A 57,671-nucleotide genomic window follows, 5' to 3' on the forward strand; every position below is an offset into this window, starting at 1 on the left:
GCCCAGGTCCGCTCCTACCGCGCTGCCGTGCCGGTGCGTGCCCGGGCCGCCCATGCGATTGTGTAACTGCACCCGCCCCGATACGCTGCGCCCATGCTGCTTCACCGCGCCCGCCTGTTGCACCCCTTGCTGCGCCTGATGGCGTTGGCGGTGCTGGTCATGGGCGTGCTGGTCGCACCGGTGGCTTGCGCGCTGGGCGATGTGCATGCACTGGCGCACGACCAGATGCACCTGGAAGACACCGCGCCGCATGGCCATGACGGCGCCGACGAAGGCGATGCCGGCGAGCGCGACGGGGCCGGCCTGATGCACGCCCTGATGCATAGCGGCTACTGCCACGGCCAGAATCCGGCGGTATTGCCGGCGCTGGCCTGGCTGCCGCTGTCCACGCACGCGCAGGCCCAACCCGTGGCCGTGTTCGCGTACTACCGCTCGCACCTGAGCGAGACCGGATTGCGTCCCCCGATCGCGGCCTGATGCATCGCCGGCGGCTGCCGGCCTGTCCATCGATCCCGATTCCGGAGACACCCTCATGTGGTTGCGACTGACGGCACTGGCCGTCTTCGCGGTCGTGCCGTGCGCCATGGCGCAGGACGCACCGCCCAAACCCGTGCTGACCCTGGACGACGCCATCGCGCGCGTCGCCCGGCAGCACCCAGACCTGCGCCTGGCCGATGGCCAGCGCGCGGTCCTCACCGCCGAGGCCGAGCGCGACGCGCTGCGTCCGCCGTTGCGCATCGGCGCCGAACTGGAAAACGTGTTCGGCACCGGCCCGACCCGCGCGCTGGACCAGGCCGAACTCACCGTTACCCTGGCTGGCGTGCTGGAACGCGGCGGCAAGCTGGACGCACGCCGCACCCTGGCCCAGGCACGCATCGACGCACTGGCCCCGCAACGCGCGCTGGCGCGCCTGGATGTGCTGGCCGAAGTGGCGCGGCGCTATCTGGCCATCGGCATGGCCGCGCAGCGGCAGGCAGTTGCGCTGGAAACGCTGGCGCAGCGGCAGCGCACCGTCAGTGCCGCGCGCCAGCGGCTGCAGGCCGGCGCCTCGCCTGAATCGGTGCTGCTGACCGCCCAGGCCCTGCAGGCGCGCGCGGAACTGGAGCGCGATCGCGCGCAGCAGGAGCTGCTGGCCGCACGCCGCCAGCTGGCGGTGTTGTGGGGGCAGCGCACGCCGGACTTCGGCGAGGTCACCGGCGACCCGCTGCAGCTGCCGGCGATTCCCGAGTTCGAGGTGCTGGCGCAACTGCTCGATGCCACTCCCGAACTGGCGCGCTTGAACGGTGAGCAGCGCGTGCGCGAGGCACGGGTGCGGCTGGCACGCAGCCAGGCGCGCCCGGATCTGGACTGGCAGGTGGGCGTGCGCCGGCTCGAAGCCAACGATGCCACCGCACTGCTGGGCAGCGTCTCGCTAGCGCTGGGCAGCGCCGCGCGTGCGCAACCGGAGATCCGCGCCGCCGAGGCGGAGCTGTCGTTGCTGGAGATCGAACGCCAATCGCAGGCACTGACGCTCTACGCCACGCTGGCCGACGCGCATGGCCGCTACCGCGCCGCGCAGCTGGAAGTGGCGCGTATGCGCAGCGATGTGCTGCCCGCACTTGCGCGTGCCGATGCCGCCGCCGAGCGCGCGTACCGCGCCGGCGCCACCAGTTATCTGGACTGGGCGCAGTTGCAGGCGCAGCGCAGCGATGCACGCCAGCAGCAGCTGGCGGCGGCGCTGGAAGCGCAGAGCGCATTGATCGAGATCCAGCGCCTGACCGGGCAGCCATTCGTGGTCGACAACGCTGCGCAGGTGCGGCCATGAGCGCGACGTCCGCTGTGCGTTTTCGCCCTGCCTGCCCGTGTGCGCCGGGATCTGCTGCGCCGGGATCGGTATCGACGTTCGCAATCGCGCCGGCATCCAGCAGTCGCCAGGTGATGCCCGCGCCCACCGCGCAGCCAGAGCGTCCGGCGTACCCCTTCTTCGTTCGTTCGCCCGGCGCAGCGCGTCGGTGCCCACCAGGATGTTCTTCGATGACACGTTTTCTGATCGCGCCGCTGTTGCTGGCGCTGCTGCTGGGCGGCTGCGGCCGCAACGGCGAAGAAGCACATGACCATGCAACGCCCGGTGCCGAGGGCGAGGCCGACGCACATGGCGAAGACGCCGAAAAAGGCGCGCACGGTGGGCGCCTGCTGCGCCAGGACGGCGACAGCGTGGAGCTGGCGATTGCTGAAGACGGCACGCCGCCGACCTATCGCGCCTGGCTGTACCACGACGGCAAGCCCTTGCCGCCCGGCGCCGGCACTGTCGAAGTGCGTTTGACCCGGCTCGGCGGCGTCCACGAAGTGCATCGATTGCGCGCGCGCGACGACGGCAGCCTGCTGGCCGACAGCACGGTCGGCGAGCCGCATTCGTTCGACGTGGAAGTGCGCGCCACCGTGCAGGGCAAGCCGCGTCGCTGGGCCTATCCCAGCTATGAAGGCCGCACCACCATCGCGGCGAAGATCGCGCAGGACGCCGGCATCCGGGTCGCGCCGGTCGGTCCCGGCAGCATCGCCGACCAGCACGAGGTGCAGGGCCTGCTGACGCCGGCAGAAGGTGCGCAGGCGCAGGCCACCGCGCGCTTTCCCGGGCCGGTGCGCAGCCTGCGCGTCAACGTCGGCGACCAGGTGCGCGCCGGCCAGGTCCTGGCCACGGTGGAGAGCAATCTGAGCCTGACCACGTATCCGGTCAGCGCGCCGATCAGCGGCACCGTGCTCGCCCGCAACGCCAGCCTGGGCAGCAACGCCAGCGAAGGCCAGGCGCTGTTCGAGATCGCCGACCTGTCGAGCCTGTGGGTGGATCTGCACATCTTCGGCGCCGATGCCGGGCACATCACTGCCGGCGCACCGGTGACGGTGACGCGCATCAGCGATGGCGTGGTGGCGCAGACCACGCTGGAGCGCGTGTTGCCGGGCACGGCCACGGCCAGTCAGAGCACGGTGGCGCGCGCGGTGCTGCGCAACAGCGACGGCTTATGGCGGCCGGGCTCTGCAGTGAAGGCGCGGGTGACGGTGGCGCAGCAGCCGGCGGCGATGGTGGTGCCGGTGGGGGCCTTGCAGCAGTTCCGCGACTGGGAGGTGGTGTTCGTGCGGGTTGGCGATGTGTACGAGGTGCGGCCGGTGACACTGGGCGCGCGCGATGCGCAGCAGGTGCAGGTGGTGTCCGGTCTGGCGTTGGGGGATGCGGTGGTGGTGGAGCAGAGCTATCTGGTCAAGGCCGACATCGAAAAGTCGGGGGCCTCGCATGATCATTGATCGCTGCGTTTACGGCTTGCTTCTTCCTCGGCCGCACGCATGGGCGTGCGAACAGCGCTTCCATGCTTCAGCGACACGCGTTTTACGGCATCGACGCGGTCGCGGCGCGGGCGATCACACCAGCAACAGCGTGAGAATCTGCGCGGCAGAGGTTGGATGCGCCGGGGGCGACCGCGATGTTGGCGGAGGTCGGGATCCTGGCTGCAGTGCCGCCGGCCGCCGGCCACCCGCTGCGATTGCACAAGCGCCGTGCGTGCGTACGCATGCACTGATCGGCGTGGCTGCGCACGCCGTTGCGCCGAGTGTGCGCGGAGGTGCGCGTCATGCTCACTAACATCATCCGGTTCGCGATCGCGCAGCGGTGGCTGATGCTGGCGTTGACGGCGGTGTTGGTTGCGATCGGCGCGTGGAGTTTTTCGCGCCTGCCGATCGATGCCACGCCCGACATCACCAATGTGCAGGTGCAGGTCAATACGGCCGCGCCGGGGTATTCGCCGTTGGAGTCGGAGCAGCGGGTGACGTTCCCGCTGGAGACGGTGCTGGCAGGATTGCCGGGGCTGGAGTCCACGCGCTCGTTGTCGCGCTACGGCTTGTCGCAGGTCACCGCCGTGTTTGCCGATGGCACCGATCTGTACTTTGCGCGGCAGCAGGTGGCCGAGCGGCTGCAGCAGGTCAAGTCGCAACTGCCGGCCGACCTGGAGCCGCAGCTGGGGCCGATCGCCACCGGCCTGGGCGAGATATTCATGTACACGGTGGAAGCCAAACCGAATGCGCGCAAACCCGATGGCAGTGCGTGGACGGCCACCGATCTACGCACCCTGCAGGATTGGGTGGTGCGCCCACAGTTGCGCAACGTGCCCGGCGTGACCGAGGTCAACACCATCGGCGGCTATGCGCGGCAGATCCATATCACCCCGGATCCGGCACGCCTGGTCGCACTGGGCTTCACGCTGGACGATGTGGCGCGCGCGGTGGACGCGAACAATCGCAACATCGGCGCCGGCTATATCGAACGCAACGGCCAGCAGTTCCTGGTGCGGGTGCCGGGGCAGGTGGATGACATCGCCCAGATCGGCGCGATCGTGCTGGATCGACGCGAGGGTGTGCCGATCCGGGTGCGCGATGTGGCGCAGGTTGGCGAGGGCCGCGAGTTGCGTACCGGTGCGGCCACCCAGGACGGCAGCGAAGTGGTGCTCGGCACGGTGTTTATGCTGGTCGGTGCCAATAGCCGCACCGTGGCGCAGGCCGCAGCGCAGCGGCTGGAAGTGGCCAATGCCAGTCTGCCGGCCGGCGTGCAGGCGGTGCCGGTCTACGATCGCACCGCACTGGTGGACCGCACCATCGTCACCGTCGCCAAGAACCTGGTCGAAGGCGCGTTGCTGGTGATCGTGGTGCTGTTCCTGTTGCTGGGCAACGTGCGCGCGGCCCTGATCACCGCGGCGGTGATTCCGTTGGCGATGTTGTTCACCCTCACCGGCATGGTGCGCGGTGGCGTGTCCGGCAACCTGATGAGCCTGGGCGCGCTGGATTTCGGCTTGATCGTCGATGGCGCGGTGATCATCGTGGAGAACTGCCTGCGCCGCTTCGGCCAGGCGCAGCTGCGCCTGGGGCGGGTGCTCGAGCGCGATGAGCGTTTCGAACTGACCGCCGAGGCCACTGCCGAGGTGATCCGTCCCAGCCTGTTCGGTCTGGGCATCATCACCGCGGTGTACCTGCCGGTGTTCGCGCTGACCGGTATCGAAGGCAAGATGTTCCACCCGATGGCGATCACCGTGGTGCTGGCGCTGACCGGCGCGATGCTGCTGTCGTTGACCTTCGTGCCGGCGGCGATCGCCTTGTTGCTCGGCGGCAAGGTGGCCGAGCACGAAAACCGCGCGATGCGCTGGGCGCGCGGCGTGTATGCGCCGTTGCTGGATCGCGCGCTGCGTCACGGCCGTTGGGTCGGTCTCGGTGCGTTGGCGGCGGTGGCGCTGTGCGCGGTCCTGGCCACGCGCCTGGGCAGCGAGTTCATCCCGAACCTGGACGAGGGCGATATCGCGCTGCACGCCTTGCGCATTCCCGGCACCAGCCTGGAACAGGCCATCACCATGCAATCCACGCTGGAAAAACGCATCAAGCAGTTTCCGGAAGTGGCGCATGTGTTCGGCAAGCTCGGCACCGCCGAAGTGGCCACCGATCCGATGCCGCCGTCGGTGGCCGATACGTTCCTGATCATGCATCCGCGCGAGCGATGGCCGGATCCGCGCAAGCCCAAGGCGAAACTGGTGGCCGAGATCGAGCAGGCAGTGAAGCAGCTGCCCGGCAACAACTACGAGTTCACCCAGCCGATCCAGATGCGCATGAACGAGCTGATTTCCGGCGTGCGGGCGGACGTGGCGATCAAGGTCTACGGCGATGACCTGGACACGCTGGTCACCCTGGGGCAACGCGTGCAGGAAGTCGCCAGCACGGTGCCGGGTGCGGCCGACGTGAGCCTGGAGCAGGCCACCGGCCTGCCGATGCTGGCAGTGGTGCCCGATCGCGCCGCGCTGGCCGGGTACGGGCTCAATCCCGGCGTGGTCCAGGACACGGTGGCGGCGGCGGTGGGTGGGCAGGCGGCCGGGCAGCTGTTCGAAGGCGACCGCCGGTTCGACATCGTGGTGCGGCTGCCGGAAGGGCTGCGGCAGGACCCGACGGCGTTGGCCGATCTGCCGATTCCGCTGCGCGGCGATGGCGAGCGCGCCGATGCCGACGAGTCCAGTCGCGCGGCCGGTTGGCGCAGTGGCGAACCGACCACGGTGCCGCTGCGCGAAGTCGCCAGGGTCGACACCGTGCTCGGGCCCAACCAGATCAATCGCGAGGACGGCAAGCGCCGCATCGTGATCACCGCCAACGTGCGCGACCGCGACCTGGGCGGATTCGTCGCCGAGGTGCAGCAGCGCGTGCGGGCCGAGGTGGTGCTGCCCACCGGCTACTGGATCGGCTACGGCGGTACCTTCGAGCAACTGATCTCCGCCGGCCAGGGCCTGGCCTGGGTGGTGCCGGGGACCTTGCTGCTGATCTTCGCGCTGCTGTACTGGTCGTTCGGCTCGCTGCGCGATGCGCTGGTGGTGTTCAGCGGCGTGCCGCTGGCATTGACCGGCGGTGTGGTGGCCTTGGCGCTGCGCGGCCTGGCCTTGTCGATCTCCGCCGGCGTCGGCTTCATCGCGCTGTCGGGGGTGGCGGTGCTCAACGGCCTGGTGATGATCGCCTTCGTGCGCAGCCTGCGGGCCGAGGGCCTGTCGCTGGAGCAGGCACTGCGCGAAGGCGCGCTGAGCCGTCTGCGCCCGGTGCTGATGACCGCGCTGGTGGCCGCGCTGGGCTTCGTGCCGATGGCTTTCAACGTCGGCGCCGGGGCCGAGGTGCAGCGCCCGCTGGCCACGGTGGTGATCGGCGGCATCGTCTCGTCCACCCTGCTGACCTTGCTGGTGCTGCCGGTGCTGTATCGCTGGCTGCACCGCGAGCGGCCGGGGCGGCTTGCAACGAAGGCGGTTGGTTGAGACGTGACACGATCCCGGCAGGCGCGTCTGCCGGGATCCGAATGGCCGCAGCCTCAGTCAGCGGTGGATAGGCAAGGGGTGCCGGGCGCCAGGCGGCACACAACGGTGGTGCAGGCTAAGTGCTTGCGGCACAAGGAATTGCCGTGCATAATGCGCGGCTCGCTGTGCCCGGATCGCTCCGGATGGCGGCACCCAGCGCGATGGGGTTGCCGGCTTGTTCCCAGCGTAAGTTCTTGATTCCCAACGTTGCGTGGCAGCTTGATGCTGTCGGGGCCGCCGCTCCCCAGGCTATGGGTGGCAATTCATTTATCGAGGTGCGTAATGTCCCGCGTATGCCAAGTGTCCGGCAAGCGTGTGCAGACGGGTAACAACGTCTCCCACGCAAACAACAGAACCCGTCGTCGCTTCCTGCCCAACCTGCATGAGCGCCGCTTCTGGGTCGCCAGCGAGAACCGTTGGGTGAAGCTCCGTGTCTCCGCGCATGCATTGCGCACCATCGACAAGAACGGGATTGATGCCGTTCTGAAAGAGCTGCGTGCGCGCGGCGAAAAGGTCTGAGGAGTAAGCAGTCATGGCAAAAGGCAAGCGTGACAAGATTCGTATGATTTCCTCGGCCGCTACCGGCCACTTCTACACCACGGACAAGAACAAGAAGAACACTCCGGGGAAGATGGAAATGATGAAATACGACCCGGTCGTGCGTAAGCACGTGATGTACAAGGAAGGCAAGATCAAGTAATCCACCGATTACCGATCTGCATCCAGCAAACACCCGCCGCAAGGCGGGTGTTTGCGTTTGTGGAAATCGATCGCGGTGTTCTTGACGGGTATCGATGATTTTTCCGATTACACGTCCCTTATCCAGCGTGCATACCCCTCTCCCTCCGGGAGAGGGGTTGGGGTGAGGGTACGACGGGGCGAAGCCACTCGCAGCAGAGGCTTTGCACTACCCTCATCCGCCCCTGCGGGGCACCTTCTCCCGATGGGAGAAGGGAGCGAGACGTCGTTTTTCCGATTGCACGCACCGTTAGTAGTTTGCAGTTCGAGGCGAAGCAGTCGGTGTTTTACTTCTGACGGCGCGTGGCGACGCGTTTGACGTCGCAGGCGGTGACTGCTCTCCGAGGCGCCCCTCATCCGCCCCTGCGGGCACCTTTTTTTCCCGATGGGAGAAGGGAACACCGCTACAGCCCGCGCGCGCGCAACTGCGCATCCAGCCGCGGATACACCCGCCGCGCATTGCCTTCGAACACCTTGCGCCTGTCGGCGTCGGACATCGCCAAGGCATCGATATAGCGCTTGGTGTCGTCGAAATACTGGCTGGTCTGCGGGTCGATGCCGCGCACCGCGCCCACCATCTCTGAGCCGAATAGGATGTTGTCGATGTCGATGACCTCGAACAGCAGGTCGATGCCGGGCTGGTGATACACGCAGGTATCGAAGAACACATTGCGCATCACATGCGTGGACAGTGGCGGCTTGCCGAGCATGTCGGCCAGGCCGCGGAAGCGGCCCCAGTGATACGGCACCGCGCCGCCACCGTGCGGGATGATGAAGCGCAGGTCCGGGAAATCGGCGAACAGGTCGCCTTCGAGAAACTGCATGAACGCGGTGGTATCGGCGTTGAGATAATGCGCACCGGTGGCGTGAAAGTTGGCATTGCAGCTGCCCGACACATGCACCATCGCCGGCACGTCGAGCTCGACCATTTTCTCGAAGAACGGATACCACGCGCGATCGGTCAATGGCATGCCGTTCCAGTGGCCGCCGGACGGGTCGGGGTTGAGGTTGCAGCCGACAAACCCGAGTTCGGTGACGCAACGTTCCAGCTCGGCGATCGATTGGGCGATCGGCACGCCCGGCGACTGCGGCAGCTGGCACACGCCGATGAAGGTGTGCGGATACAGCTGCACCACCCGCGCGATCAGGTCGTTGCAGTGGCGCGTCCACACCTGGCTGACCGCCTCATTGCCGATATGGTGCGCCATGGTGCTGGCGCGTGGCGAAAAAATCGTCATGTCCGCACCGCGCTCGCGCAGCAGGCGCAGCTGGTGCTGCTCGATGCTTTCGCGCAATGCGTCGTCGGAGATGGACGGATACACCGGCGCGGGCAGGGCCGGGTCGTCGTAGTGCGCGATCTGCGCCTTGCGGAAGGCGTCATGCGCCGCGGGCGCGGTGGTGTAGTGGCCGTGGCAGTCGATGATCATGGCAGGGGTCTTCTCGGGGCGGCGGGATCAGGGAGCAAACGACCACGTGCGCGGGAGGCTGACCCACACGGCGCGCGGAACCTGCAGGTGCCCACGTAGGTTGCGGTCCGCGCATGGATGCTCAGCCGCAGGTCGTTGTGGCAGGTGGTGCCGGCCACGCCGCAAGGCAGGCGCAGGGAGCGGGCCTGGCACTGGCGATGGCCATCGATCCAGCCCGCTGGCGCATCCATCCGCTCAGCCATACAGCTGCCCATCGAACAGTTTGCGTGCGGTGCGCAGCACCGCGGCACGCACCACCTCGCCGCGTGCGTCTACGGTGATGACGCAGCTGCTCGCACCGCTGGGATGTTCGACCTCCAGCTGCTGCGTGCTGCCGCCGGGCAGCTGCGCCAGCGCATGGGCGGGCGAACCGGGCAGCAGGCAGGCGGTGGCCACGGTGACCGCGCCGAGTACGCCGATCGAGGCATGGCAGCGGTGCGGAATGAACGAGCGCACGCTGATCGCGCCGCCGTGGCGCGGGGCGGCGACCAGCATCATCTTCGGCACGGTGGCCTCGGCAACATCGCCCAGCCGCATCAACGGGCCGGCCTGTAGACGAAGCGATTGCAGGCGGCTTTTCAGCGCGTCGTCGGCATCGAGCGTGCTGCGGTCTTCGTAGCCACTGATGCCAAGATCGCTGGCGCGCAGCACCACGCAGGGCATGCCGTTGTCGATCAGCGTGACCTGCACGCCATCCAGGAGATCGGCACGGTTGCCGGTGGGCAGCAAGGCGCCGCACGAGGAGCCGGCGATGTCGGCAAATGCCAGCGCAATCGGTGCGGCGGTGCCGGGCACGCCGTCGATGCGGGCGTCGCCGTCGTAGCGCACCTGGCCGCCGGGCGTCTGCACGCTGGCGGTGGCCAGCGTGCCGGTGTTGCGCATGAAGATGCGCACCTCGGTCTCGCCATCGCGTGCCGGCAACAGGCCGCGTTCCAGTGCGAACGGCGCAACCCCCGCCAGCATGTTGCCGCAGTTCTGCGCGTCGCTGACCTGTGCCTGTTCCACCGACACCTGCAGGAACAGATAGTCCACGTCGGCATCGGCGCGCGCCGAGCGCGACACCACCGCCACCTTGGAGGTCAGCGGGTCGGCGCCGCCCATGCCGTCGATCTGGCGGACATCCGGCGAGCCGTAGGCGCGCAGCAGGAAGGCATCGCGCGCGGCGCGCTCGCCCGGCAGCTCATCGGCCAGGAAAAAGCCGCCCTTGGAGGTGCCGCCGCGCATCCACATCGCGCGTACCTGCTCAGACATAACGCAGGCCCTTGGCCGCCAGGCGTTCGCGCATGGCGTAGATGTCCAGGCCCAGTTCGCCGCGTGCCAGGCGCTCGCGTTTGAGCAGTTCGCGCGCTTCGCGCGCCTGCGCTTCGGCCAGCACCGCGGCAGCGGTGGCGCGTGGCACCACGCAGACGCCATCGTCGTCGGCCACCACCACATCGCCCGGTTGCACCAGCGCGTCGGCGCAGACCAGCGGCACATTGACCGAACCCAGCGTCTCCTTGATGGTGCCCTGCGCGCAGATCGCGCGGCTCCAGGCGGGAAACTGCATCGCCGTGAGGTCGCGCACATCGCGGACCCCGGCATCGATGACCAGCCCGCGGCAGCCGCGCGCCTGCGCCGAGGTGGCCAGCAGATCGCCGAAGTAGCCGTCGCAACAGGCGCTGGTTGGCGCGACCACCAGCACGTCGCCGGGCTGCAACTGCTCGATGGCCACATGCATCATCCAGTTGTCGCCGGGCGGGATCGACACGGTGACGGCGGTGCCGGCGATGCGGCAGCCGGTGTAGATCGGGCGCAGCCGATGATGCAGCAGGCCGCTGCGCCCCTGCGCCTCGTGCACGGTGGCCACCCCGGCCTGCGCAAGCCCGTCGACGATGGCCAGCGGGGTGCGCTCGATCCGGGTGACGACCTGGCTCATCCATCCATCCTCGTTAGGAGTGCGCCGAGTCTGTGCGGCGATCGCCTGCTGGCTCAAGATTCATTTGAGGTATGCATATTGGTTTTGCTTATAGTTAGAGCATGCCGCCGACTCCCGAGCCGAACCTTCGCCATCTGTACGCCCTGGCCGTGGTGCATCGGCTGGGCAGCATCAGCGCGGCCGCGCCGCAGGTGAACCTGTCGCAGCCGGCATTGACGCAGGCGGTGGCGCGGCTGGAACAGCAGCTCGGCGCGCGCCTGTTCGAGCGGCATCCGGGCGGCATGGTCGCCACCGAGGCCACGCAGCTGCTGGTGCCGCGCATCGAGCGGGCGTTGGCGCAACTGGGGCGCGGCATCCGGGTGGCACGGCGGGCGCTGCGGCTGCCGGCGCGCCCCGGCCTGGAGCGACGGGTTTCGCTGGGGCAGCTGCAGGCGTTGGTCGCGGTGGATGTGGCGGGGAGTTATTCGCTGGCGGCGGCGCGCGCCGGGGTCTCGCAGCCGGCGATCTACCGCGCGGTGCAGTCGCTGGCCGATGTGGTCGAGGTACCGCTGACGGTGCGTCGCGGCAAGACCGTGCAAGCCACGCCGGTGGCCACGCGGCTGTTGCGGCAGGTGCGCCTGGCGTTGGCCGAATTGCGCGCCGGCCTGGACGACGTTGCCGGGTTGCGCTCGCAGCATGCCGGCCGGATCGCGCTGGGGGTGATGCCGTTGGCGCGGGCGATCCTGCTGCCGCAGGTCCTGGCGCGGTTTGCGCGCGCGCATCCCGGTGCCAGCGTCAACGTGGTCGAAGGCCCGTATGCCGAGCTGCTGGCGCATCTGCGCGAGGGCGGGCTGGATCTGCTGATCGGTGCGCTGCGCGAGCCGTTGCCGCTGCGCGATGTGCTGCAGGAGCCATTGTTCGACGACGAGCCGGTGATCGTGGCGCGCAGCGGGCACCCGCTGGCCGGGCGCGCCTATGCATTTGCGCAGCTGCTGGACTATCCCTGGGTGATCGCCACCACCGGCACACCGGTGCGCGCGCGCTGGGAGCGCATGTTTCGCGATCAGCGGATCGAGCCACCGGCACTGCGCATCGAATGCGGCGCGGAACTGACCATCCGCGGGCTGCTGCTGGAAGGCGACTGGCTCACGCTGATGTCGCGCGACCAGTTCCTGTTCGAGCGCCGCGCCGGGTTGCTGTGCGAGATCGGCCGCGCCGGGCCGCAACTGCGCCGCCAGATCGGCATGACGCTTCGCAGCGACTGGCATCCCACCCGCGCGCAGTCGGCGTTCGTGCAGACGCTGCGGCAGGTCTGCGCCGAGCGCGTGCAGCCGGCCGATGCGCAGGGCGGGCCGTTTCGCTATTGCGTGCCGATCGACGCGCCCGCCCCGTTGCGTTCACACACCGGGCGGTCAGAATCGGAACCTTCTTGAGAACGGATTGCTGATGCTGCCTGACTGGTTGCAAGGGACCTGGCTGCTGGCGCTGGACTGGGTGATTCGCCTGGCCGCGCTGTTGTGGATTCCGGCCCGCACCACGCCCGGTGCAGCGCGTAGCTGGTTGCTGCTGATCGGCTTCGTGCCGGTGGTCGGCCTGCCGCTGTATCTGCTGTTCGGGCATCCGTGGCTCTCGCGGGTGCGGGTGGAACGCCAGGCCACCGCCTCGCAGGTGATCCGCGAGCAGCAACTGCCCCTGCACGCCTTGCGCTGGACCCCGCAGGCGGACACCAGCAGCGCCGAGGTGGTGCCGCTGATCGAACGCCAGGGCGATTTCATGCCCACGCTGGGCAATGCGGTGGAGTTGCTGGACGACTACGCGCAATCGCTGCAGGCCCTGGTCACGGCGATCGACACGGCGCAAAAGCGCGTGCACCTGCTGTATTACCTGATGTTCGACGATGCGGTGGGCGATGCGGTGGTCGCTGCGCTGCAACGCGCCAGTGCGCGCGGCGTGCGTTGCCGCGTGCTGCTGGATGCGGTGGGTGCCAAGCGCGGTCTGCGCCATTACCGCAAGCGGCTGCAGGATGCTGGCGTGGACGTGCTGGCGGTGTTGCCCGGCGGCCTGCGCTGGCGCCGCAGCGGGCGCATGGATCTGCGCAACCACCGCAAGATTGCGGTGATCGACAACCAGGTGGGTTTCGTCGGCTCGCAGAATCTGGCCGAGGCCGGCTTCATTGATGGCGTGCCCAATCGCGAGCTGGTGGCGCGCGTGCGCGGGCCGGTGGTCAATCATCTGGAAGCGGTGTTCGCCAGCGACTGGTTTACCGAAACCGGGCAGCGCCTTGACGTGTGGCCGGACGCACCGGTCTGCGAGGCCAACATCGCCACGCAGTTGCTGCCCAGCGGGCCGGCGTATCCGTTCGAGAATGCACGCGATGCGATCAACGCGGTGATCCATCTGGCGCGCCGCAAGGTGGTGCTGGTGACGCCGTACTTCGTCCCCGACGAAGCCTTGCTCAGCGCCTTGCGCATCGCTGCGGTGTCCGGCGTGGATGTGCAGCTGATCCTGTCGGAGAGCAACAACCAGGTCCTGGCGGCCTGGGCGCAGGAGGCGTATTTCGAGGAGCTGCTGCGCTGCGGGGTCAAGATCGCGCTGTACCGCCCGCACTTCCTGCATGCCAAGCACCTGAGCATGGATGAGGACATCGCACTGGTCGGCTCGATCAACCTGGACATCCGCTCGTTCGCGCTCAACGCCGAGATCGGCATGCTCTGCTATGACCGGGGCGTGGTGCAGCGGTTGCGTGCGATCGAGCAGGATTACCTGGCCAACGCCCGCCAGCTGGACCTGGAGCAGTGGCGCACGCGCCCGGCCTGGCGCCGCAGCCGCGAGGGCATTGCACGCCTGGCCGATGCGTTGATGTAGACCTTGCGCGTGTTGGCCGGTTCACGCGGTGCAGTGCCCGGTGGAGCGTGGGTGGTGCCTGCGATGGCAGGCGTCGTGCTGGGTGCAGGCGTGGGCCAGCAAGGTCTTACCGGGTGCGGGCGTGCCCGCGCTGCAACTGACGCCTCAGGCGACCTCTATTGGACGGGCGCGGCAGTCGACCGGTCTGTCTGCACGGCGCTACCCCGGCCATTGCGGCGGGCATGGCCACTGTCATCGGTGCGACGCGACGCATCGCCTACAATTGCCGGATGAATGAACTGCGTGATCCCGGCGATGCAGTGATCGCCATCGTTGGCGGTGGCGCATCCGGCGTGCTGGTGGCGCTGCAGCTGCTGCGTCAGGCCGTGGCGCCGCTGCAGATCGTGCTGATCGAGCCGCACGCGGTGCTGGGCGAGGGCGTGGCCTACTCCACCACGCGGCCGGAACATCTGCTCAACGTGCCCGCCGCGCGGATGAGTGCGTTGGTGGAGGCACCGCAGGATTTCGTCGATTACCTGCGTGCGCACAGCTGCTGCCCGGAGCTGGAGGACGCGCAGCTGCCGCAGCACTTCGTCGGGCGTCGGCACTACGCGCCTTACCTGCGCAATCGCCTGCAGGCTGCGCGTGCGCAGGGCCCGGCGACGCTCACCGTGCACGGCGCCCGCGTACAGACATTGCAATGCGATGCCGATGGCGCGCTGTTGCAGCTCGACGATGGACAGACCCTGCAGGCCACCAGCGTGGTGCTGGCGGTAGGCAATGCGTTGCGGCCGTTGCCACTGCGCGGGGCCACCGGCCTGTCGGCAGCGCAGCGGGTGGAAGCCTGGGATACCGAGGCGGTCGCCGCGTTGCCGCAGGAGGCGGCGGTGTGCATCGTCGGCTCGGGACTGAGCATGGCCGACACGGTGGTGACGCTGGCCGCGCAGGCGCATCGCGGGGCGGTGCACGTGGTGTCGCGGCACGGGCTGCTGCCGTTGCCGCAGGCGCATTGCATTGCGGCGGACTTCGACCCGCAACCGTTGCTGGCGCTGCCGCTGCGTGCGCGCATGCGCAGCGTGCGGCAGCATGCGCGGGTTGCGATGGCGCAAGGCCTGCCCTGGCAGAGCGTGATGGAGCGTCTGCGCCCGCTGAGCCAGGCACTGTGGCAGACGCTGTCGATCGCCGACCAACGCCGCTTCCTGCGCCATGTGGTGCGCTATTGGGATGTGCATCGCCACCGCATCGCCGCGCCGGTGCATGCGCAGTTGCAGGCGATGCGCGCGCGCGGGCAATTGCAGCTGCATCGCGCGCGGCTGGAGGTGGCGTACCAGGCCGGTGCCTGCGTGCGGCTCAGTGCCGGCGCCAGTGCCGGGCATGCGCTGCAGCTGGATGTGCAGACGCTGGTCAACGCCACCGGCGTGGAAATGCGCGTGCAGGCGATGCGCAACCCGCTGCTGCAGCAACTGCTGGGGCAGGGCATTGCGGTCGCCGGGCCGCATGGGATCGGGGTGGATACCGATGCCGATGGCTGCCTGATCGATGCCGATGGGCGCGCCAATCCGCGGCTGCGGGTGATCGGCAGCCTGCGGATCGGGTCGTTGTGGGAGAGCCTGGCGGTACCGGAGCTGCGTGAACAGGCAGCGGTGATTGCGCGGGATGTGTTGGGACTGCTTGGGCGGTGATTGATCGGCGTCGCTCCCTTCTCCTGCCGGGAGAAGGTGGCGCGTAGCGCCGGATGGGGGCGCCTCAGACATCTACCAGTGCCTGCAGTGACAAACGCGTCGCCACGCGCCTTCAGACGTGATGCACCGGCTGCTTCGCCTCGTACCCTCACCCCGATCCCCGATCCGCGCCCGGCCCACGTCTTGCGACGCGGGCGATCCAGGACACGCGCGCCAATGGCGCGCAAGCGGCGCCTCTTCGCCTACCGGGAGAGGGGCCTTACGTCCTTCTCCCATTGGAGAAGATGCCCCGCAGGGCGGATGAGGGCAAAGCGCAGCCGCGCATTCCCAACCGCTTCATCGCAATCTCAGCCGCAGCGACGCCACAACCGGTAAAATGCGGCGGTGGATGTCTCTCATTTGCTCGATCATTTAAACCCCGCCCAGCGCGAGGCCGTTTCCGCGCCGCCGGGGCATTACCTGGTGCTGGCCGGCGCCGGCTCCGGCAAGACGCGCGTGCTGATCCATCGCATTGCCTGGCTCAACGAAGTCCAGGGCGTGCCCAACCACGGCATCTTCGCGGTGACCTTCACCAACAAGGCCGCCGGCGAAATGCGCCACCGTACCGACCTGCAGCTGCGCAACGGCAGCCGCGGGATGTGGATCGGCACCTTCCATGGGCTGGCGCATCGGTTGCTGCGCCTGCACTGGCAGGATGCGCGGCTGCCGGAAGGCTTCCAGGTCATGGACAGCGACGACCAGCTGCGGCTGGTCAAGCGCGTGGTGCAGGCGCTGGAGCTGGACGAGGGCAAGTATCCGCCCAAGCAGATGAGCTGGTGGATCAACGAGCAGAAGGACGAAGGCCGCCGTCCGCAGCATATCCAGCCCGAGCCCAACGACGACTGGACCGAGGTGCGCCGGCAGGTCTACGCCGCCTACCAGGAGCGTTGCGACCGCTCCGGCCTACTGGATTTCGCCGAGTTGCTGCTGCGCGCGCATGAACTGCTGCGCGACACCCCGGCCTTGCTGGCGCATTACCGTGCGCGCTTCCGCGAGATCCTGGTCGACGAGTTCCAGGACACCAACGCCATCCAGTACGCCTTCGTGCGCGTGCTTGCCGGCGAGACCGGCCACGTGTTCGTGGTCGGCGACGACGACCAGGCCATCTACGGCTGGCGTGGTGCCAAGGTCGAGAACGTCCAGCGCTTCCTGAAGGATTTTCCCGGCGCGCAGACCGTGCGGCTGGAGCAGAACTACCGTTCCAGCGCCAATATCCTGGGCGCGGCCAATGCGGTGATCGCGCACAACCCGGACCGCATCGGCAAGCAGCTGTGGACCGACTCCGGCGACGGCGATCCGATCGACCTGTATGCGGCCTACAACGAGGTCGACGAGGCGCGCTATGTGGTCGAGCGCGCCCGGCAGTGGGTGCGCGACGGCGGCAGCTACGGCGAAGTGGCGGTGCTGTATCGCAGCAACGCGCAGTCGCGCGCGCTGGAAGAAGCGCTGATTTCCGAGCAGCTGCCGTACCGCGTGTACGGCGGCATGCGCTTTTTCGAGCGCGCCGAAATCAAGGATGCGTTGGCGTACCTGCGCCTGCTTACCAACCGCAGCGACGATGCCGCGTTCGAGCGCGCGGTCAACACGCCCACGCGCGGCATTGGTGATCGCACGCTGGATGAAGTGCGCCGCCTGGCACGCGCCAATGCGTTGTCGCTGTGGGAAGCGGCGATGTTGTGCACGCAGGAAAACACCCTGGCCGCGCGCGCCCGCAATGCGCTGGCCACGTTCCTGAGCCTGGTCGGCCAGCTGCATGCCGAAACCGGCGACATGGAACTGGCCGAACGTATCGACCATGTGCTGATGCGCTCGGGCCTGCGCGAGCATTGGGCCAAGGAAAGCCGCAGCGGGCTGGATTCGGAATCGCGCACCGAGAACCTGGACGAACTGGTGTCGGTGGCCTCGCGCTTCACCCGCCCGGACGATGAAGACAGCCAGGGCATGACCGAGCTGGTGGCCTTCCTGGCCTACGCCTCGCTGGAGGCCGGCGAAGGCCAGGCGCAGGCCGGCGAAGAAGGCGTGCAGCTGATGACGCTGCATTCGGCCAAGGGCCTGGAATTCCCCATCGTGTTCCTGGTCGGCCTGGAAGATGGCCTGTTCCCCAGCGCACGCTCGCTGGAAGAAAGCGGCCGGCTGGAAGAAGAGCGGCGCCTGGCCTATGTGGGCATCACCCGTGCGCGCCAGAAGCTGGTGCTGTGCTACGCCGAATCGCGGCGCATCCACGGCCAGGACAACTACAACGTGCCCTCGCGCTTCCTGCGCGAAATCCCGCGCGACCTGCTGCACGAAGTGCGCCCGAAAGTGCAGGTCTCACGCACCGCCTCGCTGGGCGCGACGCGCGGCGGGCCGGTACACGGCGTGGTCGAAGCCGCACCGATCAAGCTCGGTGCCAATGTCCAACACCCCAAGTTCGGCGGCGGCGTGGTCGTGGACTATGAAGGCGCCGGTGGGCATGCGCGCGTGCAGGTGCAGTTCGATGACGTCGGCGCCAAGTGGCTGGTGATGGCCTACGCGAATCTGACGGTGGTGTAGGCGGGGCGTGCAATCGCTGCATTGCCGGGGTGTGCTCGTTAGGCGGCAGCCGCGTCCCGATCCGGCCGGACAGTGTCATCGGCATGAAGGCGCTGACGGCAGCATTGGTGCATCGCCCGATGCATTCACCGCGGCATCCGTGACACCCTTGCGTTCGAATCGAACGCAGACAGATCCACGCCCGATGCGCACCGAAAAACACAAGATGCTGGCAGGCGAGCTCTACAACGCTGCCGATGACCAACTGCAGGCCGACCAGGCGGCCGCGGCCGACTGGATGGCGCGCTACAACGCCAGCGCCGCGCAGCCGTCTGCCCACCGGCACGCGCTGCTGGTCGAGCGCTTGGCCGAGGTGGGCGCAGGCGCGGTGATCCGCCCGCCGTTTCATTGCGACTACGGCTACAACATCCGCCTGGGCGCCGGCGTGTTCCTCAACTTCAACTGCGTGATCCTGGATGTCTGCGAGGTCAGCATCGGCGAGGGCACGCAGGTGGGCCCGGCGGTGCAGTTCTATGCCGCCGACCATCCGCGCGACGCGGCAGGACGCGCCAGCGGGCTGGAGTTCGGGCGACCGATCCGCATCGGGCGCAACGTGTGGATCGGCGGCGGTGCGATCATCCTGCCGGGCGTGTGCATCGGCGATGATGCGGTGATCGGCGCCGGCGCGGTGGTCACCCGCGATGTGCCGGCCGGCGCGACCGCGCTGGGCAATCCGGCGCGCTTACGCGCACGTCGCGACGCTGCCGATGCAGCGCCAACCGATTGAATATTGCAGCAACCCGCGTGGCGGCATTGATGCGGATCAAGGCGTGTGCCGCAGCGGACTGGCAGGCTGATTCCACCGGCAGCCAGGCCGGTCATCCAAGGAGGTCACCATGTACAAACGTATCCTGATCGCCATCGATGCGTCCGAGTTGTCGCATCGCGGGTTGTTCCAAGGCCTGGAGTTGGCCAAGGCCACCGGTGCCAAGGTGGACATCGTCACCGTGTCCGAGCCGTGGGCGATGGGCATGTACGACGCGATGGGCTGGAGCGTGGGCTACGAGGCAAGTCCGGAGTACCGCAAGGAACGCGAAGCTGCCGCAGAGAAGATCCTGCGCCCGGCGCTGGAGCTGGCAGCCGCGGCCAATATCAAGGCCACCTCGCGCCACGTGCTGGACCGCTTCGCCGCCGAAGGCATCGTGCAGACCGCCAAGGAGTGCAACAGCGATCTGATCATCATGACCTCGCACGGCCGCCGCGGCATGCGCCGCGTGCTGCTCGGCAGCCAGACGGTGGAAGTGCTCACGCACAGTTCGATTCCGGTGCTGGTGATCCGCTGATCGCCGGACGTCTTGCTGCGCAGGACCACCTGCAGCGCATCGCGCGCTCAAATCGCACATCCTCTTGGCGGCACGTCTTTTCGTAGGAGCGCGCCCGAGCGCGACGAAGCGTTACCGGCAACACCCCATCGCGCGCAGGCACCGCTCCTACGCCGATTGGATCAGCGTTCCATCGGCTCCGGCCGAGCTGCAGCGAGCCGTGTGGCGTGTGCAAGACGCCGTAGCGCGTCGGGATGCAGCAGGTCGCGATCCAGCAAGGCTGCGGAGCGCACCGGCGCGTCTTCCCGGAGCGGGTGCGGGCTCAGCTCGCGCATGAAGCGCCATAGCGGCATGGCGTGCCCGCGGCGTGGCGCATGCGTCGGCTGCGCGGCACGGCACTGGCGGCGCCACTGCACCGGCGGCATGCCGAAACGCTGCTGGAAACAGCGTTGGAACTGGCGCTCCGATGCAAAGCCTACCTCGTACAGCAACCAGGTCAGGCTGCACTCCGGGTAGGCCTGCAGATAGCGGTGCGCGGTGCACAGGCGCCGCTCGCGGATATGGCGGGCCACCCCGCCACGCGACTGGAACAGCCGGTACAACGACGCACGCGACACCGCGAACGCCTGCTGCAGGGATCCGGTACCGAGCTCGGCTTCGCCGATATGCTGCTCGATATAGGCCAGCAGCTCGCTCATCAGCGGCGCGTGCGCCTCCACCGATGCGGAGGCCTGCGGGACGATGGCGTTGTCATAGCCGGTGTTGCTCATGCGGGTGCTGCCTGCGGCCCGCTCCCCGGGGCCTGTCATCTGACCAACCGAGAAAAGCGGCGCCAGGCCATCACCGCGTTTCATGAACCCGGCGCTGCGTCACGCGTTGGTGCGATCGACGCCGATCCAGGCCAACCGGCCGGCCCCTTCCTCGATGCACCGCGGCGCTGGAAAGCTGCATGGACCCTGCCTGTGCCTTGGGTGGCGGCCAACGCAAAGCCAATCGCAACGGCATCGCATCGAGGTCAGGGTCGGGAACGGCGCTGGCTGAAGAAAATGCAGCATGGCAGGCTGACCGTTGCGCGGGATGCTTGGGTACCAAGCCCCGGCTGATCGAGCGAGCTAAACCGTTTGGTTTTGAAACGCCCACCCGATCGCCAATGCGGGATACTGGGTTCTCACGCAGGCGAGATGGCCCGATGTCCGAGCTGCCGATCACCGAGTTGTTGCAGGCCTGGCAGCGCGACGAACCCGGCGCGGGCGATGCATTGGCGCGGCAGGTGTACAGGGCGCTGCGCGAGACCGCGTTGCGGGCGCTGCGGCGCGATGCACGCGCGGGCTTGCAGGCGACCGAGCTGGTACATGAGGCGTGGATGCGGCTGGAGCAGGGCCAGCAGGGGTTTCAGTCGCGCGCGCATTTCTATTCGGTCGCCGCGCTGCAGATGCGCCATCTGTTGGTGGATCTGGCGCGGCGGCAGGCCAGCGCCAAGCGGCTCGGGCAGGCGGTAACGTTGACGATCAGCCTGTCCGATGGCGCGCCGCGGCCGGAGGCATTGCTGATGGTGGCCGATGCCTTCGACAAGCTGGCGCGCGTGGATGAGCGCAAGGCCAAGGCATTCGCGCTGACCGAACTGGTGGGTTTCAGCGTGGCCGAGGCGGCCGCGCAACTGGAGGTATCGGTGCCGACGCTGGAGCGCGATCTGCGCTTTGCGCGGGTGTGGCTGGCGGCGCAGCTATGAGCAGTGCCGCCACCTCCTGGCAGCGATTGGAAGCCTTGTTCCATCAGGCCTGCCAGCTGCCGGTGGACGCGCGCCAGGCGTTTGCGCGCGCGCAGGCCGGCGAGGACGTGGGGCTGCGCGATACATTGCTGGCGATGCTGGCAGTGGAATCGCAGGCCACACTACGCGTCCGCGCACCGTTGAAACAGGCCGTGGCGGCATTGCGCGCGCCATTGCCGGAACTGCCGGCCGGTACCCGCTTCGGTGCATGGGCGATCGACCGTCTGATCGGTGCCGGTGGCATGGGCCAGGTATACCTGGGCCATCGCGCCGACGGTGCGTACGAGCGCGAGGTGGCGATCAAGCTGGTCGCCGCCGACGCGCTGGATGTGCAGGGCCGCGCGTTGTTCGAGTTTGAATGTCGCTTGCTGGCGCAGATGGTGCACCCGGCGATCGCGCAGATCCACGACGTGGGCACCGACGCGCACGGCCGCCCGTACCTGGTGATGGAATACCTGCGCGGCGAGCCGATCACCTGGTGGTGCGATGCGCATCTGCTGTCACTGCAGGCGCGTGTGCAGCTGATGCTGCGGGTCAGCGAAGCGGTGCAGCATGCGCATCAGAAAGGCGTGATCCATCGCGACCTCAAGCCCGGCAACGTCTTGGTCAGCGACGTCGACGGGCGGCCGATGCCGGGCGTGATCGACTTCGGCATCGCGATCGATGCGGCCAACCCGGCCATGCGCTTCGCGCAGGGGCGCGGCACGCCCGGCTACATGAGTCCGGAACAGGCGCGCGGCGCGCAGGACGTGGACGCACGTAGCGACATCTATGCACTGGGCGCGATGTTCTATGAGTTGAGCTGCGGGCTGGCGCCGGTGGCCGGGCGCGATGGGTTGCCGCAGCCACCATCGCAACGCGTGGCTGCGGTACCGGCCGACGCGCGTGCGCGGATCTGCGCGGCACGCGCGACCACGCATCCGCGGCTGCAGCAGCAACTACGCGATGGCCTGGATGCGATCGTGTTGTGCGCGTTGGCGCCGGAGCCTGTTGCACGCTATGCATCGGTGTCGGCCTTGATGGACGATCTGCATCGCTGGCTCGACGGGTATCCGCCACGCGCCCTGCAGGCCGGCCATTGGTTGCGCGTGCGCAAGTTTGCCCAGCGCCACCGCAGTGGCGTGTTGGCTGCCGCCCTGGTGTCCACTGCGCTGATTGCCGGCCTGGGCGCAACGTTGTGGTCGCTGCAACATGCTGCGCGCGATGCGCAACGCGCGCAGGTCACCGGCGATTTCATGAGTTCGGTATTGTCCAGCGTGGATCCGGGCATTGCGCAGGGTCTGGACAAGACGCTGATGCTGCGCGTGTTGCAGCAGGCGTCGCAGCGTGCCGCGCGCGAGCTGGCCGACCAGCCTGACGCGCGTCTCCAGGTGGAGCTGACGCTGGGCCGCACGCTGATCGCGCTTGCCGACTATCCGCAGGCGGCGGCGCATCTGCGGACTGCGCATGCACTGGCGCAGCGCAGCAAGGGCGCTGCCAGCCTGCAGGCATTGCAGGCAGCGTCGATGCTCGGCCAGGCGCTAACTGGCGCCGGCAAGGCACGCGAGGCCGAACAGGTGCTACGCCAGGGCATGGCGCAGGCAGCGCACGGCAACGCGAGGCAGCAGGCGCTGGGCGATGAGATGCGTGCGTGGCTGGCGTGGACGCTGCGCGGCCAGGGCCGCATGCGCGATGCACTGATGGAGGGCCGGCATGCCTATGTCGCTGCCGTGGCCAACACGTCCACCACTGCCGACCAACGCATTGACGCGGGCAATGTCTATGCCGGCATTCTGGCCGACGTCGGGCAACTGACCCCGGCGATTGCGTTGCAGCGCAGCCTGCTGCGCGAGCGGGTTGCCGCACATGGTCCCGACCATCCGCTGGTCGTGCCGATGCGCAACAGCCTGGCCATGTTCCTGCTGATGCAGCGCGATTTTGCCGCAGCCGAAACCGAACTGGCCGCGCTGCTGCGCGTCACCGGCAAGCTCTATGGCGATAACGCCGCCGATACCTTGATGGTGGAAGGCAACCTGGCCCATGCATTGCGTCAGCAGGGCAAGCTGGCCGAGGCCGGCCCGCATTACCGCGCCGCGATGGAGCGTGCGCGCACCGTGTTCGGCGACGATGCGCAAGCCACCATCACCTCCCGCAGCAACCATGCCCTCTGGCTGCTGGATGCCGGGCAGGTGGATGCCGCATTGGCCGAACAACGCGCATTGCTGGCCTCGTCCCTGCGTGTGTTGGGCCGGGGGCATCCACAGACTGCCGAGATCCTGCGCGGCATGTCCGAGGCCGAGCGCAGGCTCGGCCAGCGGGCTGCCGCGCGCGCTCACGCACAGCAGGCCTTGCAGATCCTGACCGGCATCTACGGCGATGCCGAGGAGCCGTTGCGTGCCGCACGCCTGACCTTGGCGCAGGTCACCCCGGCCAGTGCGCCTCCTGCCACTGCCAGCGCACCGAACACGGCTGCGGTTGCGCAACGCTGAGAGCCCGTGCCGGGTTGGCCGGGTGCCACCGGCCGAGCGTGGCTACCACTGCAAAAGTTCGAGCGTGGCCCTGCATGTCGCACGCCTGACAGGCCTGGACGGGTGTCCGATGATCGCCGGCGAGGCACCGCCTGTCGGCGTGTCGGAGGTCGGGCCTGAGTCCCAGGGCACTGACCGGACTGATCGGCGGCCTGCCCGCGACGCGCATCGTCGGCCTGGCGATGCACCTCGGCCCCCGTCTGGCAGCGTGGCCGGCGTGCCCATCGCATCAGCCGGCATCCGGACCGTCACCGCAGTCGGGCACGCCGCCGGCCTCCGTCAACGCCACCAGTGCCGCTACCGGCCTACTCGATCCGGCCAACGGCTCCGGCTCGCCGTGCCGGCCTCCGCCGTTGCCGTCGGCGGGCAGCGCCCGGCCGGCCACAGCGTGGGGTTTGCAGATCTGTCCACCAGCGGCACCCGCCCCGGGCCTGACCCGCACCGAACCGCGCACCAATTCGCCGCCGAAACGCCGCAAGGTGCCGTCACCGGGACCAGCGACTGAAGAGCCAATGGACCGACCCTCTACGATTCCCGATTCCCGATTCGATCCCGAATCCCGAATCACCAGCTATACAGCTTCCAATACACCTTGTTGACCTTGTCCCTCTCGGCATCGGTATGCCCGTCGTGATCGCGGTCGTACAGGAAGTAGGGCGCCCCGCGTGCAGGCGTCACCCGCACCATTTCCAGCTGGCCGTTGACGCGGTACTCGTCGACCTTGTCGCCGTTGCCCATGGTCTTGCTGGTCACATCCGCGCCGGCCGGCACATCGCCGACCGCACCGCTGGTGGCGCAGCCGCCGAGCAGCAGTAACGGCAGCAGCAAAAGACTCGCTCTGATCATTGTCGTCATCCGTTCTAGGTCGTCGGCCAGTATGCGCTGGCAAGGTGTAGCGTGGGCGTGCAGCGTAGAATTGGCGCATGAGCAGATTAGTCCTGATCGACGGGTCCAGTTACCTGTACCGCGCGTTCCACGCGCTTCCGCCGCTGACCAATGCCCAGGGCGAGCCCACCGGTGCCTTGTTCGGCGTGGTCAACATGCTGCGCGCCACCCTGAAGGAGCGCCCGGCCTATGTCGCGTTCGTGGTGGATGCACCGGGCAAGACCTTCCGTGATGACTTGTATGCCGACTACAAGGCCAATCGCCCGTCGATGCCCGACGACCTGCGCGCGCAGGTGCAGCCGATGTGCGACATCGTGCATGCGCTGGGCATCGACATCCTGCGCATCGATGGCGTGGAAGCCGACGATGTGATCGGCACCCTGGCCCTGCAGGCCGCCGCCGATGGCCTGAGCGTGACCATCTCCACCGGCGACAAGGACTTTGCCCAGCTGGTCCGCCCGGGCATCGAGCTGGTCAACACCATGAGCGGCAGTCGCATGGATTCGGACGCGGCGGTGATCGCCAAGTTCGGCGTGCGCCCCGACCAGATCGTCGATTTGCTGGCGCTGATGGGCGACACCGTCGACAACGTGCCCGGCGTGGAAAAGTGCGGCCCCAAGACCGCCGCCAAATGGCTGGCCGAATACGAGTCGCTCGATGGCGTGATCGCCAACGCCGACAGGATCAAGGGCAAGATCGGCGACAACCTGCGCGCCGCATTGCCGCGGCTGCCGCTCAACCGTGAGCTGGTCACCATCAAGACCGACGTGACGCTGGCCAGTGGCCCGCGCGCGCTGGACCTGCGCGAGCCCAATGCCGAGACGCTGGCGGTGCTGTACGCCCGCTACGGCTTCACCCAGGCGCTGCGCGAACTCGGCGGCGCCGCTGCCCAGGCCGGCCTGCCGACCGAGCCGATGGCGCTCGGCGCCGCCGCCGCCAGCGCCCGCACCGAACCCGGCCGCGCCCGCGGCACCGGCTTCGTGTCCGGCCCGGTCAGCGCCCCGGTGGAGGTGGACCCGGCACTGTCGGCACGCGGCCAGTACGAGACCATCCTGACCCAGGAACAGCTCGACGGCTGGATCGCGCGCCTGCGCGCCGCCGGCCAGTTCGCTTTCGATACCGAAACCGACAGCCTGGATCCGCTGCAGGCCGACCTGATCGGCCTGAGCGTGGCGGCCGAGCCCGGCCAGGCGGCGTATCTGCCGTTCGGCCACAACTTTCCCGGCGCCCCGGCCCAGCTCGACCGCGCCCAGGCGCTGGCGCAGCTGGCGCCGCTGCTCACCGACCCTGCGGTACGCAAGCTCGGCCAGCACGGCAAGTACGACCTGCACGTGATGCGCCGCCACGGCATCGCCCTGGCCGGCTATAGCGACGACACCCTGCTGGAAAGCTTCGTGCTCAATTCCGGCAGCGCCCGCCACGACATGGACAGCCTGGCCAAGCGCTACCTGGGCTATGACACGGTCAAGTACGAGGACGTCTGCGGCAAGGGCGCCAAGCAGATCCCGTTCGCCCAGATCAGCCTGGAGGACGCCACCCGCTACGCCGCCGAAGACGCCGACATCACCCTGCGCCTGCACCAGGTGCTCGGCCCCAAGCTGGCCGCAGAACCCGGCCTGGAGCAGGTCTACCGCGACATCGAGATGCCGCTGGTGGAGGTTCTTGCACGCATCGAGGCCAACGGCGTGTGCGTGGACGCGGCCGAACTACGCCGCCAGAGCGCGGACCTGTCCAAGCGCATGCTCGCCGCCCAGCAGAAAGCCACCGAGCTGGCCGGGCGCAGCTTCAACCTGGATTCGCCCAAGCAGCTGCAGGCGCTGCTGTTCGACGAGCTCAAGCTCCCCGCGGTGGTCAAGACGCCCAAGGGCCAGCCCTCGACCAACGAAGAGGCGCTGGAGGCCATCGCCGACCAGCACGAGCTGCCACGGGTGATCCTGGAATACCGCGGCCTGACCAAGCTGCGCAGCACCTACACCGACAAGCTGCCGGAGATGATCCACCCGCAGTCCGGGCGCGTGCACACCAGCTACCACCAGGCCGGTGCGGCCACCGGGCGGCTGTCCTCGTCCGATCCGAACCTGCAGAACATCCCGATCCGCACCGAGGACGGCCGCCGCATCCGCCGCGCCTTTGTCGCCCCGGCCGGGCGCAAGCTGATCGCCTGCGACTACTCGCAGATCGAGCTGCGCATCATGGCGCACCTGTCCGGCGACCCCGGCCTGGTGGGCGCGTTCGAGTCCGGTGCCGACGTGCACCGCGCCACCGCCGCCGAGGTGTTCGGCCGCACCATCGACACCGTCAGCGGCGACGAGCGCCGCGCCGCCAAGGCGATCAACTTCGGCCTGATGTACGGCATGAGCGCCTTCGGCCTGGCCCGCCAGCTCGGCATCGGCCGAGGCGAGGCGCAGGACTACATCGCGCTGTACTTCAGCCGTTACCCCGGCGTACGCGACTTCATGGAGACCACCCGCCAGCAGGCGCGCGACAAGGGCTACGTGGAGACGGTGTTCGGCCGCCGGCTGTATCTGGATTTCATCAACGCCGGCAGCCAGGGCCAGCGTGCCGGCGCCGAGCGCGCCGCCATCAATGCGCCGATGCAGGGCACCGCCGCCGACATCATCAAGCGCGCCATGGTCAGCGTGGACGGCTGGATCGCCGAGCACGCGCAGCGCGCGCTGATGATCCTGCAGGTGCACGACGAACTGGTGTTCGAAGCCGAGACCGATTTCGTCGACACGCTGCTGAGCGAAGTGACCGCGCGTATGTCGGCTGCTGCTGAATTACGCGTGCCGCTCGTGGTCGACTCGGGGGTTGGCGACAATTGGGATGAGGCGCATTGATGCAGTAGTGGCGCCGATATGCTGAACGCGCAGACCAGACATAATGCGTATCGGACCTGCGCCGATGGAATGAATAACCGCTAAATTCTACATTTTTTTAACAGGTATCTTCACGATCCATCAATGTAGAAAATGGTGTTATATCCCTCGACGGGCGCAACGCCTGTCGTCAGATCTCTCCCATCCCCTGGAGCAGATCTCGGAACGGAAACTACTCCCCAAGTTTCCGTTCCCTGGCCCCGCCGACCTCCCCCTGGTCTGCGGGGCTTTTTATTTTCGGCGTCGAATTATTTTGCTACGCAACATAACCGGTTCAGCGCATTGCGCATTCACCGGTACCGTTGGTAATCACAAATTTAAATGGGCTGAATTAATTCAATTAATCAACACAGCGTTTCATCAGTACCGTGTTCTTTATCTGGATTCAGCCCAGCCAGTCGCGCGGTACCAGATAGTCCATCAGCCGCGCCTCGGCGCTACCCGGTTCCGGCGTGAAGCCATATTCCCAGCGCACCTGTGGCGGCAGGCTCATCAGGATGCTTTCGGCACGCCCGCCACTTTGCAGGCCGAACAGCGTGCCGCGGTCGTAGACCAGGTTGAACTCCACGTAACGGCCACGGCGGTAGAGCTGGAACTGGCGTTCGCGTTCGCCATAGGGCATGTCCTTGCGGCGCGTGACGATCGGCAGGTAGGCCTCCAGGAAGCCGTCGCCGACCGCGCGCTGGTAGGCGAAGTCGCGTTCGAAATCCTGACCCAGGTCGTCGAAGAACAGCCCGCCCACGCCACGGGTCTCGTTGCGGTGACGCAGGAAGAAGTACTCGTCGCACCAGCGCTTGTGCGCGGCATAGCGTTCCTCGCCGAACGGCGCGCACAGCGCCTGCGCGGTGCGGTGCCAGTGCAGCACGTCCCCGTCGACCGGATAGAACGGGGTCAGGTCGAAGCCGCCACCGAACCAGGCCGCCACCACTTCGCCATCGCGCTCGGCGCGGAAGTAGCGCACGTTGGCGTGGGTGGTGGGGACATGCGGATTGTGCGGATGGAACACCAGCGACACGCCACAGGCGCGCCAAGTCGCCCCGGCTAGCTCGGGCCGATGCGCACTGGCTGACGGCGGCAGGCGCGAGCCGGACACATCGGAAAACCCGATGCCGGCCTGCTCGAACACCGCGCCATTGCGCAGGATGCGGGTGCGTCCGCCTCCGCCTTCCTCGCGTTGCCATAGGTCTTCGGCAAAACGCGCGCTGCCATCGATGGCTTCCACGGCAGCGCAGATACGATCCTGCAGGCCGGTCAAATAATCGCGTACACGGTCGAATTCGTTCATGCCACGATTCTAAGCGCTGCGTCGCGCTTCTTGCAGTCGGGCAAACGCGCCCGTTTGTCGCAGGGCGAGGCGCTGCGTCGTGTGGGGGTCGGGCGCATGAGCAGCCAGGCTTTGCTGCCTCGTCTCACACCAGGCTTCACGCCTGGCGTTTCCCGCTCGGACTGGGCGGTGTGGGCGAGGCAGAAGCACGAGCAAAAGCAAAAGCAAAAGCAAAAGCAGAAGCAGGGCGTTGATCTGCTGGTTTGCTGCAGGGCCCTTGCCCGCCTACCATCGCAGGACACGCCGCAAGTACGTCCTTGTAGGCTCTTACGCGGCATCCATGCCGCGTAAGGTCCCGCGACGGTAGGCGGGCAAGGACCAGTCGAGATGGCCGGTGTACATGGAAAGAGCAGAAGCGGGGGTGGCGGTCGGACCAAGGTCCCGCGGCGGCGGGCGGGCAAGGACCAGTCGGGATGGTCGGTGTGTATGGGCAAGAACAGAAGCGGGGTGGCGGTTGACCAAGGTCCCGCTGCGGCGTACACGGACCATCGGGGATGGTCGGTGTGCATGGCTGGGGACGCAGGCCAACTTCAACCAGCGATCATGCCTTGCGCGAGGCCGTAAATTCGGCGCGCACCGCAGGCGTGCACAACCGCCATGCCAGCGCCGCGTGGAGACAGCCGATCGCCAGCACGCCCAGGCCCGTCAGCACCAGCGCCGCCTGGCGTGTTGCCTGCAGGCGTGCCTGCAGCTCCGGCCACTCGGGGCTGTGCAGGACGTCGGCCGGCAGCATCGCCTGCACGCCCTCGAACACCGGCCCGATCAACGCCAGGCCGCCGACATTGAGCAGCCCGGTCACCAGCAACACCACTACGAACCCGACCCGCGCCCACTCGCGTCGCTGCAGCAAGGCCCAGCTCAACCATGCGAAGGCGACCGACAGCACCACGCCTACGACCGACAATGACACGGCATGATCGATCAGCCACTGCAACGAGGCGGGCAGGGTGATCCCTTCGGGCAGGCCCAGCGTCGCCGCGTCGGGCATCAGCGCGATCATCACGATCTGCAACAGGTTGGACATCGCACTGACGACGCCCAGCAACAAGGACACCCACGCCAGCGGCGTGACGAAGCCGCCGCGTGGTCGGGAGGCTGGTGCCGGCGTGCTCATTGCAGCGATGCGATATGGGCGGCCACGGCAGCCTGGCCCGGAGGATCCAGCGCTGGCTGCAGTTGCGCGTACCAGCCCCGCAGCGCGTCGGCCGGCAGGCACTGGCGCAACAACGGTGTGCTGCGCTCCAGGAAGGCGTCGAGGAAGGGCAGCCCGCGCACGTAGAGGAAGTGGCTGTCGGTGATCGACATTCCGGCGTATGCCTCACGCAACCACTCCAGATGCGGCAACGCGTGTGCGCCGTGACCGGCGCGGGTCAGCGCGGTGAGGAAACTGGTGCGTGCGGTGGCCGGCGAGGTGGAACGCTCCTGCGCGTTCAAATCATCGAAGGTCAGCAACCACTGCTCGCCACGATCGATCTCGTTGCACATCACCGAGGTGGTCGCCAACTGCAGTGCGTTGTGTGCGCTGGGTTCGAGCTCGTACAGCGCCAGCCAGTGCGGATACGCCTCGTGATAGCGGTCCAGCGCACTCAGCGCAAGTGCGCACAGGCGTTGCGCGTCGGCACCCAGGTGCAGCTGCGCCTGCGCAGCGTTGTAGGCGCCCAGCTGATCGCCGCGCTGGAACAGGGTCAGTGCGGGCTGCAGTGCCGGGTCGATCTCGACGTCGGTCGCGGTGTCATCGGCTGCAGCCGCCGGCGCTGCGGTGGGTTCGGTTCGGGGCGTCGTGGCCACCGGGGTCTTGCGTCCAAACAAACGGTCCCACAGGCCCATCGCGATTACCTTCTGCACGCCGCGGAAGTGGAGACCGCTGCGGTGCCGGCGGCGCTCCGGTCGGGCGGCGGGCCGGCAGAGGGGAGCGCAATGCGCCAGCGATCTGCCGATCCTGCGCCAAGCTTAGAGCTAGTTGCGTACGTGGAGGTGAGTACCGACATGGTGTGGCGTGGCATGCGTAACGCAGTGGCGCATCACGCGTGCGACCTGGCTGGCCTGCAGCTTGCTGCAGGATGCTGCCGCTGCGACATGCCATCGGCCGGACGATGTACCACCCATCGCCCGGTCGCAGCGCCATGGCTTACGGCTTCACCTGCTCATTGAACAGCTTGAGGATGCGCTTGTATTCGTCCAGCCACGAATCGGCACGGGTAAAGCTGTGGCGTTCCAGCGGATACGGCGCCACCTGCCAGTTGTCCTTGTGCAGCTCCATCAACTTCTGGGTCATGTCGACCGAGTCCTTGAAGAACACGTTGTCGTCGATCATGCCGTGCGCGATCAGCAGATGGTCGCGCAACCCGTCGGCATAGTTGATCGGCGATGAGGTCTTGTACGCGTCGGGGTCGAGCTCGGGCGTATTGAGGATGTTGGAGGTGTACTCGTGGTTGTACTGCATCCAGTCGCCGACCGGACGCAGCGCCGCGCCGGCCTTGAACGTGCCGGGGCTGCGGAATAGCGCCATGTAGGTCATGAAGCCGCCGTACGAGCCGCCGTAGATGCCGGCGCGCGCGCGGTCGCCCTGCTTCTGCGTCACCAGCCACTCCAGCCCGTCCAGGTAGTCTTCCAGCTCCGGATGGCCCATGTTGCGGTAGATCGCGGTGCGCCAGTCGCGGCCGTAGCCCTCCGAGGCACGGTAGTCCAGGTCCAGCACGATGTAGCCCTGCTGCACCAGCAGGTTGTGGAACATCTGCTCGCGGAAATACGGCGTGTAGCGCTGCGAGACGTTCTGCAGGTAGCCGGCGCCATGTACGAACATCACGATCGGATACTGCTTGCCGGGCTCGGGGTTCTGCGGCCCGTAGTACTTGCCCCAGACCGTGCCGGCGCCATGCCGGGACGGCACCTGCACGTACTGCGGTGCGATCCACGGCTGCGCCTTGAAGGCGGGGGTGCGGGTGTCGGTCAGCAGCGTGGCCTGGCCGCCTGCGGCCGGCACCACCGCCAGCTGCGGTGGCAGGTAGCTGCCTGAATAGCGCACCAGCAATTGCTGCCCGTTCGGCGACAGACGGAAGCCTTCCACGCCATTCAAGGCAGTGACTTCGGTGAGCTGGTCGCTGCGCAGGTCCAGCTTGCACACCTCGTAGTCGCCCGGCCATGTCTGATTGCACAGAAAGAACATGCTGCTGCCGTCGGCGCTGGGTACCGGCATCGACACTTCCCACTTGCCGCGCGTGCGCTGGCGCGGCTTGCCGTTGCCTTCCACGGTGTACAGCTGCGAATAGCCGGATTCTTCCGACAGCAGCCACAGCGTGCGGTTGTCGGGCAACCAGCCGAAATCGTTGAAGTCCCAGTTGATCCAGGCGCTGTCGCTCAGGCGATGCCGCGGCTGCAAGGTGGCATTGGCCAGGTCCACGCTGGCGATCCAGCGGTCCTTGTTGTCCACCGCGCGAATCTCCACCGCCACATTGCGCCCGTCATCGCTCCAATGCACCGCCGGCCCGCTGCCGTCGCCATCGCTTTCCACACGCACGGCGCGGTTGCCCTTGAGCGGATCTTTCCTGGCGGCCTTGCGCAGCGCGGCCAGCGGGTCGGTGGCAATGCCCGGCAGCGTGTCGAACGACAGCGCTCTGGCGGTGCCGGCGCTGACATCCACCAGCCACAGCGCATGCGCCACCGGTGCATTGCGACCGACGCGGGTACGCACTTCCTGGAATTCCTCGTAACCGGATTCGGTCACGTACTTGGGCATCTTGCCGGCCTGGCCCTCTTCGGCGCCCTTGGCCTGGGTGACCACCAGCAGATGGCGGCCGTCCGGCGACAACGCGCTGTCGACGATCTCCACCTCATCGCCCAGATACACCGGTGCCGCCGCACGGGTGGCATCGGCGCGGCGCCAGGCGTCTTCCTGCGCGCGTAAGGCATCGCGCTGCTCACGATCGCGACGCAGTGTGGCCAGCGTGGCCAGCTGCTGCTCGCGCAACACGTCGGCCTTGGGCGCGGCGTTGGGATCGCGCTCGGCCTTGACCACCGCAACCTGCGCGGTGCCGGCGTCGGCGCGCCAGTGGTACCAGTTGTTGCCCGCGCGCCAGATCGCACCGCCATCGCTGGCGAACTGCGGCCGCGATTCGACCTCGTTGCTGCGGGTCAGCTGGGTCAGCGCGCCGGAGCGTAGGTCGCGCAGGAAGATGTCGCCATTGCGCGCAAACAGCATGCGCTGACGGGTCGCATCGTAGCTCGGGTTATCCGCATCCAGGCCGGCACGGGCGTTGTCGGCCACGCGTTCGGCAGTGCCGCCGCCGGCGCCCTGGCGGTAGGTGTCGCGCACCGGTGAGCCATCGCGCTTGAGCAGGTATTGCACCTGCTTGCCGTCCCACTGCCACCAGGCCTGATCCACCGACGGCCCGATCCAGTCCGGATCGGCCATCACCTGTTCGATGGTGAGCGGTGTGGCGGACTGCGCGTGCGCGGTGACAGCCAGCAACAACAAGGACAGCGGCAACAATCTGGGCATCGGTAACGACTGGACGCAACAAGGAGCGGACAAGCCTAGCAGCTCGCTTCCATCGGAGGCTTGGGCCACAGGTCATGGACGCGGGGCGGTGCGTGCGTCATCGACGAGGCAAGGCATTCGCCGCTGGCGGACGCGACCAGCTGCGGTGCGCGCATGTCGGCCGACGTCAGCGCATCGGCGCGATGCACTCCACGCCGCGCGCCGCGCCAGCAGCGACGTGGAGCCTGGGTCATGTACGCCTTCGCCCAGGTTCGAACCGTCACCGCCGCCGCATAGCTGGAAACCTCCCGACTTGCCAGCAGCGCAGGTGGCGGCCAAGCTAGCGCGCTTTTGCGATTGTCGGTTCCCATGTCCAGCCTGCCTGTTCCTGCCGTTTCCCACCCGATGGCCGTCGGCGCGCCCGGCCGGCCGCTGGCCTGGCGCGCGGGGCAGTCGGTCGACCTGGCCACCTTCATCGCGCACGTGCACGGCCTGGCGCAGCAGCTGCCGGACGGTCGCCACGTGGTGAACCTGTGCGAGGACCGCTATCGCTTCATGGTCGCGTTCTATGCGTGCGCGCTGCGCGGCCAGGTGTCACTGCTGCCGTCCTCGCGCGCACCGGCCGTGGTCGGCGAGGTGCAGGCGCGGCATGCTGATGCGTACTGCCTAGGCGATCTGGCGCTGGAGCTGGCGCCGCCGCGCTACTGGCAGTTGCCGGCCGAGTTGCCGCAGGCCGCGGGCCCGATCCCCCAACTGGCCGACGATGCCCTGGTGGCCATCGGCTTTACCTCCGGCAGCACCGGCAGCCCGCAACCCAACCCCAAGACCTGGGGCAGCTTCCTGACCAGCACGCGCCAGGACCTGGTTGCGCTGGAAAGCCTGTGGGCGCACACCGACGCGGTGCCGCACGTGGTCGCCACGGTGCCACCGCAGCACATGTACGGCATGGAATTGTCGGTCCTGCTGCCGATGGTGACCGCGCTCGCGGTGCATGCGGGCCGCCCGTTCTTCCCGGACGATGTGGCGCGCGCGCTGGCCGATGTTCCCGCCCCGCGCGTGCTGGTGACCACGCCGGTGCATCTGCGCGCGTTGGTGGAATCGGGCGTGGCGTTGCCGCCGCTGGTCGGCATCGTCTCGGCCACCGCGCCGTTGGCGCAGGACGTGGCCGCTGCCGCCGAGGCGCGCTTTGGGGGCGAGGTGCGCGAGATGTTCGGTTCGACCGAAACCTGCGTGTTCGCCGTGCGCCGCACCGCGCTGGAAGCGGCATGGACACCGCTGCCCGGCGTCCGCCTGGAAACGCAGGCGGCAGGCACCTTGGTGCACGCGCCGCATCTGGCCACGCCGGTGCTGCTGGCCGACATGATGGACGTGGCCGCCGACGGCCGTTTCCAGGTGCGCGGCCGGCAGGCCGATCTGCTGGAAATCGCCGGCAAACGCGCCTCGCTGGCCGATCTCACCCGTCGCCTGCTGGCCATCCCCGGCGTGATCGATGGCGTCATCGTGCAACTCGCACCCGACCCCGGCCAGGCGGTCGGGCGCATCGCCGCACTGGTGGTCGCCCCGACTCTGGACGAGGCGCAGATCCTCGACGCCCTGCGCGTCAGCGTCGACCCGGTGTTCCTCCCGCGCCGCCTGCGCAAACTCGCCGCACTGCCACGCAACGAAACCGGCAAGCTGCCACGCGATGTGGTGCTGGGTTTGCTCAACGGCTGAGCGATACTGGCCGGACACCAAGGAGGCGTGGCCGCATGCGCAAGGGATCTGCAAGCAGATTAGTACTCATCAGTGCCGCAGTCGTACTGGCGATTGTGGCGATGTGCCTGGCGTCGCTGCGATGGCATCGCCTGGATCAGGCAGTTGAGGCAGATCCTGTGCATGCGGCCACTGCTGTAGTCATGCCGGCCGGACAATCCAAGCCTGTTGTCGCTTCTGCGCCTCTACCGCCAGCTGATACGCCGCTGCGCCAAGTCTTCGACGACCTCAGTCGTCGCGCGAAGCAAGGTGATCCAGCGGCCGCATGCCGCTTGGCTATCGAGCTTGATCGCTGCGATGTGATCCAGCAGCAACTCGCCACTTACGACGAGTTGGTGTGGCGCGCACAGCGTGCGCGTGACCGAAAGGTCGTCACCCCCAATGCGAACGCCGACTTTGCTGCATGGGACAAGATGCTGGATGGCATGGCGACGGGACTGCTCAAAGCTGCGGATCGTTGCGAAGGTGTACGGCAGGTTTCCGTGGCCGAGCGGGTCGCGTTGTGGCGACAAGGTGCGCTTGGTGGCAATCCGGGGGCGCTTGCGCACTACGCGGTCGGCAACGCGTTTCGGCGTCGCGACATGCTGGAGCTTCTGCCGGAACTGCAGCGCTATCGAAAAGAAGCGGAATCGATGGCGCTGCAGGCGGCCTCGCGCGGAGACCTGCAAACCTCCCTGGCCTTGGCGGCGGCTTATTCGCCTCGCCGCGATACCGGTGAGCGCTTTTTCCTGGCGCAGGTGGTCCAGACGGACCTGGCCCGATCGTTGGCGCTGTATTGACGTGGCAGCCAACAGCTGCCGGCAACTGCCGGCCCGCGCTCGCGCGAGGTGATAGACGACAACATCGCCTGGTTGCAGAAGCGCGCGACAGCCAGCGATCTCGCAAGAGCTGATGTGCTGGGCAATGCGTGGGCGCGGCAGTGGTCTGTTACGCCAAAGGCTGGGTCAGCCGCGTTGACGGTGAACGAAGAAGGCGGTGTGGACGATATCGAACCAGCGCAATGCGCTCAATGACTCACCCATGCACCCCGTCGATCTCCACCGCCAGCTCGTCGCGGCAGATCACCGCGTGCAGCAGCAGGCGCGGCACCGCATCGCCGAAGCGGGCGTCCAGTGCCTGGGCAACCTTGGGCAGGTCGTACTGCTCGCGCACGTAGACCTTCAGGCGGGTGCCGGCGCCGAACTGCGTGGGCAGGGCGGGGGCGTGCTGGCGTGCGGCGCCGAGCAGGGCGTCGAAGTTGGCGAAGGTTTCTTCCAGCTGCGCCAGCAGCTGGCCGGTGTGCATCGATGCATGCCCGACCACGGCGGCGGTGCCCGACAGCAGCAGCGGCATGTCGCTGCCGGCCGGCGGCAGCATGGCGCGCGCGAAACTCGGCGGCTGCGGGCCGTACTGGCGCGGGTAGTTGTAGGCGCTGACCTGGCGTGGATTCTCCAGCGGGGTGCCGGCATCGCTGGCGGCCAGCCAGTAGATCTGGATGATGCGCTCGGCATCGCAGCGGCCCACCGCGGTGGCGGCCGGCAGCTGCGCAGTGTCGAAGGCACCCAGGCCGCGCGCACGGCCCACGCAGAACTGCCGGTAGCGTTCGCGGTCGCCACTGCCCAGGGTGATGGCGTCCAGATAGTTCCAGATACGCAGCAGGCGCGGCGTCTGGCTGCCGGTGACGAAGGCGGTGATTTCCGCATAGGCCTTGGCGGCGGCGGTTTCGATATCGACATCCTGCTCGTCGATTTCGATCACGCCGAACTGCAGGCGGCCGTCGCTGGCCCAGGCGATGTTGCCATCGCGGCCGCTGTGCACGGCTGCATCGCTGCGCCACACCTCCAGCATCTCGGCCTGATACGGCTGCAGCGGCACGCGCAGGTAGCGCGGGTCGTCCAGCCGTGGTGCCGCGGTGCCGAAGCCGAACACGGCCAGCACCTGCGGGTCGGCCAGCAGTGCGGACGGGTCGGTCTGCTCGACATAGTCGACCTGCAGACGGGGATGGCGCACGCTGTGCGTGGTCTGGGCCTGGGAAGCGGTCATCGGGTGTCCCGTCGTTGCGTGTCGCGTTGCAAGGTCTCGCCGTCGAAGCCGAGCGTGGCCTGACGTCGGCGTTGGCGCCAGGACTGCCAGGCGCGCGGCATCATCGACAAGGTGGTCAAGGCATAGATGGCGCGGAACGCGCGCAGGCGCAGGCGCACCCTGGGGCTGTCGAATACGTCGCCGGCCAGCATCGCCACCACCGCTTCTTCGATCCGCCAGGTGTTCTGCGGTTGCGCGAACAGGGCGCGCATGGTCGGCGAGGTGAAGCGGTAGATGAACCACTTGAACTCGTCCACGCCGCGCCTGAGTTCGCGCTGCAAGGCGCGCTGCAGTTTCGCCTCGTGCTGCGGCATGCGCAGGGCCTGGTCCACCATCGCCGCACCGCGTTCGGCGCTGTGCATGGCCAGAAACACGCCCGACGAAAACATCGGGTCGACGAAGGTGTAGGCATCGCCCAGCATCAACCAGCGCGGGCCGGACATGCGCGTGCATTCGTAAGCGTAGTTGCCGGTGGCATGCACCGGGGCCACGCGTTCGGCGCCGAGCATGCGCGCGTTGAGCTCGGCATTGAGCGCGAGCGTGCGCATGAAAAAGCCCTCGCTGTCGCCCTTGCGGGTCTTCATGTATTCCGGGTAGCAGACCGCGCCCACGCTCATGATGTCGTCCGGCAACGGAATCAGCCACATCCAGCCATGCGCGTGGCGGTAGATGCTGATGTTGCCGGCATCCTCGCCCGGCCGGCGCGCCACGCCGCGGAAATGGCTGAACAACGCGGCCGACTGATGTTTGGCATTGGCGCGTTTGAGCTTGAAGCGGTTGCCCAGGAAGGTGTCGCGGCCGCTGGCATCGAGCAAATAGCGCGGGCGAAACCGCTGCACCCCGGCCACGCCTTGCGCCTGCAGCACCGGCTGCTGCCCGTCGAACTCCACCGCTTCGACCTTGACCTGATCGCGCGCATCCACGCCCACTGCCCGCGCGCGCTCGAACAGCACCTGGTCGAACTGCGCACGTGGCACCTGGAAGGCGAAATCGGCCTTGGCATCGAGCGCATGCGAAAAACGGAAGGTGTTGTAGCCGCCGCTGTCGTTGGGAAAGTCCGCCCCGCGCTTGAGCACGCCGATGTCGCGCACGTCCTCCAGCACGCCCAGGCGTTCGAGAATCGGCACGTTCATCGGCAGCAGCGACTCGCCGATATGGAAGCGCGGATGCTGCGCCTTCTCCAGCAAGGTCACCTGCCAGCCCTGCTGGGCCAGCACGATCGCCGCCGTACAGCCCGCCGGCCCGCCGCCGATGATCAGGACATCCGGGCACTCGGGCCCGGGAGCCGGCCCGGCTGCCGGCATGGCGGTCGGGGTGGGGCGAACAGCAGTGGAAGTCATCCTGGAACGAACCTGCAGCGGGCGAGCGTCATGCAGTCATGATAGCCTGACCGGCGGCCCGGACAGGTATGCCGGCCGCCGAATCGCTGTTGCAGAACGATCGACGCCATCGACAATGCGGCCGCAGGCAGCCGCGGCGAGTGCTCGGAATCGGCCGGCACGGCAACGTACACTGTGCTGCGCAATCGCCCACGCCGACCTGACGGTTGTCTGTGACGCTGTGGTGGTTGTGCTGGAATTTCTCGCTCTGATCCTGTCGCCCGCCCCTCACCTGGAAGCTCTCTGGATGTCCTCGCAAACCGCTGCCGAACGTGAACTGGCCGAACTCCTGGTCGAAAGCCTGAACCTGGAAGACGTCCAGCCCGCCGACATCGATCCGGAGGCGCCGTTGTTCAATACCGGGCTGGGGCTGGATTCGATCGACGCGCTGGAACTGGCGCTGGCGATCAGCAAGCGCTACGGCTTCCAGCTGCGCTCGGACAATGACGAGAACCGTCGCATCTTCGCGTCGCTGCGCGCATTGTCGGCGCATGTCCAAGCCAACAAGACCGTCTGACCTGCCAACTGCAGCGCCTGCCGATGCGCCCCCGTGGGTGCTGGGGCTGGGCGTGCTGCTGGCGGTGGCGTATTCGCCGCTGGCGCATTGGGCCAACGCCAGCCATCGCCCGGACCTGGCGGTCATCGCCGGGGCCTTGCTGGTGCTGATGGTGCTCATCGAGCCGATGGTCGCGCGCCGCGCCTGGGCCTGGGCGCTGGCCGTGCTGACCTTGCTGGGCCTGAGCGCGTTGTGGCACTCGCCGTACGCGATGCTGGTGCTGGCCGCGCCGCCGGTGGTGTTCACCGGCTGGATCGCCTGGTTCTTCGGGCGCAGCCTGCGCCGCGGGCGCACGCCGCTGATCAGCCGCATTGTCGAAGGGCTGTATCGCCAGGCCGGCATGCCGATCAGCCCGGAGCAATACCGCTACACGCGCCGCCTCACCCTGGCCTGGGCGTTGCTGCTGTGCGCGCTGACCCTGGTCAACCTGGTGCTGGGCCTGTGCGCCGAACCCAGTGGCGTGCTGGCGCAACTGGGCCACGCCTCGCCGCTGCCGATCAGCGACGCGCGCGCGTCGTTGTTCGCCAATCTGCTGGCGTACGGGGTGGTTGGCGGGTTCTTCGTGGGCGAATATCTCTTGCGCGGCCGCTGGTTTCCACAGCGCCCCTATCGTAATCTGCCAGACTTCTTGCGCCAGATGGCGCGGCTCGGGCCGGAATTCTGGCGCGATCTGCTGCGCTGAGTGCGTGGCCAGGGCAGCGACGTACGTGCACATTTTCGGGGACAAGACAAAAATGCCGTTGGCAAGGATGCCGTCGCGCCTGGCGTGGGCCGTGTTCAATCTGCTGCAACTGGCCTTCACGCTGACGTTTACCGCTGGCGGAATCGTCTATGCCCTGGTGCTGCTGGCGGTCACGCGCGATGCAGACCGCCTGCTGCGCATGGGCGCCTGGATGTGGTCGCCGGTGCTGTTTCGCGGCGCCGGCGCCAAGGTGATCGTGGAAGGCCGCGAGCGCGTGGACTGGTCCAGGAATTATCTGTTCGTCAGCAACCACCAGTCGGTCATCGATATCTGCGCGTTGTTCTACGCCTTGCCGGTGCCGCTGCGGTTCCTGCTCAAGGACGAGATGCTCAAGGTGCCGTTCGTGAACTGGTATGCGCGGGCCACCGGCATGCTGTTCCTGGACCGCGACAGCCGGCGTGCCGGGGCGATGGTGCGCCGGCAGGCAGCGGCGCTGCTGCGCGAGGGCAAGCAGTTGTGTCTGTTTCCCGAAGGTACCCGCAGCCGCAGCGGCGCATTGTTGCCGTTCAAGGCCGGGCTGTTGCAGGCCGCTATCGATGCTGGCGTGCCGGTGGTGCCGGTGGCGCTGGATGGCTGCGGCAAGGTGCTGCCGGTGGAGGGTGTGTTCAGGGTGCGCCCGGGCATCATCCGTGTGCGTATCGGCGATCCGATCCCGGTGACCGGGCCGGATGCGCCGGACCGCCAGCAATTGACCGAGCAGGCACATGACGCCGTGGCTGCGATGCTTCAACCCAGGATTTGAGTTGCCCGCTTATGGATTTTGTCGTGCCGCATGATCATCCCTGCCTGCCCGGGCACTTTCCGGGGCGTCCCGTGGTGCCTGGCGTGGTCGTGCTCGACCATGTGCTGCAGGCGGTGGAAGCCGCCCATGGCCCACGCGCGGCGGCGCGCCTGCCGCAGGTGAAGTTCGTGCGGCCGTTGCTGCCGGGGCAGGTGGCATCGATCACGCTGGACGGCGTTGGCCCGCGCTGGCGCTTTCGCGTGCAGCGCGCCGACGAGCTGCTGGTCAGCGGCGAACTGGTGGCGGAGGCAGCGCAATGAGCAGCCAGTGGAAGCAACGTCCCGAAGGCGGTGGACGTTTCGCGCTGTGGCTGATCCGCGGCATCGCCCAGCATGCCGGGCGCGCGGTGGGACGCGCGCTGCTGTACCCGATCACGCTGTACTTCCTGCTGGTGCGTGCGCCCGAGCGCAGCGCCTCGCGTGCCTATCTGACCCACGTGCTGGACCGCCCGGCCACGCTGCGCGATGTGGCGCGGCATATCCACACCTTCGCCTCGACGATTCTGGACCGCGTGTACATGCTGTGCGGGCAGATGCAGCGCTTCCGGGTCGACATCACCGGGCTGGATCAGCTGCATACGCAGATGGACCGCGGCCGCGGCGTGCTGATCTTCGGCTCGCACCTGGGCAGCTTCGATGCGCTGCGCGTGCTGGCCACCGAGCGGCCGGACGTGCAGGTCAAGGTGGTGCTGGACAAGGCGCACAACCGCGCCATGACCGAGCTGCTGGGCGCGCTGAATCCGCAGCTGGCGGCCAACATCATCGATGCCGGCATGGACGCGACCTCAATCGTCATGGCGATCAAGGACGCCACCGATGCCGGCGCGCTGGTCGCGCTGCTGATCGACCGCCCGCGCGAGGGCGACCCGGCATTGCCGGCGATGTTCCTCGGCCGCAACGCGATGTTCCCGACCTCGCCGTGGCTGATCGCCGCAGCGCTCAAGGTGCCGGTGGTGCTGGCGTTCGGCCTGTATCGCGGCGGCAATCATTACGAGCTGGCGTTCGAGACCTTCAGCGAAGGCCTGGACGTGCCGCGCCGCCAGCGTGCACCGGTGCTGGCGGTACTCATGCGCGATTACGCGGCCAGGCTGGAACATTACACCCGCTACGCGCCGTACAACTGGTTCAACTTCTACGATTTCTGGAACACCCACCATGCCGATGTGCCGCACCCTGCCGTGGATGCTGATACTGCTGTTCAGCGCCGCACCGCTATGCGCCGCACCGCCTGAGACGCTGGACGTGGGCCAGGTGCTGCAGCGCCTGGCACGCCCCGCACCGGTCAGCACCGAATTCGTCGAACTGCGTGGCTCGGCCCTGCTGAAGACGCCGCTGCGCGTGCAGGGCCACTACCGGCGTCCGGACGCGCAGACGCTGGTGCGCGAGGTCAGCGCACCGTATCGCGAGACCACCACGTTGCAAGGCGACCAAGGCGTGCTGGAACGCGAAGGCAAGGCGCCGCGGCGTTTTGCGCTCAGCCGCGTGCCCGAGCTGGCCGGCTTGAAGTCCGGCTTCGGCGCATTGCTGGCCGGTGACCGCGCGCTGCTGGAGCAGCACTACCGCATCAGCGGGCAGGGCCAGCTGCAATCCTGGGCATTGACCCTGCAGCCCAAGGACGCCGCTGTCGCCAGGCAGGTCCGCGAGTTGCGGCTGTACGGGCGCAATGACGAGTTGCGCTGCATCGAAAGCCTGCCGGCCAAGGGCGAGGTGCAACGCACGCTGCTGGCCGGTGCCGCGCGCGAGGCTGCACGCGTGACCGATGCGGCGGCGCTGACCACGCTGTGCCACGGGTCGGGCGCGTGACGCAGCGCGCCTGCGGCGCCAGCAAGGCGCCCGCACAGCCCGATGCCGCGCGTGCGGCCGGTGCACGTTCGGCCACGCAGCTGGAGCTGATACATGGCATTTGAGTTGAATGCCAACCGCCGCATCGGCCTAGCGCTGCTGTGGTTGGCCTTGCTGGCGGTGACCGGGTTCTGGTTGAGCGAGACGCTCAAGGTCACCGGCGATCTGCGCAAGTTCATGCCCGCCCCGCGCACGCCGGCGCAGAAACTGCTGATCGAGGAACTGGGCGAAGGCCCCGGCTCGCGACTGTTGCTGATGGCGCTGTCCAACAGCGACCCGGCCACACTGGCCGCGCAGTCGCAGGCACTACAGCAGGCCCTGGCCGCGCAGCCGCAACTGTTCGAGCTGGTCGGCAATGGCGGCAGCGCGGGCCTGGATGCGATCCCCGAGCGCCTGCTGCCGTATCGCTATCTGCTCAGCGACAGCTTCGACGCCGCGCCGCTGGACGCGCGCACCCTGCAGGCGGCGTTGCAGTCGCGCGTGCAGGATCTGGGCTCACCCGCCGCTGCGATGGTGGAGCCGTTGTTGCCGCGCGACCCCACGCTGGAAGTGCTGCATCTGGCCGAGACCCTGCAGCCGGCCGCGGCGCCGCAGACGCGCAACGCGGTGTGGTTCGACCGTGCCGGCACCTCGGCCCTGCTGATCGTGCAGACACGCGCAGCCGGCTTCGATCCCACCGGTCAGCAACTGGCCTACGACGCGGTGCAGGCGGCGTTTGCCAAGGTCAGCCAGGGCACCTCCACGCAGCTCGTCCTGACCGGCCCCGGCGCCTTTGCGGTGGAAATCACCGCGCGCACCCAGGGCGAGGCGCAATGGATCGGTACGCTGGATACGGTGGGGCTGGTGCTGTTGCTGCTGGTCGCCTACCGCAGCTGGAAGATCCCGGTGCTTGGCGTGCTGCCGTTGGCCAGTGCCGGCCTGGCCGGTCTGGGCGCGGTGGCCGTGTTGTTCGAGGGCGTGCACGGCATCACCGTGGCATTCGGCTTCACCCTGATCGGCGTGGTGCAGGATTACCCGATCCACCTGTTCAGCCATCAGCGTCCCGGTCTGGATCCGCGCGACAACGCGCGCCATCTGTGGCCGACGCTGGCCACCGGCGTGGTGTCGACCTGCATTGCCTATGTGACCTTCCTGTTTTCCGGTGTGGACGGCTTGCGGCAGCTGGCGGTGTTCACCATCGCCGGGTTGGCGACCGCCGCGATCACCACCCGGTGGCTGTTGCCGGCGTTGATCGACCCGGCGCCGCGCGACTACGCCGATTCGCGCGTCCTCGCCGCGCTGTGGCGTGGCATCGCGCGGCTGCCACGGCCGCGCATCAGTCTGGCGGTGATTGCGCTGATCGGCATCGCGGTGATCGCATTTGCACCGGGGCAATTCTGGCAGAACGATCTGTCGAAGCTGACCCCGGTGCCGCCCAAGGCGTTGGCGCAGGACACGCACCTGCGACAGGAACTGGGCGCCCCCGACGTGCGCTACGTGCTCGCATTGCCTGCCGCCAGCGACGAGGCAGCGCTGCAGGCCAGCGAGCAGTTGCGCCCGCGCCTGGATGCGCTGGTGCGCGACGGCGCGCTGACCGGTTACGACATGGCCGCGCGCTACCTGCCCAGCGCCAAGACCCAGCGTGCGCGTCAGGCCGCGTTGCCGGGGGCGACGCAAGCGCGCGCATTGACCGACAGTGCGGTGGCCGCCACGCCGTTTCGCAGCGATGCGTTCGCGCCATTCCTGCAGGACCTGGACGCTGCCAAGCGTGCCGCACCGCTGTTGCCGAAGGACCTGGCCGGCTCGCCGCTGGCGACCTCGGTCGGCGGGCTGCTGCTGGGGCGCGGCGATCGCAGCACCGCGCTGGTGTCGTTGACCGGCCTGCGCGATCCGTCGGTGGTGGCTGCCGCCGTGCAAGGCAGTGGCGCGCAGTTGCTGGATCTCAAGGATGCCTCCGAATCCCTGGTTGCCGCCTATCGTGGGCGTGTGCTCGGCGCGCTGGGGCTGGCTGCGCTGCTGCTGGCGGTGACGGTGGCAATCGCGTTGCGCAGCCCGCGCCGGATCGTGCGCGTGTTGCTGCCGATGGCGCTGACCACGGTGCTGATCCTTGCGATCCTGCGCGGGATGGGGGTGGAGCTCAACCTGTTCCACCTGATCGCGCTGATCCTGGCGGCAGGCCTGGGCCTGGATTACGCATTGTTCTTCGACCATGCCGGCGACGATCACGCCGACCAGCTGCGCACCTTGCATGCCTTGATCGTGTGCAGCCTGATGACCTTGCTGGTGTTTGCGTTGTTGGCTGCCTCCAGCATCCCGGTGTTGCGGGCGATCGGCAGCACGGTGGCGTTGGGGGTGTTGTTCAACTTCATCCTGGCCTTGCTGGTGTCGCGCGAGCCGGCGCTGGAGCGCGCAAGAAGTGGAGGTGCACATGCAGGGACGTGACGCGATTGCCGCCTTGATTCCGCACCAGGGCAGCATGTGCCTGTGGGAAGAGGTGGTCGACTGGGATGCGCAGCGCATCGTGCTGCGCAGTCACGCGCATCGCAGCGACACGCATCCGTTGCGCGCCGATGGCCGCCTGCGCGCGCTGCACCTGTGCGAATACGGCGCGCAGGCGATGGCGGTGCATGGCGGTTTGCTGGGGCATGATCCCAGCCAGCCAGCGCGCCTGGGCATGCTGGTCGCCCTGCGAGGCGTGGAGTTGCATCTGGCCTATCTGGACGACCTTCCTGCTGCGATCGAATGCGAAGCAGTGGTATTGATGCAGGCCGACGACAGCCAGCAATACAGTTTTCGCCTGACCCACCAGGGGCAGTTGCTCGCCGAAGGCCGCGCCACGGTGATGCTGGTCGCCGGGCGGGCCCTGTAGGAGCGCGCTTGCGCGCGATGAAGCGTTACCGTTGAAGCCTCATCGCGCGCAAGCGCGCTCCTGCCGAATGTGGGCGATCGATGCGGGCGGTCTATTCCTGCACTTGCTGCCAGTCGTTAGGATGAGGCTCTTTCCGCCGTCATTTCTGCGGCTTCCATCGAGGCGTCCATGAGCACATCCATTCCACAGCGCCGCGCGCTGGTCACCGGCGGCAGCGGCGATCTCGGTGGTGCGATCAGCCGTCACCTGGCGGCGCAGGGTCGCCATGTGATCGTGCACGCCAATCGCAATCTCGCCCGCGCCGACGCCGTGGTCGCAGCGATCGTGGCCGACGGCGGCAGTGCCCAGGCGGTGGCGTTCGATGTGGCCGATGCGCAGGCCAGTGCAGCGGCGCTGGCAAGCCTGCTGGAGGTTGGCCCGATCCAGATCGTGGTCAACAATGCCGGCATCCACGACGATGCGCCGATGGCCGGCATGAACGCCGAACAGTGGCATCGGGTCATCGACGTGTCGTTGCACGGGTTCTTCAACGTCACCCAGCCGTTGCTGCTGCCGATGGCGCGTACGCGCTGGGGCCGTATCGTCAGCGTGTCGTCGGTGGCGGCAGTGCTGGGCAACCGCGGACAGACCAACTACGCCGCGGCCAAGGCCGCCTTGCACGGCGCCAGCAAATCGCTGTCACGCGAGATGGCCAGCCGCGGCATTGCCGTCAACGTGGTCGCGCCGGGCGTGATCGAAAGCGAGATGGTCGGCGAAAGCTTCGCGCCGGAGGTGATCAAGCAACTGGTGCCGGCCGGCCGCGTCGGCAAGCCCGACGAAGTGGCCGCATTGGTTGCGTTCCTGTGTTCGGAGTCAGCTGGCTATATCAACGGCCAGGTCATCGGCATCAATGGCGGCATGGGCTGAGAGCCGCTGATAGAACGACGATGCCTCCCCCCCAGGTAGGCGCGGCTAGTGTGGTTCCCATCAGCGCACGACCAGGTTGGCAGGTGCGGTGTCCTCGCCGCTGTGAGTTTGCTGCAGGGCCCTTGCCCGCCCACCATCGCGGGACACGCCGTGAATCCGTCCATGGAGGCTCTTACGCGGCATCCATGCCGCGTAAGGTCCCGCGACGGTGGGCGGGCAAGGACCAGGCGAGATGGGTGGTGTGCCTGTGCAAGCAATGCACCTCGCGTGGCCGTTCGATGCGTTGCGGTTTGATCGGCGTCTTCCGATCCGGCATTTGAATCAAGTTGGCGCGGATCCAGAAAAAACGCGCCGTCGCCGGCACGGTCTTCAAGCTTACGCTGCGTCGGCGTACCAGGCGGCGGTGAGGATGGGTTCGCCGACGGCGTTGGCGGTCAAGGCGTCCAATCCATGGTCCGGCAGTCCGGCATGGCGCTGACGCGCCTTGTGCAGGATCTCGCGCGCCAGCACCGCCATCTGCGCGACGTTGCGGTGGATGCGCGCGGCAAAGGCATCGTCGTCGAGGGTGTCGTGCAAGGCGCCGTTGAGTTCGTTGAACCAGCCGATCAGGTATTGATCGAGCAGGCGCCCATCGTCGCTGGCCAGGCCTAGTGCAGTGTTGTGCTGGCCCCAGTCGTGCAGCACGCGCTGCATCGCCAGATTCATGTCGCGCGCGTAGAAAAAATCCGCCTTCATGCGCGAGAGCAGGCTGAGGTCGGCGATCCGTCCGCTGCAGAACAGCGGCGCCAGCAGCGACCAATAGTAGGTGTAATCCCAGATCACCTTGACCGGCATCACCTGCGCATCGCCGAACAGGGCGTACTGATCCTGATACAGGGTCAGGGTGTTTTCGTAGAACGAGAAATACAGCTGCTGATACAGCTCGACATACGGGCTGAGCGATCTGCCGGCGCGGTCGCGGCCGATCAGTTCGCAGATGTAGGTATTGGAAATTGCGATGAAGTCGCTGCCGGGCGAATAGAACGGGTCCAGGAACAACCCCGCTTCGCCGGTCAGCGCCCAGCGCTGCGGCGAGAACACCTGCGTGCAGCCATAGGAGAAGTTGCGCAGGAACAGGAAGTCCTGCAGCCGGTAGTCGGCCTTGTCGAGCGTGGCGGCGACCTGCGGCTGATGCGTGCGCAGCCAGGTCATCGCCTTGTCGTGGGTGTTCATCGTCTCCAGCGGATGCATCGACGCATCGCAGACGATGCCCAGCGAATGCGCGCCGGAGGAGAGCGGAATCAACCAGAACCAGTAGCCCGGCCCGCACATGTGGTTGGTCGAGCGCCAGCGATCCGGCGGCGTGCAGCGCTGCAGCCAGCTGCTGTCCTGCGACCAGCCATTGGGGTCGATCAGGCCTTCCACGCGCCACCACACTGCATTGGCATCGTGCGCGTTGTCCTGCGCCAGGCCGAGCTTGCGCTTGAGCAGGCCGGCGCGGCCGCTGGCATCCACCACCCAGCGTGCGCGCAGCGTGCCGGCCTCGCCTGCGCGCTCGTAGCGCACGGCGTGGTCGGCATCGTCATCGGCCAGGTCCACGCCCTTGACGCTGCAGCCGTCGACAAATGTGATGCCCTGCGCGCGGGCGCGCTCGCCGAGGAAATTCTCGAAGCGGCCGCGGTCGATCTGCCACGACGGCGTCGGCAGGATCTGGCTGACGCCCAGCTCGGTGCAGCGGTCGATGTCCTGGCGCCTGTCGGAAAAGAAGAAGCGGAAACCGAACTTGCGGATCTGCTCGGTCTCCAGGTGCTCGCGCAGGCCCAGCACGTCGGCGAAATAATGCGCGCCGATTTCCACCGTGGATTCGCCAACCTTGAACGCGGCCTCGCGCACCGGATGCGCACGGCGCTCCAGCACGGTGATCGCCAGTTCGGGGTCGCGCTGGCGCAGCTGCAGCGCCAGGCTCAGGCCGGCCAGGCCACCACCGGTGATAACGACATCGGCACGCTGTGCATTCATGGGGATGGCTTGTTGGTGGTGACCGCAGGCACAGTAGCAAATTCGCCGTCGGCGTCGTCGATCAGCACCGGGTTGGCGCGCACGCGGCGGTACTCGCGCCAGATATGCCCGTAGCTCCAGGCCTGCACGACCACGTGCGAGGTGATTTCCCACAGATCGCGTACCAGGCGGAAATGGCTCTTGCGGAACGCGCCCGGCGAGGTGCCGGCGTAGCGGGTTTCGATCGGCACCGCGACCACGCGCGCGCCGGCCTGGCGTGCGGCGGAAATCAGCAGCTGCGCTTCGAACACGAAGCCTTCGCCGGGCACGTCGGGCAGGGTGAACACCGAGGCCGGATACAGGCGCTGGCCGCTCTGGCTGTCGACCAGCTGGAAGCCGCAGGCCCAGGCGATGCCCCAGTCGCCGAAATCGTTGCCGATGCGGCGGATGGTGGGCTGCGTGGCGCGCTTGCGCATGCGGGCGCCGACGATGACGCAGCCGGGGTGGCGGTTGGCCGCCGCCAACAGGCGCGGGAAATCGGCGGCCTTGTGCTGGCCGTCGCCGTCCATGGTCATCACCGCGCGCATGCCCATCCGCTGCGCCTGCGCAAACCCGCTGCGCAACGCGGCGCCCTTGCCCTTGCGCTGCGGATGCCGGATCAGGGTGATCGGCAGGTCGGCGATGCAGTCGGCGGTGCCGTCATCGGAGCCGTCGTCGATCACGATCACGTTCGAGCAATAGGTCAGCGCATCGTTGACCACTTCGCGGATGCGCAGCGACTCGTTCAGGGCCGGCACCAGGATCGCGGTGTCCTCGCGGGTCAGCGGCTGCCGGCTCACTGCTGGACCTCCAGCTGCAACACCCGGCCCGGGCCGGCGTACAGCGCCACGCGCTCGCCGCCAGCGGCGAGCAGGTCGAACAACGGCAGCATCGGCGCCATCGCATTGCCGGCGACCTGCCGCGACAACGGGCCCTCGCCCGGTGTTGGCGTGCCGTCGTCCAGCCACGCCCGCAGCTGCGGCTTGCCGGCTTGGCCGGGGGCGCCCAGCACCAGCGCGCCGCCGAGCAACCCCTGGCTGGGTGCGACCCGGCCCAGCGGCCCGACCGAGCGGGCGTCGTAGCCGGCCAGCAGCACCGCGTCCAAGCCGGCGGCGCGTTGGACCAGCGCCTCCAGCAGGCCCTGCGCGAAGCTGCCCAGGCTGGCGCTGATCGCCGTGGCCGGGGTCATCGCCCCGGCGCCGATGGTCCAGTAGCCGGCCGCGGCGTTGTGCACCGAGTTGTGGAACTTGGTCGGCGAGATCGCCAACGGGTCGCTGGCCAGCGTGGTGCACATGTAGTCGGAAATGGCCAGATCGCCATAGGTGGAGGTAAAGATCGACGGCAGGCTGGCCGGCGCGCGGCCGGCGGCGTGACAGGCGGCCAGCGCCGCTTCCAGCGAGACCGCCACCGTGTCCGGTGCGCGGCGGCGCTCGTTGGCGGCCAGCAGCTGCGGCGCCGGACGTGTCCCGGTGTCCTGCAGCGTGCCGTCACGGACGAAGGCCGCCGCGGCGTCCCAGCTCGGCAGGCCCTGGGTCCAGAAGCCGATTCCCTCGATGGTGGCAGCCAGCATCAGCGGGCCCGCCCGAACAGCAGCGAACAGTTGTTGCCGCCAAAGCCGAAGGAGTTGTTCATGGCGTAATCGATCTTGGAATGGGCATTGTCGAAACGGATCTGCGGGCCGCAGGCCGGGTCGGGCACGGCGCTGTTGAGCGTGCCCGGCAGCACGCCGTCGCGCAGCGCCAGCAGCGCGATCACCGATTCGACGATGCCGGCCGCGCCCAGGGTGTGGCCGGTCCAGGCCTTGGTCGAACTGGCGTGCAGGGTGGCGGGGAAGATCGCCGCCACCGCGGCCGCCTCCACGCTGTCGTTGGCCGGGGTGGCGGTGCCGTGCAGGTTCAGATAGCCCACCGCATCGGCGTCCAGGCCGGCGCGATCGAGCGCATCGCGCATCGCCAGCTGCGCGCCCAGGCCCTGCGGATGCGGGGCGGACATATGGTGCGCATCGCTGGATTCGCCATAGCCGTACAGCCACAGGGTGGCGTGCGGTGCGGCAGCGGTGCGTTCGAGCAGGGCAAAGCCGCCGGCCTCGCCCAGGCTCAGGCCGACCCGGCGCGCATCGAACGGCTGGCACAGCTCCGGCGCCACCACCTGCAGCGAGTTGAAGCCGAACAGCACGCTGCCGCACAAGGTATCCACGCCGCCGACCAGGGCGGCATCCACCACCCCGGCATCGATCAGGCGCGCGGCCTGGGCGAACACCTTGGCGCTGGACGAACAGGCGGTGGCCACGGTCACGCTGGGGCCGCGCAGGCCGGTGGCGTGCTGCACGAAGTCGCCCAGCGAGTGCGGGGTATGCACGATCGGGCGATCCAGATCGTCGGGGAAGCGTGCGCCGTCGGCGTCTTCGACCAGGCGCGTATAGGCCTCCTCGCTGGCACCGATGCTGGAGGTGGAGGTGCCGATGATCACCGCCACGCGCTCGGCGCCGTAGCGCTGCGCGGCGGCCTGCACGGCCTCGGCCATGCCGTCCTGCTGCAGGGCCAGCCAGGCCAGGCGATTGTTGCGGCAGTCCCAGCCTTGCAGGGGGTGCGGCAGGACGACGTCTTCCAAGTCCTCCACGCGGCCGATCCAGCAGGGCAGCGGCTGCGGGCCGAAATCGTTGCGACGCATGCCGCTGCGGCGAGCGGTCAGGGCGGCAGCCTGGGCATCGAGCCCGGCGCCGAGCGCGGTGGTGGAGGTAAAGGCGGTGACGGCGACCGGGGCCATCTGGGACGGATGCTGCGCTTGGCTCACGGTGGTCTGCTGGCAAAAAGTGGGCTCAGTATATCGATGGCGGGTCTGCCTCCCGTCGATGGCGCAACTGAACGTGCCGGTCATGTCGCTGACGGGGCAGGACTTTTCGCGTGCTGCCGCGCTTTCGCCATCGGCGCAATTGGGACACAATCCTGCGACACACTTGCCGATCGAGCGCGACCACGCGCGCATGCACGCCTACGTCTATAAAAGCCAACGCAAGCAGGACACCTTCGTCTATCTCGCCACGCGCGACGACTTCTCCGGTCTTCCCGCCGCCGTGCACGCGCAGCTGGCGCCGTTCGCGTTCGTGCTGGAGGTGGCGTTGACGCCCGAGCGCCGCCTGGCGCAGGCCGACGTGGCCACGGTGCGCGACGCACTCGGCAAGCATGGCTTCTATCTGCAGCTGCCCAAGACGGTGGTGCTGGCGGGCGAGTGCGACTATGACTGAGGCCGCACGGGCCGCACGGGCCGCACGCGTGCGGGCCGCAGCGCTGGCCGGGGCGGCCGGCGTGGCGTTGTCGTTGCTGGGCGGCATCGGCGGCGGCGTTGCCGCGGTGGCGCTGTGGCTGGCACAGCCGGCGTTCGCGCTGGCGGTGTCGTGGGCGCGCGGTACCCGCGCATTGCCCAGCCCGCCGCGCGCGGTTGCGCAGGCCCTGCCGCCGCTGCTGACGGTCTGGGGCGTGGACCTGCTGGCGCTGGCCGCCCTGATCAGCTGGCCGCTGACCGCCCTGCGCGACAGCGGCAGCCTGGCTGCCGCGTTGGCCCTGAGTGTGGCGGTCAGCGCTGCGCTGCTCGGGCTGTGGCGGACCTGGCCGCTGTGGGGCGAGGTCGAGCGCGATGGCGGCGCCCTGGCCCCGCGCTGGCATGCGCTGGCGACGCAGGAGTTGCACGCCTGGCGCGGCCTGCTCGCCGCTGCCCTGGTGCTGGCGATGTGCACGCTGGTGGTGGCGCTGGCCTGGCCGGGCTGGCTGTCGAGCAGCTTGCGCTGGAGTCTGGCGATCGCCGCCAGCGTGCTGCTGCCGGCCGCCCATCTGCTGTTGCAACGCACCGCCGCGCCGGGACGCAGCGACGCCCCGGCGGCCTTGCAGGCGGCCGATTTCTTTTCCGAAGCGGCGGCCGAGCCGCGTCCGCTGGAGCCGGTGGCCCAGCATCAACTGGTGCCCGAGCTGTTCGAGGCCGCGCGCAGCGGACGCGTGGACCGCGCGCTGCAGTTGCTCGACGCCGGCGCCGACCCGCAGGCGATGCCGCTGCCGGAATGGCGCGACCAACGCAGCCTGCCCGCGCTGGCCGCGGTGCTGCCGGACCTGCGCCTGCTGCGCGAGCTGATCGTGCGCCGTGTCGACGTCAACCAGCCGCATCGCGGCATGACGCCGTTGCTGGCCGCCACGCGCGACAGCTGGCACGGTCGCCCGGACGCGGTGATGACGCTGCTGGCCAACGGCGCGGACCCGCGCGCCAGCGACAACGACGGCAATACGCCGCTGCATCATGCGGTGCGCAGTTCCGACCCGGGCGTGGCCGCGCTGCTGCGCGATGCCGCCGCCGAGCTCGACGCGCTCAACCACGATGGTCACTCGCCGCTGGCGATGGCCTGCCAGGTCGGCAACTGGCGGCTGGCCAAGTTCCTGCTGGAACGCGGCGCCCACTCCGAACCGGACGGCGGCGCGCCGGTGCTGCTGGCAGCGGCCGGCACCGAGGAGGACGACCCGGCCGGCGTGCAACTGCTGCTCAAGCACAAGGCGCGTGTGGATGCGCGCGACCGCCAACGCCGCAGTGCCCTGCACGAAGCCGCACTGGCCGGGCACGGCGACATCGTCGAGGCGCTGCTGGCGGCCGGCGCCAATCTGGAAGCGCGCGATCTGCTCGGCCGCACGCCGTGGCTGGATGCGGCGCGGCAGGCACGGAGCGGCGTGCTCGAACGCCTGGTCGCACGCAAGGCCGATGTGCTGGCCGTCGATGGCGAGGGCCGCAACGCGGTGATGCTGGCCTGCGCCGCCGACAACGTGTCGCCAGCCCTGATCCGGCGCCTGCTCGACCTGCAGGTGCCGGCCGACAGCGCTGATGCGCACGGCCGGCGCGCGGTGGATGTGGCCGCCGAAGCCGGGCGCTGGGCGATCGTGCAATTGCTCGACCCCGCCTATCCGTTGCCGGCGGCGGTCAGCGATGCGCACGGCGAGACCCCCGGCGTGGCGCTGCTGCCCGACCGGCCGCCCCTGGTGCTGTTGCGCGAAGGCCTGCAGTTCGGTCAACGCGACGGCCTGGTCGCGCTGGCCCGCCTGTGCGGCCCGGAAGAACTTGGCAGCCTGCTGCACGACGCGCATCTGGCCTTGAACGCCGATGCGGTGGACTGGCTGCTGCGCCATGGGGCCGATGCCGAAGTGCGCGATGCCTGCGGCGACGTGCCGATGTTTGCACTGCTCTCGCGGGGCGTGGAGGCGGTGCCGGCACTGCAGGCGCTGCTGCGCCATGGCGTCTCGCCCGCCGGTGCGGGCGGGCTGACGCGGCTGCTCAGTGCCTGCGTGCAGCACGATGCGGCATCGCGCGGGCTGGAACAGTTCGCGCTGGAATTGCTCGAACGCGGCGCCGACCCGTTCGCCGCATCGGCGGCCGGCGATCCGCCGTTGTCGCTGGCGGTGCGGCTGGGCTGGCTGCGCCTGCAGCAGTGGTTGCTGGAACACGGCGTGGACCGCGAGGCGCGTGACAGCCACGGCATGACCGCGCTGCACCTGGCCACCGCGCTGGGCCGCGAGGCATCGCTGAAATTGCTGGTCAAGCAGGGCGCCTCACCGGAAGCGCGCGCTGCCGACGGGCAGACCCCATTGGGCGTGGCGCTGTCGATCGGCCGCCGCGACCTGGCCGACTGGCTGGACTGGCGCATCTGGTCGCTGCCGCACCGCAGCCTGCGCGAGGCGGATGTACCGGCGGCCGCGATTGTCGGCGACACCGATGCGGTGCGTCGCCTGATCGATCTCGGCCTGCCGGTCGACGCCGTCGATGCGCAGGGCTGCACCGCGCTGCTGCGTGCGGCCGGTGGCGGCCATCTCGGCGTGGTGGCGCATCTGCTCGGTCGCGGCGCCGATCCGCAACGCGCAGCCAATAGCGGCGCCACGCCGTTGTCGGCGGCGGTGAGCATGCGCCAGACCGAGATCGTGGCCGCGTTGCTGCAGGCCGGCGCGCAGATCGAGCACCGCCTGCCCGGCGGCGTCACCGTGCTGATGCTGGCCTGCGCGCTGGGCCTGCCGGATATCGTGGCGCGCCTGCTCACCGCGGCGGCCGACGTGCACGCCAACGACGACCAGGGCCTGGCGCCGCTGCATTGCGCCGCGCTGTACGGCTTCACCGCGCGCGACAAGAGCCGCCTGCTGGCCCTGCTGGATACCTTGCTGCTGGCCGGCGCCGACCCGGAGTACCTGGCCGGTGGCCGGGTCAGCCCCCTGCTGCTGTTGCTGGGCGCGCGCGCCGAACCGGGCACCGCCTGCGACGAGCAGGTGGTGCTGGCCGGCGTGGAACGCCTGCTCGACGAAGACGTCTCGCTGGACGTGGCCGATCAGCGCGGTTTCGGCCCGCTGCACCTGGCCGCACTGCACGGTTTGCCGCTGCTGGTGCAGCGCCTGCTGCGGGCCGGCGCCGATGCCGACCGCCGCGACGCGCTCAACCGCACCCCGCGCGAGATCGCGATCATGCGCGGCTTCATCGATGTGGCCGGCCAGTTCGAGCCCGCCTTGCCGGGTGTGTCCTCGATGGCGCGCTTCCTGCGCGAAGGCCGCTGAGCCAGCGCGGCGGGGCACCGCTGCGGGTGCTGTTCGTGTGCAGCCGCAACCGGCTGCGCAGCCCCACCGCCGAGCGCGTGTTCGCCGACTGGCCGGGCGTGCAGACGCAATCGGCCGGGCTGGCCGCCGATGCGGATGTGCAGCTCACCCCGGAGCTGTTGCACGAGGCGCAGCTGGTGCTGGTGATGGAGCGTCGCCATCTGCAGCTGTTGCGCAAACGCTTTGCCGCGCATCTGCGCCATTGCCGGGTGGCCTGTCTGCAGATTCCCGACGACTACGCCTACATGGACCCGGCACTGATCCGTCGCCTGGAACACACGGTGCCACCATTGCTGCGTCTGCCGGCGTTCTCGTAACCTGATCCCGACACTGCGCGTGCAAGACTGGGCCTTCACTCGCACGAAGGAAGCGCCTCTACGATGAGCGTGCGTATCGAGGACCATGCCATGCTGGGCAATTGCCACAGCGCGGCCCTGGTCGACCACCGTGGCACCATCGACTGGCTGTGTCTGCCACGTTTCGATTCCGACGCGTTTTTCGCATCCCTGCTGGGCGATGAGCAGCACGGGCAATGGGCGTTGTCGCCGGCCGGCGACTTTCGCAGTGAACGTGCCTATGAAGACGACAGCCTGGTGTTGTGCACGCGCATGCACACCGACACCGGCACGGTGGAACTGGTCGACTTCATGGTCGCCAGCGAGGAAGGCGACGGCCACCAGCACCTGGTGCGGATCGTGCGTTGCGTGCAGGGCGAGGTGCCGATGCACATGCGCCTGACCTTCCGCTTCAACTACGGCCGCACCGTGCCCTGGGTGACGCGTATCGATGGCGGCATCCGTGCCATCGCCGGGCCCGACCAGCTCGCCCTGCGCTCGCCACAGGCGCTGCATGGCGAGGACATGGGCACCGAAGCCGACTTCACGCTGCGCCAGGGCCAGAGCACCTGGTTTCTGCTGAGCCATGGCCTGTCGCATCAGCCCACGCCGACGGCGATCGATCCGGAACAGGCGCTGCAGCGCACGGCCGCGTTCTGGCACGGTTGGGCGCGTCGCTGTACCGATGTCGGCCCCTGGACCGAGCAGGTGCGTCGCTCGCTGGTGGTGTTGAAAGGGCTCAGCTATCTGCCCACTGGCGGCATCGTCGCTGCGCCGACGGCCTCGTTGCCCGAGCATCTGGGCGGCACCCGCAACTGGGATTACCGCTACTGCTGGCTGCGCGATTCGGTGTTCACGCTGATCGCCCTGCTGCAGGCCGGGTATCGCGACGAGGCAGAGGCCTTCCGCGATTGGGTACAGCGTGCCATTGCCGGGTCGCCGGACCAGTTGCAGGCGCTCTACGGCATCGCCGGCGAGCGCCGGCTGCAGGAATGGGAAGCGCACTGGCTGCCCGGCCATGAAAACTCCAGCCCGGTGCGTATCGGCAACGGGGCGGTGGATCAGTTCCAGCTCGACGTCTACGGCGAGTTGATCGGCGCGTTCCACTACGCGCGCGAAAAGGGCGTGGCACCGCTGTCCGACGCCGATGGCTCGTCGGCATCGTTGCTGGAAAAAGTGCTGGAGACGCTGGAAACGCTGTGGCGGCTGCCCGACGAAGGCATCTGGGAGATCCGCGACGAGCGCCGTCATTTCGTGCATTCCAAGGTGATGGCCTGGCTGGCCTTCGATTGCGGCGCGCGCGATGGCATCACCAATGCCGATGCGGCCAAGCGCGCGCACTGGGGCCGCATCGCCGAGCAAATCCGCGCAGAAGTGCTGGAGAAGGGCGTGCACCCGGACGGGCATTTCGTGCAGAGCTATGGTTCCGACCGTCTGGACGCGTCGCTGTTGCTGATTCCGATCGTCGGGTTCCTGCCGGCCGAGGATCCGCGCATCGCGGCCACCGCCGATGCCATCGCACGCGACCTGACCATCGATGGATTGGTCGAACGCTATCGCGCCGACGACAGCGCCGACGGGCTGCCGGCCGGCGAGGGCACCTTTCTTGCCTGCAGCTTCTGGCTGGTGGAAAACTATGCATTGCTCGGGCGCACCGAGCAGGCACGCATGCTGCTCGAACGTCTGCTCGGGCTGTGCAACGACGTGGGCCTGCTTGCCGAAGAGTACGACCCGCGCAGCAAACGCATGCTTGGCAACTTCCCGCAAGGGTATTCCCACGTGGCTCTGGTCAATGCGGCATTGCGCCTGCACGGACGCATGGGCGAAAAGGAAACACATCCATGAACGAACAAGCCACAACCCCGCCGTGCATCATCGTGGTGTTTGGTGCACGCGGTGACCTGACCAAGCGCCTGGTGATGCCGGCGCTGTACAACCTGCGGCGCTCCGGCGCGCTGGGCGAGCAGTTCGCCATCGTCGGCATGGATCATGGTGATATCAGCGAGCGCTCGTGGCGCACGATGATGGGCCAGTCGATGACCGAGCTGCTCAGCAGCCGCGATGCCGAATTCCAGACCGACGAGTTCGATACCGACACCTGGGAGTGGCTGCGCGAGCGCATGCATTATCTGCGCGGCGATTTCACCGACCTGGGCGCCTATCAAACCCTGGGTGGCGCGCTGGAGAAACTGCACAAACGCTATGGCACCCAGGGCAATGTGCTGTTTTACCTGGCCACCGCCGCGCGCTTCTTCGAGCCGGTACTGCTCAACCTGGGCGAAGCCGGGCTGGTCAGGCAACGCGAGGGCGAGGGCTGGCGTCGGGTGATCGTGGAAAAGCCCTTCGGACACGATCTGCCCAGCGCCGTCGCGCTCAATGCCACCGTCGCCAAGGTGCTGCACGAGGATCAGGTGTTCCGCATCGACCACTTCCTCGGCAAGGAAACCGTGCAGAACATCCTGGCGTTCCGTTTCGCCAATGGCCTGTTCGAGCCGGTGTGGAACCGCGACCGCATCGATCATGTGCAGATCACCGCCGCCGAAACCATCGGGGTGGAGGGGCGCGGACGCTTCTATGATCCCACCGGCTGCCTGCGCGACATGGTGCCCAATCACCTGTTCCAGTTGCTGGCGATGATTGCGATGGAGCCGCCGGCCGCGTTCACCACCGAGGCGATGCA

46 protein-coding genes (1 of these 46 running past the window's edge) are annotated in these 57,671 nt (G+C 68.2%); 31 read left to right on the forward strand and 15 right to left on the reverse strand.

Translation table 11 applies throughout. The features are described from left to right. Positions 1–93: 93 nt before the first annotated feature. The 6 genes from EO174_RS20435 (at position 94) to rpmG (ending at position 7,533) form a co-directional block, all read left to right on the forward strand. Positions 94–477 (forward strand): hypothetical protein, encoded by a 384-nt coding sequence (locus EO174_RS20435; protein ID WP_164740283.1) that lies wholly within the window; start codon positions 94–96, stop codon positions 475–477. Between the two features lie 55 nt (positions 478–532). After that, complete coding sequence (locus EO174_RS20440) at positions 533–1,804, forward strand: TolC family protein (RefSeq protein ID WP_126947058.1); 1,272 nt, start codon at positions 533–535, stop codon at positions 1,802–1,804. A 209-nt stretch (positions 1,805–2,013) separates the two neighbouring features. Beyond that, positions 2,014–3,276 (forward strand): efflux RND transporter periplasmic adaptor subunit, encoded by a 1,263-nt coding sequence (locus EO174_RS20445; RefSeq protein WP_126942890.1) that lies wholly within the window; start codon positions 2,014–2,016, stop codon positions 3,274–3,276. Positions 3,277–3,599: 323 nt separating this feature from the next. After that, on the forward strand, positions 3,600–6,794 hold the full coding sequence (locus EO174_RS20450; RefSeq protein WP_126947062.1) for a CusA/CzcA family heavy metal efflux RND transporter: 3,195 nt from the start codon (positions 3,600–3,602) through the stop codon (positions 6,792–6,794). A gap of 321 nt (positions 6,795–7,115) precedes the next feature. Next, positions 7,116–7,352 carry a 50S ribosomal protein L28 gene (gene rpmB / locus EO174_RS20455; RefSeq protein WP_002809459.1) on the forward strand — a complete coding sequence of 79 codons (237 nt, stop codon included), beginning with the start codon at positions 7,116–7,118 and terminating at the stop codon, positions 7,350–7,352. A gap of 13 nt (positions 7,353–7,365) precedes the next feature. Continuing rightward, a complete protein-coding gene (gene rpmG, locus EO174_RS20460) occupies positions 7,366–7,533 on the forward strand; it encodes a 50S ribosomal protein L33 (protein ID WP_002809462.1) in 168 nt (55 codons plus the stop codon). Between the two features lie 442 nt (positions 7,534–7,975). On the opposite strand, the gene EO174_RS20465 is transcribed toward rpmG, so the two are convergent. The 3 genes from EO174_RS20465 to EO174_RS20475 all read right to left on the reverse strand — a co-directional run bounded on the left by EO174_RS20465 (position 7,976) and on the right by EO174_RS20475 (position 10,952). Beyond that, positions 7,976–8,998: an amidohydrolase family protein gene (locus EO174_RS20465; RefSeq protein ID WP_126947065.1), complete on the reverse strand. Its 1,023-nt coding sequence runs from the start codon at positions 8,996–8,998 to the stop codon at positions 7,976–7,978. Positions 8,999–9,232: 234 nt separating this feature from the next. Then, positions 9,233–10,288 (reverse strand): 4-oxalomesaconate tautomerase, encoded by a 1,056-nt coding sequence (locus EO174_RS20470; protein ID WP_126947068.1) that lies wholly within the window; start codon positions 10,286–10,288, stop codon positions 9,233–9,235. Then, the gene (locus EO174_RS20475; protein WP_126947071.1) at positions 10,281–10,952 is read right to left on the reverse strand and encodes a 4-carboxy-4-hydroxy-2-oxoadipate aldolase/oxaloacetate decarboxylase; all 672 of its coding nucleotides are present in this window, start codon (positions 10,950–10,952) and stop codon (positions 10,281–10,283) included. The genes EO174_RS20470 and EO174_RS20475 overlap by 8 nt, the downstream gene beginning before the upstream one ends. A gap of 101 nt (positions 10,953–11,053) precedes the next feature. Here EO174_RS20475 and EO174_RS20480 point away from each other — a divergent pair, with 101 nt between their 5' ends. The 6 genes from EO174_RS20480 (at position 11,054) to EO174_RS20505 (ending at position 19,350) form a co-directional block, all read left to right on the forward strand. Next, positions 11,054–12,364 carry a LysR substrate-binding domain-containing protein gene (locus EO174_RS20480; RefSeq protein WP_126947074.1) on the forward strand — a complete coding sequence of 437 codons (1,311 nt, stop codon included), beginning with the start codon at positions 11,054–11,056 and terminating at the stop codon, positions 12,362–12,364. Positions 12,365–12,377: 13 nt separating this feature from the next. Next, a complete protein-coding gene (gene cls, locus EO174_RS20485; protein WP_104650350.1) occupies positions 12,378–13,796 on the forward strand; it encodes a cardiolipin synthase in 1,419 nt (472 codons plus the stop codon). A 269-nt stretch (positions 13,797–14,065) separates the two neighbouring features. After that, positions 14,066–15,457 (forward strand): FAD/NAD(P)-binding protein, encoded by a 1,392-nt coding sequence (locus tag EO174_RS20490; protein ID WP_126947077.1) that lies wholly within the window; start codon positions 14,066–14,068, stop codon positions 15,455–15,457. 384 nt (positions 15,458–15,841) lie between these two features. Beyond that, positions 15,842–18,028: a DNA helicase II gene (gene uvrD / locus EO174_RS20495; RefSeq protein WP_126947080.1), complete on the forward strand. Its 2,187-nt coding sequence runs from the start codon at positions 15,842–15,844 to the stop codon at positions 18,026–18,028. Between the two features lie 184 nt (positions 18,029–18,212). Continuing rightward, positions 18,213–18,794 (forward strand): sugar O-acetyltransferase, encoded by a 582-nt coding sequence (locus EO174_RS20500; RefSeq protein ID WP_126947083.1) that lies wholly within the window; start codon positions 18,213–18,215, stop codon positions 18,792–18,794. A 109-nt stretch (positions 18,795–18,903) separates the two neighbouring features. Next, positions 18,904–19,350 carry a universal stress protein gene (locus EO174_RS20505; RefSeq protein WP_104585166.1) on the forward strand — a complete coding sequence of 149 codons (447 nt, stop codon included), beginning with the start codon at positions 18,904–18,906 and terminating at the stop codon, positions 19,348–19,350. Between the two features lie 161 nt (positions 19,351–19,511). Here the strand turns inward: EO174_RS20505 and tagK are convergent, their stop codons facing one another. Further along, positions 19,512–20,165, reverse strand: coding sequence for a transcriptional regulator TagK (tagK, locus tag EO174_RS20510; RefSeq protein WP_126947152.1), 654 nt, complete (start codon positions 20,163–20,165; stop codon positions 19,512–19,514). 353 nt (positions 20,166–20,518) lie between these two features. Here tagK and ecfK point away from each other — a divergent pair, with 353 nt between their 5' ends. After that, positions 20,519–21,058: an ECF-type sigma factor EcfK gene (gene ecfK / locus EO174_RS20515; protein ID WP_126947086.1), complete on the forward strand. Its 540-nt coding sequence runs from the start codon at positions 20,519–20,521 to the stop codon at positions 21,056–21,058. After that, positions 21,037–23,565, forward strand: coding sequence for a serine/threonine-protein kinase (locus tag EO174_RS20520; RefSeq protein ID WP_126947089.1), 2,529 nt, complete (start codon positions 21,037–21,039; stop codon positions 23,563–23,565). Before ecfK ends, EO174_RS20520 begins: the two co-directional genes overlap by 22 nt. A gap of 603 nt (positions 23,566–24,168) precedes the next feature. Here the strand turns inward: EO174_RS20520 and EO174_RS20525 are convergent. After that, entirely contained in the window at positions 24,169–24,450 is a 282-nt protein-coding gene (locus EO174_RS20525) for a DUF2782 domain-containing protein (RefSeq protein ID WP_104585172.1), read from the reverse strand. Positions 24,451–24,527: 77 nt separating this feature from the next. Here EO174_RS20525 and polA point away from each other — a divergent pair, with 77 nt between their 5' ends. After that, positions 24,528–27,329, forward strand: a complete 2,802-nt coding sequence (gene polA / locus EO174_RS20530) for a DNA polymerase I (RefSeq protein WP_126947092.1) — start codon at positions 24,528–24,530, stop codon at positions 27,327–27,329. Positions 27,330–27,753: 424 nt separating this feature from the next. Here the strand turns inward: polA and hemF are convergent, their stop codons facing one another. The 4 genes from hemF to EO174_RS20560 all read right to left on the reverse strand — a co-directional run bounded on the left by hemF (position 27,754) and on the right by EO174_RS20560 (position 33,181). After that, a complete protein-coding gene (gene hemF / locus EO174_RS20535; RefSeq protein WP_126947095.1) occupies positions 27,754–28,653 on the reverse strand; it encodes an oxygen-dependent coproporphyrinogen oxidase in 900 nt (299 codons plus the stop codon). Between the two features lie 580 nt (positions 28,654–29,233). Further along, a complete protein-coding gene (locus EO174_RS20550; RefSeq protein WP_126947104.1) occupies positions 29,234–29,806 on the reverse strand; it encodes a hypothetical protein in 573 nt (190 codons plus the stop codon). Continuing rightward, positions 29,803–30,519: a hypothetical protein gene (locus tag EO174_RS20555; protein ID WP_126947155.1), complete on the reverse strand. Its 717-nt coding sequence runs from the start codon at positions 30,517–30,519 to the stop codon at positions 29,803–29,805. The genes EO174_RS20550 and EO174_RS20555 overlap by 4 nt, the downstream gene beginning before the upstream one ends. Before the next feature lie 301 nt (positions 30,520–30,820). Further along, positions 30,821–33,181, reverse strand: coding sequence for a S9 family peptidase (locus EO174_RS20560; protein WP_164740286.1), 2,361 nt, complete (start codon positions 33,179–33,181; stop codon positions 30,821–30,823). A gap of 357 nt (positions 33,182–33,538) precedes the next feature. Between EO174_RS20560 and EO174_RS20570 the strand changes: the two genes are divergently transcribed. Then, the gene (locus EO174_RS20570) at positions 33,539–34,882 is read left to right on the forward strand and encodes an AMP-binding protein (RefSeq protein WP_180496809.1); all 1,344 of its coding nucleotides are present in this window, start codon (positions 33,539–33,541) and stop codon (positions 34,880–34,882) included. 35 nt (positions 34,883–34,917) lie between these two features. Then, a complete protein-coding gene (locus EO174_RS20575; RefSeq protein WP_126947110.1) occupies positions 34,918–35,700 on the forward strand; it encodes a hypothetical protein in 783 nt (260 codons plus the stop codon). Positions 35,701–35,935: 235 nt separating this feature from the next. Here the strand turns inward: EO174_RS20575 and EO174_RS20580 are convergent, their stop codons facing one another. Both EO174_RS20580 and EO174_RS20585 read right to left on the reverse strand, forming a co-directional pair. Beyond that, positions 35,936–36,943: a pteridine-dependent deoxygenase gene (locus EO174_RS20580; RefSeq protein ID WP_164740284.1), complete on the reverse strand. Its 1,008-nt coding sequence runs from the start codon at positions 36,941–36,943 to the stop codon at positions 35,936–35,938. Continuing rightward, the gene (locus tag EO174_RS20585; RefSeq protein WP_126947158.1) at positions 36,940–38,286 is read right to left on the reverse strand and encodes an NAD(P)/FAD-dependent oxidoreductase; all 1,347 of its coding nucleotides are present in this window, start codon (positions 38,284–38,286) and stop codon (positions 36,940–36,942) included. Before EO174_RS20585 ends, EO174_RS20580 begins: the two co-directional genes overlap by 4 nt. 322 nt (positions 38,287–38,608) lie before the next feature. Here EO174_RS20585 and xanC point away from each other — a divergent pair, with 322 nt between their 5' ends. The 9 genes from xanC to fabG all read left to right on the forward strand — a co-directional run bounded on the left by xanC (position 38,609) and on the right by fabG (position 46,035). Continuing rightward, complete coding sequence (xanC, locus tag EO174_RS20590) at positions 38,609–38,878, forward strand: xanthomonadin biosynthesis acyl carrier protein XanC (RefSeq protein WP_005914783.1); 270 nt, start codon at positions 38,609–38,611, stop codon at positions 38,876–38,878. A gap of 37 nt (positions 38,879–38,915) precedes the next feature. Further along, positions 38,916–39,599 carry a ketosynthase gene (locus EO174_RS20595; RefSeq protein WP_164739222.1) on the forward strand — a complete coding sequence of 228 codons (684 nt, stop codon included), beginning with the start codon at positions 38,916–38,918 and terminating at the stop codon, positions 39,597–39,599. Positions 39,600–39,651: 52 nt separating this feature from the next. Further along, the gene (locus tag EO174_RS20600) at positions 39,652–40,401 is read left to right on the forward strand and encodes a lysophospholipid acyltransferase family protein (protein WP_126947114.1); all 750 of its coding nucleotides are present in this window, start codon (positions 39,652–39,654) and stop codon (positions 40,399–40,401) included. Positions 40,402–40,472: 71 nt separating this feature from the next. Further along, positions 40,473–40,700 (forward strand): hypothetical protein, encoded by a 228-nt coding sequence (locus tag EO174_RS20605; RefSeq protein ID WP_232087889.1) that lies wholly within the window; start codon positions 40,473–40,475, stop codon positions 40,698–40,700. Further along, positions 40,697–41,671, forward strand: a complete 975-nt coding sequence (locus EO174_RS20610) for an acyltransferase (protein ID WP_104585201.1) — start codon at positions 40,697–40,699, stop codon at positions 41,669–41,671. Before EO174_RS20605 ends, EO174_RS20610 begins: the two co-directional genes overlap by 4 nt. Then, positions 41,595–42,242 (forward strand): LolA-related protein, encoded by a 648-nt coding sequence (locus tag EO174_RS20615; RefSeq protein ID WP_104585237.1) that lies wholly within the window; start codon positions 41,595–41,597, stop codon positions 42,240–42,242. The genes EO174_RS20610 and EO174_RS20615 overlap by 77 nt, the downstream gene beginning before the upstream one ends. Before the next feature lie 93 nt (positions 42,243–42,335). Further along, positions 42,336–44,702 carry an MMPL family transporter gene (locus tag EO174_RS20620; RefSeq protein WP_126947116.1) on the forward strand — a complete coding sequence of 789 codons (2,367 nt, stop codon included), beginning with the start codon at positions 42,336–42,338 and terminating at the stop codon, positions 44,700–44,702. Next, positions 44,689–45,129, forward strand: coding sequence for a phosphotransferase (locus tag EO174_RS20625; protein ID WP_104585239.1), 441 nt, complete (start codon positions 44,689–44,691; stop codon positions 45,127–45,129). The genes EO174_RS20620 and EO174_RS20625 overlap by 14 nt, the downstream gene beginning before the upstream one ends. 168 nt (positions 45,130–45,297) lie before the next feature. Next, positions 45,298–46,035 (forward strand): 3-oxoacyl-ACP reductase FabG, encoded by a 738-nt coding sequence (fabG, locus tag EO174_RS20630; RefSeq protein WP_126942942.1) that lies wholly within the window; start codon positions 45,298–45,300, stop codon positions 46,033–46,035. Between the two features lie 375 nt (positions 46,036–46,410). Here fabG and EO174_RS20640 read toward each other — a convergent pair whose 3' ends face one another. From EO174_RS20640 to EO174_RS20655, 4 genes are read right to left on the reverse strand one after another with little or no spacing between them, the layout of a single operon-like run. Continuing rightward, positions 46,411–48,033 carry an NAD(P)/FAD-dependent oxidoreductase gene (locus tag EO174_RS20640; RefSeq protein WP_126947122.1) on the reverse strand — a complete coding sequence of 541 codons (1,623 nt, stop codon included), beginning with the start codon at positions 48,031–48,033 and terminating at the stop codon, positions 46,411–46,413. Continuing rightward, on the reverse strand, positions 48,030–48,851 hold the full coding sequence (locus EO174_RS20645) for a glycosyltransferase family 2 protein (RefSeq protein WP_126947125.1): 822 nt from the start codon (positions 48,849–48,851) through the stop codon (positions 48,030–48,032). The genes EO174_RS20640 and EO174_RS20645 overlap by 4 nt, the downstream gene beginning before the upstream one ends. Beyond that, positions 48,848–49,621: a beta-ketoacyl synthase chain length factor gene (locus EO174_RS20650; RefSeq protein ID WP_126947128.1), complete on the reverse strand. Its 774-nt coding sequence runs from the start codon at positions 49,619–49,621 to the stop codon at positions 48,848–48,850. Before EO174_RS20650 ends, EO174_RS20645 begins: the two co-directional genes overlap by 4 nt. Then, positions 49,621–50,817: a beta-ketoacyl-[acyl-carrier-protein] synthase family protein gene (locus tag EO174_RS20655; RefSeq protein WP_126947131.1), complete on the reverse strand. Its 1,197-nt coding sequence runs from the start codon at positions 50,815–50,817 to the stop codon at positions 49,621–49,623. Before EO174_RS20655 ends, EO174_RS20650 begins: the two co-directional genes overlap by 1 nt. 217 nt (positions 50,818–51,034) lie before the next feature. Here EO174_RS20655 and EO174_RS20660 point away from each other — a divergent pair, with 217 nt between their 5' ends. From EO174_RS20660 to zwf, 5 genes are all read left to right on the forward strand, one after another. Next, a complete protein-coding gene (locus EO174_RS20660) occupies positions 51,035–51,295 on the forward strand; it encodes a YcgL domain-containing protein (RefSeq protein WP_104585241.1) in 261 nt (86 codons plus the stop codon). Continuing rightward, positions 51,288–54,617, forward strand: coding sequence for an ankyrin repeat domain-containing protein (locus EO174_RS20665; protein ID WP_126947134.1), 3,330 nt, complete (start codon positions 51,288–51,290; stop codon positions 54,615–54,617). Before EO174_RS20660 ends, EO174_RS20665 begins: the two co-directional genes overlap by 8 nt. Before the next feature lie 26 nt (positions 54,618–54,643). After that, positions 54,644–54,973, forward strand: coding sequence for a phosphotyrosine protein phosphatase (locus EO174_RS20670; RefSeq protein ID WP_104585219.1), 330 nt, complete (start codon positions 54,644–54,646; stop codon positions 54,971–54,973). A 63-nt stretch (positions 54,974–55,036) separates the two neighbouring features. Continuing rightward, complete coding sequence (locus EO174_RS20675) at positions 55,037–56,836, forward strand: glycoside hydrolase family 15 protein (protein ID WP_119129842.1); 1,800 nt, start codon at positions 55,037–55,039, stop codon at positions 56,834–56,836. Then, positions 56,833–57,671: the start of a glucose-6-phosphate dehydrogenase gene (zwf, locus tag EO174_RS20680; protein WP_164740285.1), read on the forward strand. 1,024 nt of this gene lie beyond the right edge of the window; the window shows 839 of its 1,863 coding nt (coding positions 1–839); it begins with the start codon at positions 56,833–56,835; its stop codon lies off the right edge, out of view. The genes EO174_RS20675 and zwf overlap by 4 nt, the downstream gene beginning before the upstream one ends.

It is taken from the genome of Xanthomonas sp. BRIP62418 (genome assembly GCF_003993495.1).
GTDB classification, from domain to species: domain Bacteria; phylum Pseudomonadota; class Gammaproteobacteria; order Xanthomonadales; family Xanthomonadaceae; genus Xanthomonas; species Xanthomonas euroxanthea.

Coding starts and splice junctions, on each gene's coding strand:
- fabG (WP_126942942.1), top strand. CDS start 45,298: ATGAGCACATCCATTCCACAGCGCCGCGCGCTGGTCACCGGCGGCAGC.
- rpmB (WP_002809459.1), top strand. CDS start 7,116: ATGTCCCGCGTATGCCAAGTGTCCGGCAAGCGTGTGCAGACGGGTAAC.
- EO174_RS20555 (WP_126947155.1), bottom strand. CDS start 30,519: ATGGGCCTGTGGGACCGTTTGTTTGGACGCAAGACCCCGGTGGCCACG.
- EO174_RS20665 (WP_126947134.1), top strand. CDS start 51,288: ATGACTGAGGCCGCACGGGCCGCACGGGCCGCACGCGTGCGGGCCGCA.
- cls (WP_104650350.1), top strand. CDS start 12,378: ATGCTGCCTGACTGGTTGCAAGGGACCTGGCTGCTGGCGCTGGACTGG.
- EO174_RS20445 (WP_126942890.1), top strand. CDS start 2,014: ATGACACGTTTTCTGATCGCGCCGCTGTTGCTGGCGCTGCTGCTGGGC.
- polA (WP_126947092.1), top strand. CDS start 24,528: ATGAGCAGATTAGTCCTGATCGACGGGTCCAGTTACCTGTACCGCGCG.
- EO174_RS20575 (WP_126947110.1), top strand. CDS start 34,918: ATGCGCAAGGGATCTGCAAGCAGATTAGTACTCATCAGTGCCGCAGTC.
- EO174_RS20615 (WP_104585237.1), top strand. CDS start 41,595: ATGCCGATGTGCCGCACCCTGCCGTGGATGCTGATACTGCTGTTCAGC.
- EO174_RS20505 (WP_104585166.1), top strand. CDS start 18,904: ATGTACAAACGTATCCTGATCGCCATCGATGCGTCCGAGTTGTCGCAT.
- EO174_RS20450 (WP_126947062.1), top strand. CDS start 3,600: ATGCTCACTAACATCATCCGGTTCGCGATCGCGCAGCGGTGGCTGATG.
- EO174_RS20620 (WP_126947116.1), top strand. CDS start 42,336: ATGGCATTTGAGTTGAATGCCAACCGCCGCATCGGCCTAGCGCTGCTG.
- EO174_RS20570 (WP_180496809.1), top strand. CDS start 33,539: ATGTCCAGCCTGCCTGTTCCTGCCGTTTCCCACCCGATGGCCGTCGGC.
- ecfK (WP_126947086.1), top strand. CDS start 20,519: ATGTCCGAGCTGCCGATCACCGAGTTGTTGCAGGCCTGGCAGCGCGAC.
- EO174_RS20470 (WP_126947068.1), bottom strand. CDS start 10,288: ATGTCTGAGCAGGTACGCGCGATGTGGATGCGCGGCGGCACCTCCAAG.
- EO174_RS20480 (WP_126947074.1), top strand. CDS start 11,054: ATGCCGCCGACTCCCGAGCCGAACCTTCGCCATCTGTACGCCCTGGCC.
- EO174_RS20640 (WP_126947122.1), bottom strand. CDS start 48,033: ATGAATGCACAGCGTGCCGATGTCGTTATCACCGGTGGTGGCCTGGCC.
- EO174_RS20550 (WP_126947104.1), bottom strand. CDS start 29,806: ATGAGCACGCCGGCACCAGCCTCCCGACCACGCGGCGGCTTCGTCACG.
- EO174_RS20675 (WP_119129842.1), top strand. CDS start 55,037: ATGAGCGTGCGTATCGAGGACCATGCCATGCTGGGCAATTGCCACAGC.
- EO174_RS20475 (WP_126947071.1), bottom strand. CDS start 10,952: ATGAGCCAGGTCGTCACCCGGATCGAGCGCACCCCGCTGGCCATCGTC.
- EO174_RS20580 (WP_164740284.1), bottom strand. CDS start 36,943: ATGACCGCTTCCCAGGCCCAGACCACGCACAGCGTGCGCCATCCCCGT.
- EO174_RS20660 (WP_104585241.1), top strand. CDS start 51,035: ATGCACGCCTACGTCTATAAAAGCCAACGCAAGCAGGACACCTTCGTC.
- EO174_RS20625 (WP_104585239.1), top strand. CDS start 44,689: ATGCAGGGACGTGACGCGATTGCCGCCTTGATTCCGCACCAGGGCAGC.
- EO174_RS20655 (WP_126947131.1), bottom strand. CDS start 50,817: ATGGCCCCGGTCGCCGTCACCGCCTTTACCTCCACCACCGCGCTCGGC.
- xanC (WP_005914783.1), top strand. CDS start 38,609: ATGTCCTCGCAAACCGCTGCCGAACGTGAACTGGCCGAACTCCTGGTC.
- rpmG (WP_002809462.1), top strand. CDS start 7,366: ATGGCAAAAGGCAAGCGTGACAAGATTCGTATGATTTCCTCGGCCGCT.
- EO174_RS20490 (WP_126947077.1), top strand. CDS start 14,066: ATGAATGAACTGCGTGATCCCGGCGATGCAGTGATCGCCATCGTTGGC.
- EO174_RS20465 (WP_126947065.1), bottom strand. CDS start 8,998: ATGATCATCGACTGCCACGGCCACTACACCACCGCGCCCGCGGCGCAT.
- hemF (WP_126947095.1), bottom strand. CDS start 28,653: ATGAACGAATTCGACCGTGTACGCGATTATTTGACCGGCCTGCAGGAT.
- EO174_RS20500 (WP_126947083.1), top strand. CDS start 18,213: ATGCGCACCGAAAAACACAAGATGCTGGCAGGCGAGCTCTACAACGCT.
- EO174_RS20650 (WP_126947128.1), bottom strand. CDS start 49,621: ATGCTGGCTGCCACCATCGAGGGAATCGGCTTCTGGACCCAGGGCCTG.
- EO174_RS20435 (WP_164740283.1), top strand. CDS start 94: ATGCTGCTTCACCGCGCCCGCCTGTTGCACCCCTTGCTGCGCCTGATG.
- EO174_RS20610 (WP_104585201.1), top strand. CDS start 40,697: ATGAGCAGCCAGTGGAAGCAACGTCCCGAAGGCGGTGGACGTTTCGCG.
- EO174_RS20600 (WP_126947114.1), top strand. CDS start 39,652: ATGCCGTTGGCAAGGATGCCGTCGCGCCTGGCGTGGGCCGTGTTCAAT.
- EO174_RS20440 (WP_126947058.1), top strand. CDS start 533: ATGTGGTTGCGACTGACGGCACTGGCCGTCTTCGCGGTCGTGCCGTGC.
- EO174_RS20585 (WP_126947158.1), bottom strand. CDS start 38,286: ATGCCGGCAGCCGGGCCGGCTCCCGGGCCCGAGTGCCCGGATGTCCTG.
- EO174_RS20525 (WP_104585172.1), bottom strand. CDS start 24,450: ATGATCAGAGCGAGTCTTTTGCTGCTGCCGTTACTGCTGCTCGGCGGC.